Origin of the sequence: Acidovorax sp. (genome assembly GCF_027492855.1) — a bacterium.
In the GTDB taxonomy this organism is placed as follows: Bacteria; Pseudomonadota; Gammaproteobacteria; order Burkholderiales; family Burkholderiaceae_C; genus Acidovorax.
Map to the genome: position 1 here is coordinate 1 of NZ_JAPUDY010000090.1, position 47,329 is coordinate 47,329.

General features: G+C 64.1%; 37 protein-coding genes. 16 read left to right on the plus strand and 21 right to left on the minus strand.

Translation table 11 applies throughout. From position 1 onward, the window contains the following. From smc to Q0105_RS17550, 5 genes are all read left to right on the plus strand, one after another. Positions 1 to 3,110 (plus strand): chromosome segregation protein SMC (smc, locus tag Q0105_RS17530; RefSeq protein WP_298213426.1); only part of this gene is annotated, 3,110 nt, incomplete at its 5' end. Positions 3,111 to 3,333: 223 nt separating this feature from the next. Beyond that, positions 3,334 to 4,449 carry a cell division protein FtsZ gene (locus Q0105_RS17535; protein WP_298213428.1) on the plus strand — a complete coding sequence of 372 codons (1,116 nt, stop codon included), beginning with the start codon at positions 3,334 to 3,336 and terminating at the stop codon, positions 4,447 to 4,449. A 12-nt stretch (positions 4,450 to 4,461) separates the two neighbouring features. Further along, on the plus strand, positions 4,462 to 5,013 hold the full coding sequence (locus Q0105_RS17540; protein WP_298213430.1) for a hypothetical protein: 552 nt from the start codon (positions 4,462 to 4,464) through the stop codon (positions 5,011 to 5,013). After that, positions 5,010 to 7,097, plus strand: a complete 2,088-nt coding sequence (gene ligA, locus Q0105_RS17545; protein ID WP_298213431.1) for an NAD-dependent DNA ligase LigA — start codon at positions 5,010 to 5,012, stop codon at positions 7,095 to 7,097. The genes Q0105_RS17540 and ligA overlap by 4 nt, the downstream gene beginning before the upstream one ends. A 179-nt stretch (positions 7,098 to 7,276) precedes the next feature. Beyond that, a complete protein-coding gene (locus tag Q0105_RS17550) occupies positions 7,277 to 9,586 on the plus strand; it encodes a transglycosylase domain-containing protein (protein WP_298213433.1) in 2,310 nt (769 codons plus the stop codon). A gap of 52 nt (positions 9,587 to 9,638) precedes the next feature. Here Q0105_RS17550 and Q0105_RS17555 read toward each other — a convergent pair whose 3' ends face one another. Both Q0105_RS17555 and Q0105_RS17560 read right to left on the minus strand, forming a co-directional pair. Continuing rightward, positions 9,639 to 10,190 (minus strand): NUDIX hydrolase, encoded by a 552-nt coding sequence (locus Q0105_RS17555; RefSeq protein WP_298213435.1) that lies wholly within the window; start codon positions 10,188 to 10,190, stop codon positions 9,639 to 9,641. Positions 10,191 to 10,302: 112 nt separating this feature from the next. Then, positions 10,303 to 10,998, minus strand: a complete 696-nt coding sequence (locus Q0105_RS17560; RefSeq protein ID WP_298213437.1) for a fumarylacetoacetate hydrolase family protein — start codon at positions 10,996 to 10,998, stop codon at positions 10,303 to 10,305. A gap of 94 nt (positions 10,999 to 11,092) precedes the next feature. On the opposite strand from Q0105_RS17560, the gene Q0105_RS17565 reads away from it, so the two are divergent. The 3 genes from Q0105_RS17565 (at position 11,093) to Q0105_RS17575 (ending at position 13,191) form a co-directional block, all read left to right on the plus strand. Continuing rightward, the gene (locus Q0105_RS17565) at positions 11,093 to 11,548 is read left to right on the plus strand and encodes a MarR family transcriptional regulator (protein ID WP_298213439.1); all 456 of its coding nucleotides are present in this window, start codon (positions 11,093 to 11,095) and stop codon (positions 11,546 to 11,548) included. Between the two features lie 108 nt (positions 11,549 to 11,656). Next, on the plus strand, positions 11,657 to 12,325 hold the full coding sequence (maiA, locus tag Q0105_RS17570) for a maleylacetoacetate isomerase (RefSeq protein ID WP_298213441.1): 669 nt from the start codon (positions 11,657 to 11,659) through the stop codon (positions 12,323 to 12,325). Further along, entirely contained in the window at positions 12,325 to 13,191 is an 867-nt protein-coding gene (locus Q0105_RS17575) for a laccase domain-containing protein (protein ID WP_298213443.1), read from the plus strand. The genes maiA and Q0105_RS17575 overlap by 1 nt, the downstream gene beginning before the upstream one ends. Here the strand turns inward: Q0105_RS17575 and Q0105_RS17580 are convergent. Next, positions 13,111 to 13,434, minus strand: a complete 324-nt coding sequence (locus tag Q0105_RS17580) for a hypothetical protein (protein ID WP_298213445.1) — start codon at positions 13,432 to 13,434, stop codon at positions 13,111 to 13,113. The two genes, Q0105_RS17575 and Q0105_RS17580, sit on opposite strands and share 81 nt — an antisense overlap. 125 nt (positions 13,435 to 13,559) lie before the next feature. Here Q0105_RS17580 and phaC point away from each other — a divergent pair, with 125 nt between their 5' ends. The 3 genes from phaC (at position 13,560) to phbB (ending at position 17,589) form a co-directional block, all read left to right on the plus strand. Further along, complete coding sequence (gene phaC, locus Q0105_RS17585; protein WP_298213447.1) at positions 13,560 to 15,260, plus strand: class I poly(R)-hydroxyalkanoic acid synthase; 1,701 nt, start codon at positions 13,560 to 13,562, stop codon at positions 15,258 to 15,260. A 70-nt stretch (positions 15,261 to 15,330) separates the two neighbouring features. Continuing rightward, complete coding sequence (locus Q0105_RS17590; protein ID WP_298213449.1) at positions 15,331 to 16,509, plus strand: acetyl-CoA C-acetyltransferase; 1,179 nt, start codon at positions 15,331 to 15,333, stop codon at positions 16,507 to 16,509. Between the two features lie 342 nt (positions 16,510 to 16,851). Further along, positions 16,852 to 17,589, plus strand: a complete 738-nt coding sequence (phbB, locus tag Q0105_RS17595; RefSeq protein ID WP_298213451.1) for an acetoacetyl-CoA reductase — start codon at positions 16,852 to 16,854, stop codon at positions 17,587 to 17,589. Positions 17,590 to 18,102: 513 nt separating this feature from the next. Here phbB and Q0105_RS17600 read toward each other — a convergent pair. The 7 genes from Q0105_RS17600 to dapC form a co-directional block, all read right to left on the minus strand. Beyond that, positions 18,103 to 20,133, minus strand: a complete 2,031-nt coding sequence (locus tag Q0105_RS17600) for an ATP-binding cassette domain-containing protein (protein WP_298213453.1) — start codon at positions 20,131 to 20,133, stop codon at positions 18,103 to 18,105. Further along, positions 20,130 to 22,796 (minus strand): hypothetical protein, encoded by a 2,667-nt coding sequence (locus tag Q0105_RS17605; RefSeq protein ID WP_298213455.1) that lies wholly within the window; start codon positions 22,794 to 22,796, stop codon positions 20,130 to 20,132. Before Q0105_RS17605 ends, Q0105_RS17600 begins: the two co-directional genes overlap by 4 nt. A gap of 3 nt (positions 22,797 to 22,799) precedes the next feature. Continuing rightward, positions 22,800 to 23,690, minus strand: a complete 891-nt coding sequence (prmB, locus tag Q0105_RS17610) for a 50S ribosomal protein L3 N(5)-glutamine methyltransferase (protein WP_298213457.1) — start codon at positions 23,688 to 23,690, stop codon at positions 22,800 to 22,802. Continuing rightward, entirely contained in the window at positions 23,687 to 24,862 is a 1,176-nt protein-coding gene (gene dapE, locus Q0105_RS17615; protein ID WP_298213459.1) for a succinyl-diaminopimelate desuccinylase, read from the minus strand. Before dapE ends, prmB begins: the two co-directional genes overlap by 4 nt. 137 nt (positions 24,863 to 24,999) lie before the next feature. Next, positions 25,000 to 26,163 (minus strand): PilT/PilU family type 4a pilus ATPase, encoded by a 1,164-nt coding sequence (locus Q0105_RS17620; protein WP_298213461.1) that lies wholly within the window; start codon positions 26,161 to 26,163, stop codon positions 25,000 to 25,002. Between the two features lie 72 nt (positions 26,164 to 26,235). Next, complete coding sequence (gene dapD, locus Q0105_RS17625; RefSeq protein WP_298213463.1) at positions 26,236 to 27,069, minus strand: 2,3,4,5-tetrahydropyridine-2,6-dicarboxylate N-succinyltransferase; 834 nt, start codon at positions 27,067 to 27,069, stop codon at positions 26,236 to 26,238. Positions 27,070 to 27,100: 31 nt separating this feature from the next. Then, positions 27,101 to 28,306 (minus strand): succinyldiaminopimelate transaminase, encoded by a 1,206-nt coding sequence (gene dapC / locus Q0105_RS17630; protein ID WP_298213465.1) that lies wholly within the window; start codon positions 28,304 to 28,306, stop codon positions 27,101 to 27,103. 103 nt (positions 28,307 to 28,409) lie between these two features. Here dapC and Q0105_RS17635 point away from each other — a divergent pair, with 103 nt between their 5' ends. Beyond that, on the plus strand, positions 28,410 to 29,894 hold the full coding sequence (locus tag Q0105_RS17635) for a methyl-accepting chemotaxis protein (protein WP_298213467.1): 1,485 nt from the start codon (positions 28,410 to 28,412) through the stop codon (positions 29,892 to 29,894). Between the two features lie 19 nt (positions 29,895 to 29,913). Here the strand turns inward: Q0105_RS17635 and Q0105_RS17640 are convergent, their stop codons facing one another. The 3 genes from Q0105_RS17640 to Q0105_RS17650 all read right to left on the minus strand — a co-directional run bounded on the left by Q0105_RS17640 (position 29,914) and on the right by Q0105_RS17650 (position 33,398). Then, a complete protein-coding gene (locus Q0105_RS17640) occupies positions 29,914 to 30,555 on the minus strand; it encodes an RnfABCDGE type electron transport complex subunit B (protein ID WP_298213469.1) in 642 nt (213 codons plus the stop codon). Then, positions 30,552 to 32,183: a polyhydroxyalkanoate depolymerase gene (phaZ, locus tag Q0105_RS17645; RefSeq protein WP_298213471.1), complete on the minus strand. Its 1,632-nt coding sequence runs from the start codon at positions 32,181 to 32,183 to the stop codon at positions 30,552 to 30,554. The genes Q0105_RS17640 and phaZ overlap by 4 nt, the downstream gene beginning before the upstream one ends. A gap of 129 nt (positions 32,184 to 32,312) precedes the next feature. Next, on the minus strand, positions 32,313 to 33,398 hold the full coding sequence (locus tag Q0105_RS17650; RefSeq protein WP_298213474.1) for a RelA/SpoT domain-containing protein: 1,086 nt from the start codon (positions 33,396 to 33,398) through the stop codon (positions 32,313 to 32,315). 155 nt (positions 33,399 to 33,553) lie between these two features. On the opposite strand from Q0105_RS17650, the gene Q0105_RS17655 reads away from it, so the two are divergent. Then, on the plus strand, positions 33,554 to 36,364 hold the full coding sequence (locus Q0105_RS17655) for an EAL domain-containing protein (RefSeq protein WP_298213475.1): 2,811 nt from the start codon (positions 33,554 to 33,556) through the stop codon (positions 36,362 to 36,364). Between the two features lie 73 nt (positions 36,365 to 36,437). Here Q0105_RS17655 and Q0105_RS17660 read toward each other — a convergent pair whose 3' ends face one another. The 3 genes from Q0105_RS17660 to Q0105_RS17670 form a co-directional block, all read right to left on the minus strand. Further along, entirely contained in the window at positions 36,438 to 36,977 is a 540-nt protein-coding gene (locus Q0105_RS17660; RefSeq protein WP_298213478.1) for a GNAT family protein, read from the minus strand. Between the two features lie 44 nt (positions 36,978 to 37,021). Further along, positions 37,022 to 38,023, minus strand: coding sequence for a tRNA dihydrouridine(20/20a) synthase DusA (dusA, locus tag Q0105_RS17665; RefSeq protein WP_298213479.1), 1,002 nt, complete (start codon positions 38,021 to 38,023; stop codon positions 37,022 to 37,024). Positions 38,024 to 38,103: 80 nt separating this feature from the next. After that, the gene (locus tag Q0105_RS17670; protein WP_298213481.1) at positions 38,104 to 38,307 is read right to left on the minus strand and encodes a hypothetical protein; all 204 of its coding nucleotides are present in this window, start codon (positions 38,305 to 38,307) and stop codon (positions 38,104 to 38,106) included. A gap of 101 nt (positions 38,308 to 38,408) precedes the next feature. On the opposite strand from Q0105_RS17670, the gene Q0105_RS17675 reads away from it, so the two are divergent. Beyond that, positions 38,409 to 38,996 carry a lysophospholipid acyltransferase family protein gene (locus tag Q0105_RS17675; RefSeq protein ID WP_298213483.1) on the plus strand — a complete coding sequence of 196 codons (588 nt, stop codon included), beginning with the start codon at positions 38,409 to 38,411 and terminating at the stop codon, positions 38,994 to 38,996. Positions 38,997 to 39,104: 108 nt separating this feature from the next. Here the strand turns inward: Q0105_RS17675 and Q0105_RS17680 are convergent, their stop codons facing one another. The 4 genes from Q0105_RS17680 to Q0105_RS17695 form a co-directional block, all read right to left on the minus strand. Then, a complete protein-coding gene (locus Q0105_RS17680) occupies positions 39,105 to 41,219 on the minus strand; it encodes a patatin-like phospholipase family protein (protein ID WP_298213485.1) in 2,115 nt (704 codons plus the stop codon). 29 nt (positions 41,220 to 41,248) lie between these two features. Beyond that, positions 41,249 to 41,731 carry a hypothetical protein gene (locus tag Q0105_RS17685; RefSeq protein ID WP_298213487.1) on the minus strand — a complete coding sequence of 161 codons (483 nt, stop codon included), beginning with the start codon at positions 41,729 to 41,731 and terminating at the stop codon, positions 41,249 to 41,251. Continuing rightward, positions 41,716 to 42,165: a hypothetical protein gene (locus Q0105_RS17690; RefSeq protein ID WP_298213489.1), complete on the minus strand. Its 450-nt coding sequence runs from the start codon at positions 42,163 to 42,165 to the stop codon at positions 41,716 to 41,718. Before Q0105_RS17690 ends, Q0105_RS17685 begins: the two co-directional genes overlap by 16 nt. A 183-nt stretch (positions 42,166 to 42,348) precedes the next feature. Beyond that, complete coding sequence (locus Q0105_RS17695; RefSeq protein WP_298213491.1) at positions 42,349 to 42,801, minus strand: Lrp/AsnC family transcriptional regulator; 453 nt, start codon at positions 42,799 to 42,801, stop codon at positions 42,349 to 42,351. Positions 42,802 to 42,947: 146 nt separating this feature from the next. Here Q0105_RS17695 and Q0105_RS17700 point away from each other — a divergent pair, with 146 nt between their 5' ends. Beyond that, positions 42,948 to 44,081 (plus strand): saccharopine dehydrogenase C-terminal domain-containing protein, encoded by a 1,134-nt coding sequence (locus Q0105_RS17700; protein WP_298213493.1) that lies wholly within the window; start codon positions 42,948 to 42,950, stop codon positions 44,079 to 44,081. 142 nt (positions 44,082 to 44,223) lie between these two features. Here the strand turns inward: Q0105_RS17700 and Q0105_RS17705 are convergent, their stop codons facing one another. Then, positions 44,224 to 46,086, minus strand: a complete 1,863-nt coding sequence (locus Q0105_RS17705; RefSeq protein ID WP_298213495.1) for a long-chain fatty acid--CoA ligase — start codon at positions 46,084 to 46,086, stop codon at positions 44,224 to 44,226. Positions 46,087 to 46,515: 429 nt separating this feature from the next. Between Q0105_RS17705 and Q0105_RS17710 the strand changes: the two genes are divergently transcribed. Then, positions 46,516 to 47,298, plus strand: a complete 783-nt coding sequence (locus tag Q0105_RS17710; RefSeq protein WP_298213498.1) for a hypothetical protein — start codon at positions 46,516 to 46,518, stop codon at positions 47,296 to 47,298. The last annotated feature ends 31 nt before the right edge of the window (positions 47,299 to 47,329 follow it).

Sequence of the window (47,329 nt, forward strand, 5' to 3'; positions counted from 1 at the left end):
GCGCCTACGCCATCATCGGCCAGGGCACCATCAGCCGCATCATCGAGTCGCGCCCCGAAGAGCTGCGCCTGTTCCTCGAAGAAGCCGCTGGCGTCTCCAAGTACAAAGAGCGCCGCCGCGAGACGGAAAACCGCCTGTCGGACACGCGCGAGAACCTCACGCGGGTGGAAGACATCCTGCGCGAGCTGAACGCCAACCTCGAAAAGCTCGAAAAACAGGCCGAGGTGGCCGCCAAATACAACACCCTGCATTCCGACGCCACGCTCAAGCAGCACCAGCTGTGGTTCTTGAAGCGCGCCGATGCCGAGGCCGACCAGGACAAGGTACGCCTGGAGGGCCTGCAGGCCGTGAATGACCTTGAATCGCGCATGGCCGACCTGCGCGCCGTCGAGTCCGACCTCGAAACCATCCGCCAGGCCCACTACGCCGCGGGCGACCAGGTCAACCAAGCCCAAGGCAGGCTGTACGAAGCCACGGCCGAGGTCGGCAAGCTCGAAGCCGAGATCCGCTATGTGGTCGAAGGCCGCCAGCGCGTGGAGCAGCGCCTGGTGCAGCTCGCCGAGCAGATCGCCCAGTGGCAAACCCGCAAGGAAGACGCCGACGCCGAGCTCGAAAACCTGGCCGGTGCCGGTGTGGACGCCGAAGAGCGCACCGAACTGCTGGCCGCCCAGGTCGAAGAGCAGGCCATGCAGCTGCCCGACCTGGAAGAAGGCCTGCGCCAGGCCCAAAGCCGCACCGCCGAGCAGCGCAGTGCCGTGGTGCAGGTGCAGCAGCAGATTGGCGTGTTGGCCGCCGAGCAGCGCAGCTTTGACGAACAAAGCCGCCAGCTCGACGCCCGCTTCGAGCGTCTGCGCACCGACCGCAACGCCCTGGCCGCGCCCGACGAAGCCCGCCTCATCAACCTGCGCGAGCAGCTCGAAGAAGCCCAGGAGATTGCCGAAACCACCGAGGCCCGCCTGCACGAGCTGCAGGAGTCCGTGCCCCAGCTCGACGACGACCGCCGCGCGCGCCAGCAGGCCGTCAACACCGAAAGCGCCCGCCAGGCCGACCTGTCGGCCCGCCTGGAGGCCTTGAAGGCGCTGCAGGAAAAGGTCAAGACCGACGGCAAGCTGCGCCCCTGGCTCGCCAAACACGGGCTCGACGGCCTGCAGGGCCTGTGGAGCCGCATTCACATCGAACCCGGTTGGGAAAACGCGCTGGAGGCCGCGCTGCGCGAGCGCCTGGCCGCGCTGGAAGTAGGGCGCCTGGACATGGTGCGCGGCTTCCTCGGCTCTGGCGGCAACGATGCACCGCCCGCGCGCCTGGCCTTCTACAGCGTGCCCGCCGCAGGCCACCCCGAAACCTCCTCGCCGCACGCCCGCCTGTCCGACCTGTTGCGCCTGAACGATGCGGGCCTGCGCGCCGTGCTCATCGACTGGCTGCAGGGCTGCTACACCGCCCCCACGCTCGACGAAGCCCTGGCCCGCCGCAGCACGCTGCAGCCTGGCGAGGTGGTGTTTGTGCCCACGGGCCACGCCGTCAGCGCCCACAGCGTGAGCTTTTACGCGCAGGACTCCGAACAGTCCGGCATGCTCGCGCGTGCGCAGGAGATCGAGCACCTGGAGAAAGAACTGCGCGCCCAGGCGTTGATTGCCGAAGAATCGCGCACCGCCTTGGTCCGTGCCGAGGCCGCCTATGCCGATGCCTCGCAGCGCTTGGTGGCGGCACGCCGCGAAGCCACCGAAACCCAGGGCCGCGCCCACGAGCTGCAGGTCGAAACCCTGCGCCTCACGCAATTGGCCGAGCAGACCCGCGCGCGCAGCCAACAAATCGACGGCGACCTGGCCGAGGTGGAGGCCCAACTGGCCGACCTGCAAGAGCGCCGCGTGGCCGCCGAGGCGCGGTTTGAAGAGCTCGACATGCAACTGGCCGACAGCCAGGAGCGCGAAGCCCAACTGGGCGACCGTGTGATCGAGGCCGAGCGCAAGCTCACCGCCTGCCGCGAGCAGCAGCGAACGCTGGAGCGCCAGGCGCAAGAGGCCACCTTCTCGCAGCGCAGCCTGGAGGCGCGCCGGGGCGAGCTCAACCGCTCCATCGAAACCGCGACGCAGCAGGCCACCGCACTCGCGGGCGAAGAACAGCGCGCCCGCGATGAACTCGCCCGCCTGTCCGACGCGGCGGCCCAGGGTGGCCTCCAGGCCGCGCTGGAGGTGAAGATGGATCGCGAAAAAGCCCTGGGCGCCCAGCGCAGCGAATACGACGACCTCACCGCCAAGCTGCGCGCCAGCGACGAACGCCGCATGCAGCTCGAGCGCGCGCTCGACCCGCTGCGCGCCCGCATCACCGAATTCCAGCTCAAGGAGCAGGCCGCGCGCCTGGGCCTGGAGCAATACACCACCTTGCTGGCCGATGCCCAGGCCGACCTCGAAGCCGTGGCCCAGTCGATCACCGACGGCAACGTGCGCGTCTCTGGCCTGCAAAGCGAAATCGACCGCCTGCACCGCGAAATCGCCGCCCTGGGCGCGGTCAACCTGGCGGCGCTCGACGAACTCAAGCTCGCCAGCGAGCGCAAGGTCTTCCTCGACGCGCAGACAGCCGACCTGACCGAAGCCATGAACACGCTGGAAGACGCGATCCGCAAGATCGACGGCGAAACGCGCCAGCTGCTCTCGGGCACCTTCGACACCGTCAACGGCCACTTCGGGCGCATGTTCCCCGAGCTGTTCGGCGGCGGCCAGGCCAAACTCATCATCACCGGTGACGAAATTCTCGATTCCGGCGTGCAGGTGATGGCCCAGCCGCCCGGCAAGAAAAACCAGACCATCCACCTGCTGTCGGGTGGCGAAAAGGCGCTCACGGCCATCGCGCTGGTGTTCGCCATCTTCCAGCTCAACCCCGCGCCGTTCTGCTTGCTCGACGAGGTGGACGCGCCGCTGGACGACGCCAACACCGAGCGTTACGCAAAATTGGTGTCCAGCATGAGCAAGGGCACGCAGTTCCTGTTCATCAGCCACAACAAGATCGCCATGGAAATGGCCGAACAACTGATCGGCGTGACCATGCAGGAGCAGGGCGTCTCGCGCATCGTGGCGGTGGACATGGAGTCCGCGCTGTCAATGGCAGAAATATGAGCACCCCTGAGTCGCTTCGTGCCTCCGCACCGCCGCCAGAGCCGGCGGCTCTTCGGGCACGTCCAAGCCTGCGCAGGCAGGCTTGGAGCCGCGGCCCTCAGCCCCCGCGGGGACGACACCCTCACTGCGGGGCGGCCCTTGTTCGGCGTCCCTGGCTTGGGCTGCGCCAGTTTCATGCGCGGCTGGGCCTGTGCAGCGCAACGGATAGTCGAGAATTCTTTCTATGAGCACATTGCAACTGAGTCTGGCCATCATCGGCGGCCTGGTGCTGGCCCTGATCGTGGCCTACAACGCCTGGACCTCGCGCCGCAACGCGCCCAAGCGTGCGCTGCCGCAAGAGCAGCATGATCCGGCGGCCGAGCCCGCCCAGCGCCTGGAGCCGGGTTTCGACACGGCGGCGGCGCCTCTGCCGCCGGGTGATTTCCATGGCCTTGACCGGGGCCCAGACCCCTCGGAACACACGGTGGACGCAAGCGATGCCCTGGAGCTGCCCGTGCCGCCGTTTGCGCCGGAGCGCCGCCCAGGGCTTGATCCGCTCATCGACGTGATCGCCCCGCTGCAGGCCGAGCATGTGGTCTCGGGCGATGCCGCGCTGGCCGCGCTGCCGCCCACCCGCCGCGCGGGCAGCAAGCCCTTTGCCATCGAAGGCCTGAACGAGGCCACGCAGCATTGGGAGACACCCGTGCCCGGCCAGCGCTACCAGAGCTTTCAGGCCGGGGTGCAACTGGCCAACCGCATGGGCGCGCTCAATGAGATCGAGTTCTCCGAGTTCGTGGTCAAGGCCCAGGCCTTTGCCGACACCATCAACGCCGCCCCCGACTTCCCCGACATGCTGCAGGAAGTGGCCCGCGCCCGCGAGCTGGACCAATTCGCCAGCGACCACGACGCCCAGCTCATGTTCATGCTGCGCGCACGCCAGGCCGCCTGGAGCCCCGGCTACGTGCAGCAAAACGCCGCCCGCCTGGGCCTGGTGCCCGGCGCCATGCCCGGCCGCCTGGTGCTGCCCGCCAGCACCCAGGGCCTGCCGCCCTTGCTCACGCTGGGCTACGACACCCAGGCGGCGCTGGCCGAAGACCCCGACCAGTCCGCCATCCGCGACATCACCCTGAGCCTGGACGTAGCCCAGGTGCACCGCACCGAACAGCCCTTCACCCGCCTGCGCGACGTGGCCGCCGCCCTGTGCCAGGCCATGGACGGCGTGCTCTGCGACCAGAACGGCCACCCGCTGCCCGCCATGGCCATGGACCCGATCGCTGCCGACCTGGAGCTGTTGTATGACCAGCTTGATGGGCGGGAGCTGTCGGCGGGGTCGGTGCTGGCGCGCAGGTTGTTTAGCTAAGCTGAATCCGAGATGCAGTCACTGACAAGCTGCCTCAGGGCGAAAAACCTCATTTCTGTTCGGCGGCGTGATGTTGACGAATACGGAATCCAGGGTTTTCTCGTCGGAGCCTCGGACAGTTTGTTGGCGCTGGAGTATGTCTATGACTTCCAGATAGATGGCCTGATGATCTTGCGCCGCTCGGATATCACGGAGGTACGGCGGACTGCTACCGATGAGTTCCAAGAGCGGTTATTGAAGCGTGAGGGAGTTCGTCCAGGGCACCAATTTCCGACGCCCTTTGGGTTGGATTCCTGGCAAACCATCATCGAGCAACTGTCGCAGCACTACCCTCTGATGATTCTGGAGCGCGAGTTGGGGCCGTCGCCTGAGTTTGTGCTTGGCCGCACACTTCGAGTGACAGCGGCACAAATTGAATTTCACTCGTTCAGCGGAACTGGAAAATGGTCTGACAAAACCGTTCGGCTGAAATATTCGCAAATCACCTGCCTCCAAGTGAACACTCGGTATATCGGCTTCTATCAAAGGCATTTTGAACGCAGTCCAAGCAAATCAAAGAAATGACTGACAGTTTGGACCTTTTTTCTGCCCCAGCGCCCATGGATCAAGCGCAACCAGCTATCAAAATCAAAGCACTGCGTGAGCTGCTCAATCTATGGGCCCAGCAGTACTACGTTCTGGACGCGCCCACCGTCCCTGACGCCGAATACGACCGCGTGTTCCGCGAGTTGCAGGCGCTCGAAGCCGCGCACCCCGACCTCATCACGCCCGATTCGCCCACGCAGCGTGTGATCGGCGCGGTGATGGAGGGCCTGGCGCCGGTGCGCCACGTGGTGCCCATGCTCAGCATCCACACCGAAACCGACACCGAGGCTACGGGCGCGCAGGCGTTTGATGCGCGTGTGCGGCGCGAGCTGGGCCTGTCGGATGCCGACCCCGCCATCGAATACGTGGCCGAGCCCAAGTTCGACGGCCTGGCCATGAGCCTGCGCTACGAAAACGGCCGCCTGGTGCAGGCCGCCACGCGCGGTGATGGCGAGGTGGGCGAGGACGTGACGCACAACATCCGCACCATCCGGCAGATTCCGTTGACCTTGCCTGGCGATGTGCCGCCGCTCCTCGAAGTACGTGGCGAGGTCTATATGCGCCGTGCCGACTTCGACGCGCTCAACGAGCGCCAGCGGGAGCAGGGCGGCAAGACCTTTGTGAACCCGCGCAATGCGGCAGCCGGTGCGGTGCGCCAGCTCGACTCGAACATCACCGCCCAGCGCCCCTTGAGCTTTTTTGCCTACGGCCTGGGCGCCATCACGCCGCCCGGCGAGGGCGGGCCGGTGTTTCGCACGCACTACGAGATGCTGCAGACCTTAAAGTCATGGGGTTTTCCGGTTGCAGCGCAGGTGCAGATTGCGGTAGGCGCTACTGAATTGGTAGCGTTTCACCAGCAGGTGGGCGCCAGCCGCGATGCGCTGCCGTATGACATCGACGGTGTGGTCTACAAGGTGAACTCGCTGCAGTTGCAGCGCGACCTGGGCTTCAAGACCCGCGAGCCGCGCTGGGCCGTGGCGCACAAATACCCCGCGCAGGAGATGGTCACGCGCATCGAAGGCATTGACGTGCAGGTGGGTCGCACCGGCAAGATCACGCCCGTGGCGCGCCTGGCGCCGGTGTTTGTGGGCGGGGTGACGGTCACCAATGCCACCTTGCACAACCTGTTCGAGATTCGCAAGAAGGGCGTGCGCGTGGGTGACCAGGTCATCGTGCGCCGCGCGGGCGATGTGATCCCCGAGGTGGTGGGCGTGATGCCCGGTCACCGCGAACGTTACGTGCCCAACTTCCAGATGCCCAAGACCTGCCCCGTGTGCGGCAGCGACGTGGTGCGCGAAAAAGGCGAGGCCAACCACCGCTGCACCGGCGGCCTGTTCTGCGCCGCGCAGCGCAAAGAGGCCATCCTGCACTTTGCCGCGCGCCGCGCCATGGACATTGAGGGCCTGGGCGACAAGCTGGTGGACCAGCTGGTGGACGCCAACGTGATCCGCACGCTGCCCGACCTGTACCGGCTGGGCCTCACATCACTCATCGCGCTGGAGCGCATGGCCGAGAAATCGGCCCAGAACGTGTTGGCTGCGCTCGAAAAGTCCAAGCAAACCACCTTGCCGCGCTTTTTGTTCGGCCTGGGCCTGCGCCATGTGGGCGAGGCCACGGCCAAAGACCTGGCGCGCCACTTTGGCACGCTCGACGCCATCATGGATGCCAGCGTGGAGCAGTTGCTGGAGGTGAACGACGTGGGCCCCGTGGTGGCGCAAAGCCTGCACACTTTCTTTGCCCAGCCACACAACCGCGAGGTGGTGGAGCAATTGCGTGCCTGTGGCGTGACCTGGCCCGAAGGCCCCGTGGCCGAACGCGCCCCGCAGATTTTGGCGGGCAAGACCGTGGTGCTGACCGGCACCTTGCCCACCCTGAGCCGCGATGCCGCCAAAGACATGCTCGAAGCCGCTGGCGCCAAGGTGGCTGGTTCGGTCAGCAAAAAAACCAGCTACGTGGTGGCGGGCGAAGAGGCCGGCAGCAAGCTGGCCAAGGCCGAAGAGCTGGGCGTGCCCGTGCTGGACGAGGCGGGCATGCTGGCATTGCTGGCAGGCACGGGGGCCTGACAAGCTCCGGCGCACCCCTCTGACACGGATTCGCGTTCGATCCATCAGAACCGTTCGGGCTGAGCTTGTCGAAGCCTCACGCCGCGCTTCGACCCTTCGACGAAGCTCAGGATAGGCAAGCGCAGCGTGAACGGATTTTTATTTTTTGAATGCATATCGATATAGGCGACCATTCATCGATGCACAAATTGCTGCTTTCCCTTCAGTCCCGCGTTGCGGCCTTGTTCCGCTGGCTGGCCGGGTTGTTTGCCTGGATGCCGCGCCCCTTGCGCCGTGCGCTGGCGTGGGGCGCCTTGGCTGTCCCTGCCGCCGTGCTGCTCTATACGCTGGCGCTGGTTCCCTTCACCCCGTCCATCACCGACATCCGCAAGGCCAAAAGCGAGCTGCCCGCGCAGCTCATGTCGGCCGACAACAAACTGCTGGCCGAATACCGCTGGGCCAACCGCGAGTGGATGGAGCTGCCCCAGATCTCGCCCAACGTGGTGAATGCGCTCATCGCCACCGAAGACCACCGTTTTTACGATCATTTCGGGATGGACTGGCGGCGCACGGCGGCGTCGGTGGTGCACACGCTGCGCGGCGACCCGCAGGGCGGATCCACCATCACGCAGCAGTTGGCGCGCAATTTGTTCCCTGAAGAAATCGGCCGCTCGCGCACGCTCACGCGCAAGCTCAAAGAGGCGATTACCGCGCTCAAGATCGAGGCCTCGTACTCCAAGGACGAGATCCTGGAGACCTACCTCAATACCGTGCCGTTTCTGTACAACGCGGTCGGCATCGAGATGGCAGCGCGCACCTATTTCGACAAATCCGCCGACAAGCTCAACGTGCTGGAAAGCGCCACGCTGATCGGCATGCTCAAGGGCACGGCCTACTACAACCCGGTGCTCAACCCTGAGCGGGCGCTGGCGCGGCGCAACACTGTGCTGTCGCAGATGGTCAAGCGCGGCAAACTCGACGCCAAGCAGTTCGAGGTGCTGCAAAAACGCCCGCTGCGCGTCAATTTCGAGCGCCAGACCGAGGTCATGGGCCCGGCGCCGCACTTTGCGCTGCAGTTGCGCAAGCAGCTCATCGCCTGGGCCGACCGCAATGGCTACAACCTGTATTCCGACGGTCTGGTGATCCGCACCACCATCGACTCGCGCCTGCAGACTTACGCCAACCAGGCCGTGGCCCGCCAGGGGCGCCAGTTGCAGGGCGTGGCCGATGCCGCCTGGGCGCGGCGCGATGGCTGGGGCCCGAACAACGAACTGGTGCAGACACTGGTACGCGAAAGCACCGAATACCGCGCCGCCGTGGACAAAGGCGAGACGCCCGAGGACGCCCAGAAGGCCCTGCTGGCCGACACCGCCTTCATGAACAAGCTGCGCGCCGAAAAAACGCGTGTGCAGGCGGGCTTTTTGGCGCAGGACCCGGTCACCGGCCACGTGCTGGCATGGGTGGGCAGCCGCGACTTCGCCCAAGACCCGTTCGACCATGTGCAGGCCGCGCGGCGCCAGCCCGGCTCCACCTTCAAGCCCTTTGTCTATGGCGCCGCGTTTGCGGGCGGCGCATCGCCCGACGATACGCTGATGGACTCCGCCGTCGAAATCCCCCTGGGCGGCGGCCGCGTGTGGCGCCCCACCGACGGCAAACCACCCAGCGACGAGCCGATGACGCTGGCCGAAGGCCTGGCGTTGTCCAAGAACACCATCACCGCGCAGGTCATGCAGCAGGTGGGCCCGGCCCGTGTGGCTGAGGTGGCGCGCGCCCTGGGCGTGCGCCAGTCGCCGCTGGAGGAGGTGCCCTCGCTGGCCCTGGGCACCAGCCCGGTCACGCTCAAGGAAATGATTTCGGCCTACAGCTCCATCGTCAACCTGGGCCGCTATGTAGAGCCGGTGATGATCACCCGCATCGAAGACCGCCATGGCAAGGTGCTGGAGACCTTTGCGCCGCCCACGCCCGAGGAGGTGTTCTCGCCCCGTGCCGCCCAGACCCTGCGCAACACCATGCGCGGCGCGGTCGAGTACGGCACTGCCACCGCCATCCGAACCCGCTATGGCATAGCGGCCGACGTGGCAGGCAAAACGGGCACCACGCAAGACAACACCGACGGCTGGTTCATCCTCATGCACACCCGCGTGGTGGCGGGCGCCTGGGCGGGCTTTAACGATGGCCGCATTACGCTGCGCAGCGACTACTGGGGGCAGGGCGCCCGCAGCGCACTGCCCATGGTGGGCGACTTCATGCAGCAGGCCATCCGCGCCAAGGTGGTCAATGGCAATGACCGGTTCGTGGACGAATTCGATACCGCCCCACCGGCCGATAACTCCTTGGGCAGCATGCGGGAGTGGATACGCGGCCTGTTCCGCAGCGACCCGCAACCCGCACCTTTTCCGGGCCAGCCGCGCGGCGCAGGAGGAGGTGGTGGCTGGTTGCCCCCGGTGACCACCGACCCGGCCAACTCCAACCGCCCGCCGGTGCCTGCGGAGGAGCGTGTGGGCGGGTGAACGGTGCGGGTGTTTGTGGCTGGTGAGTGGGGGGGCGCTGCGGCCCCGTCGTCTATTCGATGTCGATGAAGTGCATCCCCAGCGCCCCGGCCTTGCGGTCGGCAAAGTAGCACTGCAGCGTTTCCTTCACGGTGCGGAACGCCAGTTCGTCCCAGGGCACCTCGTCTTCGGCGAACAGTTTGGCCTCGATGGTTTCAAAGCCAGGGTTGAACTGGTCGCTGAGCAGCGTGGCACGGTAGAACAGGTGCACCTGGCCCACGCGGCGCACATTGAGCAGGCTGAACAGTGGGCCCATCTCGATCTGCGCACCGGCTTCTTCGTCTGTCTCGCGTGCGGCGCCCTGGGCCGTGGTTTCGTCTAGCTCCATGAAGCCTGCGGGCAGCGTCCACTTGCCCCAGCGTGGCTCGATGTTGCGCTTGCACAGCAGGATGCGGCCATCGGGCATTGCGGGCACGGTGCCTACCACGTTGAGCGGGTTCTCGTAGTGCACCGTGTTACAGGCTGGGCACACGGCGCGCTGCTTGGTGTCGCCATCGTCGGGCAGGCGGTAGACCACGGCGGTGCCACAGGCGCGGCAGTATTTGATGGGGCTGCGGAAGGTCATGCCGAAGTTTTTTGATCAAATAGGCTGCCAGCGCTTATATATAAAGCGCTAGCAGCTATGAATAACATAGCAAAGTTGCGCCAGGCAGCAGAGGGCCACCCGGCGGTTTCAGTCACACCACGGTCAGGCGCAGCGGGGTGAGGCCGGCCACGCTGCCTTCCAGCACATCACCGCGCACCACGGCGCCCACGCCTTCGGGTGTGCCGGTGTAGATCAGGTCGCCGGGTTGCAGCTCCCATGCGGCTGACAGGTGCTCGATGGTCTCGGCAATGTTCCAGATCAGTTGGGCCACGGTGCTGCGCTGGCGGTCGGCGCCGTTCACCTGCAGCCAGATGGCGGCGTTGGCCACGTCGCCCGCCTGTGCGGCGGGGGTGATGGGGCCGATGGGTGCGCTCGCGTCAAAACCCTTGCCGATGCTCCAGGGGCGGCCCTGTTTTTTCATCTCGTTTTGCAGGTCGCGGCGTGTCATGTCCAGGCCCACGGCGTAGCCATAGATGTGCGAGGCTGCGTCGGCGGCCTGAATGTTCTTGCCGCCTTTGCCGATGGCCACCACGAGTTCGATCTCGTGGTGCAGGTTGGCGGTGAGGCTGGGGTAGGGCAGTTGGCCGGTTTCGCCCGCGTTGACCGCCACGATGGCGTCGGCAGGCTTCATGAAGAAAAACGGTGGCTCGCGGCCGGTGAAGCCCATTTCCTTGGCATGCTCTTCATAGTTGCGGCCCACGCAGTAGATGCGGTGCACGGGAAAGCGGTCGCTGGTGCCCACCACGGGCACGCTGGCCACTGGCGCGGGAGAAAACACGTAGCTCATGGCTGCCTTTCATTGGTCATTGTTGGGTGGGGTGCGTCCCCGTGGCAGTGTGCCATGGCTGGGGGCCGCTTGCTCTGGCGCTACACTCGCGCCCATGCCAAAGAGCTTCGATTTCCACAACGCGCCGGGCCACCTGGTGCGCCGCGCCCACCAGCGGGCGGTGGCACTTTTCATGGAAGAGACGGCCGGGTTTGACGTGACGCCGGTGCAGTTCGCCATCTTGCATGAGTTGCTGGCCCAGCCAGGCGAGGACCAGGTCACGCTGGCAACGCGCGTGGCCTTTGATGCAGCCACCTCGGGCTCGGTGATCGGGCGCCTGGAAAAGCGCGGCTGGATCCGCCGCGAGCCCGACACCCGCGACCGCCGCCGCAAACTGCTATGGATCACCCCCGAAGGCGAGGTGGCCGCCCTGCAGATGCGCGACGCCGCCCAGCGCGTGCAAGAGCGCCTGACCGCGCCGCTGTCGGCGCAGGAAAATGCCGACCTCATGGTGCTGCTATCCAAGGTGGTTTACAACCACCAGGATCCCGCAGGAACGCTGGGCGTTTGAAACCGGCGCTGCCAGAGGCCACCTGCCAAGCGCCCGTGTAGTGCGCCCGGCCGCCAGGCCGCGCCACTGCACTTCTATCGATCCACCGATTCATCGACGGTTTTCCCCATGCAGCTCTACAACTACTTTCGCTCATCCGCCTCGTACCGCGTGCGCATCGCGCTGCAGATCAAGGGCCTGCCCTATGACTATCTGCCCGTGCACCTCGTCAAGGGCGAGCACAAGGCGCCCGAGTACACCCGCCGCGTTGGCGATGCGCTGGTGCCTACGCTGGTGACCGATGACGGCACGGCGCTGTCGCAGTCAATGGCCATCATTGAATACCTGGATGAAACCCATCCCACGCCCGCCTTGCTGCCCGCCACCCCACTGGCCCGTGCCCGCGTGCGGGCGCTGGCGCAGATGGTGGCGTGCGAGATCCATCCCCTGAACAACCTGCGCGTGCTCAAGTACCTGGTGCACGGCCTGAAGGTGGAAGAGGACGCCAAAAACGCCTGGTACCACCACTGGGTGCGCACGGGGCTGGAGGCCTTCGAGCGGCAATTGGCGCTGCTGGCACAAGAGCGCGCGGCCCAGGGCCTGGCGCCGTCGGTGCTGTGCTGGGGCGACACGCCCACTTTGGCCGACTGCTGCCTGGTGCCGCAGATCTTCAATGCCCAGCGCTTCAAAGTGAACCTGGATGGCCTACCGCTCACGATGGGTGCGTTCGATGCCTGCATGGCGCTGCCCGCGTTCCAGCAGGCGCAGCCTTCGGCCTGCCCGGACAGCGAGGCCTGATGGCCGACACCCCCAGCCACGCCGATTGGCTGGTGCCGGACTGGCCCACGCCGCCCGGTGTGTGGGCGCTGTGCACCACGCGCACCGGCGGGGCCAGCCTGCCGCCGTATGACAGCCTGAACCTGGGCACCCATGTCGGTGACAACCCCGCCGCCGTGGCCACCAACCGGCAGACTCTGCAAACGGCGCTACAGGCCCACACACCGGGGGCGCGGCCCGTCTTTTTGAACCAGGTGCATGGCGACGGCGTGGCGCGGCTGGATGCCAACACCCCCGATGGCACCGAGGCCGATGCCTGCGTGGCCACCGCACCAGGGGCCGTCTGCACCATCATGGTGGCCGACTGCCTGCCCGTGCTGTTTGCCCACCGCTCGGGCCAGGTAGTGGCCGCCGCACACGCAGGATGGCGCGGGCTTGTCGGTGTGAACGGGCAGGGTGTTCTGGAATCCACTTTCAAGCGTTTTTGTGCTCTGGCGCTTGTCCCTTCAGCGCAAGTAGCTATCAAAAGTGAAGCAAATGGCAAGAGCGAGGCGGTGGCCGAAGACACCCTGGCCTGGCTGGGGCCTTGTATCGGCCCGCAGGCCTTTGAGGTGGGGGCGGAGGTGCGCGCGGCGTTTTGTGATGCCGATCCTGCCGCACAAGCCTTTTTTGTGGCCCGTTCCGATGTGCCGGGCAAATACCTGTGCGACCTGGCGGGCCTGGCCCGTTGGCGGCTCAGGGCGCTGGGCATCGCCCAAATCTACGGCAACAACAGCACGCCGCCCTGGTGCACCGTGGCCAATGCCTCACGGTTCTTTTCGCACCGCCGCGACAGCAGCACCCTGGGCGCCAGCGGGCGCTTCGCCGCCTGCATCTGGCGCGGCTGATTCGGCTGCGGCTGCTACGGTGGCCTGCTCGGCATCGTAGGCCGCCTGCTCGGCCGCTTCACGCGCCTTGATGGCGCGCTTGCGCGACGGCGTGCCCATGATGTACACCAGGATGCCCATGGGCAGCAGGCCATACAGCGCAAACGTGATGAAGGCGCCCAGCAGCGTTCCGGTGGAACTGGTGGCTTCGGCCACGGCCATCATGAGGGTGACGTAGGCCCAGGCGATGACGATGAGGTACATTGGTTTTGATATTGTTTGTTGACTATCGCGGCGTTGAATACGTTGCCTTGCGCCGATGGGTCGGCAACAATGAACCTGAGCAGGACAACCTGCCGCTGCAAGCGATCAACCATTGAGGAAAGAGCATGAATTCTGAATCACCCTGGGCTGAGAGCGCTCAGCAGTTCCAACAGATTTTCGGGCAAAGCTGGTCGCAGGCGCTGCAATCGTTTCAGAAGATGGACTTGGGCGCACAAATGCCCGCTGCCCCGGCCCTGAAACTCTCGCCCCCCAAGCTCAAGGCCCTGCAAGAGCAATACCTGAAAGAAGCCCAGGAGCTGTGGGCCCAGGGCCTGCAAGGTGCGCCCGAGGTCAAGGACAAACGTTTTGCTGGCGAAGGCTGGGCCAGCAACCCGGTGGCCGCGTTTTCGGCGGCGGCCTATTTGCTCAACGCCCGCACGCTGATGGGCCTGGCCGAAGCGGTGGAAGCCGACGAAAAAACCAAGGCCCGCATTCGTTTTGGCGTGGAGCAGTGGATGGCCGCCATGGCGCCCAGCAACTTTCTGGCCTTCAACGCCGAAGCGCAGAAAAAAGCCATCGAAACCAAGGGCGAGAGCATTGCCAAAGGCATGCAGAACCTGCTGCACGACATCACCCAAGGCCATGTGTCGATGACCGACGAGAGCCTGTTCGAGGTGGGCCGCAACGTGGCCACCACCGAAGGCGCGGTGGTTTATGAGAACGAGCTGTTCCAGCTGCTCGAATACAAGCCGCTGACGGCCAAGGTGTATGAGCGCCCCTTCCTGCTGGTGCCGCCTTGCATCAACAAGTTCTACATCCTGGATCTGCAGCCCGAAAACTCGCTGATCCGCTATGCCGTTGAACAGGGCCACCGCACCTTTGTGGTGAGCTGGCGCAACCCCGACGACAGCCTGGCCCACAAGACCTGGGACGACTACGTGGAAGACGGCGCCATGGCCGCCATCGACGTGGTGCAGAACATCACCGGGGCCGAGCAGATCAACGCCCTGGGCTTCTGCGTGGGTGGCACCATCCTCAGCAATGCACTGGCCGTGCTGTCAGCGCGCGGCGACGAGCCCGTGGCCAGCGCCACCTTCCTCACCACGCTGATCGACTTCACCGACACAGGTATTCTTGACGTGTTCATCGACGAAGCCTTCGTCAAGTTCCGTGAGATGCAGATGGGCAACGGCGGCCTGATGAAGGGGCAGGACCTGGCGTCCACCTTCAGCTTCTTGCGGCCCAACGACCTGGTCTGGAACTACGTGGTGGGCAACTACCTCAAGGGCGAAACGCCGCCGCCGTTCGACCTGCTGTACTGGAACAGCGACAGTACCAACCTGCCAGGCCCCTTCTATGCCTGGTACCTGCGCAACTTCTACCTTGAGAACAGCCTCGTCAAGCCCGGCAAGCTCACGGTGTGTGGTCAGAAGTTGGACCTCTCCCAGCTCACGCTGCCTGTGTACATCTACGGCTCGCGCGAGGACCACATCGTGCCTGCCACGGCGGCCTATGCCTCCACCCAGGTGCTGCCCGGCAAAAAACGCTTCGTGATGGGCGCCTCAGGTCACATCGCGGGCGTGATCAACCCGCCCGCCAAGGGCAAGCGCAGCCACTGGATACGCGCCGACGGCAAGTTCCCCGCCACGCTCGACCAATGGCTGGCGGGCGCCACCGAACACACCGGCAGCTGGTGGACCGACTGGTCCGGCTGGCTCAAAGGCCACGCGGGCAAGCAGATTGCAGCGCCCAAGGGCTATGGCAAAGGCGCCAAATTCAAGGCAACCGAGCCTGCACCGGGCAGCTACGTGAAGCAAAAAGCCTGATACGCAAAAGTCCTGATGCCCAGCACTGCGAGAATTACCCAGCAATCCCCTTCAATCACAAGGACATTTCATGGAAGACATCGTCATCGTTTCGGCCGCTCGCACCGCTGTGGGCAAGTTTGGTGGCGCACTGGCCAAGACGCCTGCGACCGAATTGGGCGCCATCGTGATCCGCGAGGCCATCGCCCGCGCGGGCCTGCAATCCGACCAGATCGGTGAAGTCATCATGGGCCAGGTGCTTACGGCGGGCGTGGGCCAGAACGCCGCGCGCCAGGCTGCCATGAAGGCCGGTGTGGCCAAGGAGACCCCGGCACTCACCATCAATGCCGTGTGCGGCTCGGGCCTCAAGGCCGTGATGCTGGCGGCCCAGGCCGTGGCCTGGGGCGACAGCGAGATCGTCGTGGCGGGCGGGCAGGAGAGCATGAGCCTGTCGCCCCACGTCCTCAACGGCTCGCGCGACGGCCAACGCATGGGCGACTGGAAGATGACGGACACCATGATCGTGGACGGCCTGTGGGACGTGTACAACCAGTACCACATGGGCATCACGGCCGAAAACGTGGCCAAGGCCTACGGCATTACCCGCGACATGCAGGACGCCCTGGCCCTGGCCAGCCAGCAAAAGGCTGCCGCAGCGCAGGATGCAGGCAGGTTCGTCGATGAAATCGTGGGCGTGAGCCTGGCGCAGAAGAAGGGTGACCCCATCCTCTTCAACGCCGACGAATACCTCAACCGCAAGACCAACGCCGAAGCGCTGGCGGGCCTGCGTCCCGCCTTCGACAAGGCGGGCAGCGTGACGGCGGGCAACGCATCGGGCCTGAACGACGGCGCCGCCGCCGTGGTGGTGATGAGCGCCAAGAAGGCTGCGGCCCTGGGCCTCAAGCCCCTGGCCCGCATTGCCGCGTTTGGCACCAGCGGCCTGGACCCCGCCACCATGGGCATGGGCCCCGTGCCCGCATCGCGCAAGGCCCTGCAGCGCGCGGGCTGGAACGCCGCCGACGTGGACCTGTTCGAACTGAACGAAGCCTTTGCCGCCCAGGCCTGCGCCGTGAACAAGGAACTGGCCATCGACCCCGCCAAGGTCAATGTGAACGGCGGCGCCATCGCCATCGGCCACCCCATCGGTGCGTCCGGCTGCCGCATTCTGGTGACGCTGCTGCACGAAATGCAGCGCCGTGACGCCAAAAAGGGCCTGGCTGCGCTGTGCATCGGCGGCGGCATGGGCGTGTCCCTGGCCGTGGAGCGTTAAAAACAGCCTCCCCGTAGCACCCGGCCCTTGTTGCGCCGGGGCTCGGCGGGTGAAGCTTGCGAGAAAGCCGCGTTGCGACGCGGCTTTTCTGTTTTCGCCTACCGAACAGGTGGTGGGAGCAGGGTTTGGTTGGCGAAATTCTTCTTGATCAAAGTCAATCAATGAGGCCGAGCCATGCGTGGGCAGAAGGGCTTTGGCGACGGCGCACTTTGTGTCCAATGTGTGACGACAAGCCGGTAAATCAAAAAGAAAAGGGCTTCAGTGTTTTCCTTCACGGCGGGGCTTGATTTCTTCGGTAGAGTGGGTGCTGAGCCAATCAAATCACCAACAAGGAGAAATCACATGAGCCAGAAAGTAGCGTACGTCACCGGCGGCATGGGTGGCATTGGGACTGCCATTTGCCAGCGCCTGCACAAGGAGGGCTTCAAGGTCATCGCTGGCTGCGGCCCTACCCGTGATCACGCCAAGTGGCTGGCAGAACAGAAAGCCCTGGGCTTCACCTTCTATGCATCGGTGGGCAATGTGGGCGACTGGGATTCCACGGTCGAAGCCTTTGGCAAGACCAAGGCCGAGCACGGCACCATCGACGTGCTGGTGAACAACGCGGGCATTACCCGCGACCGCATGTTCCTCAAGATGTCGCGCGAGGACTGGGACGCGGTGATCGAAACCAACCTCAACAGCATGTTCAACGTCACCAAGCAGGTGGTGGCCGACATGGTGGAAAAGGGCTGGGGCCGCATCGTCAACATCAGCTCGGTGAACGGCGAAAAGGGTCAGGCGGGCCAGACCAACTACTCGGCAGCCAAAGCGGGCATGCACGGCTTTTCGATGGCCCTGGCGCAGGAACTCGCCACCAAGGGCGTGACGGTGAACACCGTGAGCCCTGGCTACATCGGCACCGACATGGTCAAGGCGATCCGCCCCGACGTGCTGGAAAAGATCGTGGCCACCGTGCCCGTCAAGCGCCTGGGCGAGCCCAGCGAAATCGCCTCGATCATTGCCTGGCTGGCATCGGAAGAAGGCGGCTATGCCACCGGCGCCGATTTCTCGGTCAACGGCGGCCTGCACATGGGCTGATGCCTGGGGCCTGCATGCATTGCATGCAAAGGCCCCCTTGGAAAACAAAAAACCCCGCAGTGCGGGGTTTTTTGTTGAGAGAAGCAAGGGGGAAGGGGCTGCCGGAGACCTTTCTTTAGCGTGCTCGGGCAATGGCCGACCATTTAGTGCGTGCGCGGAGCACCCCTGCTGGGGCTGTTGCGTGCATCACGGTGGTGGCGGACATTGGGCGGGCCTGCGAATAGGGGAGACGGGCTGCCGCGCCTTCAGAAGCGGGCCGGGGCGCGCTTGCGATCGCGTTCGTCTTCGGGCCAGGCGGACAAGATTGCGGTGGTGTTCATGCTGGATAACTCCTGTGATGTACCAACAACGCGGTCAATCCATGGTCCGTTGACAGCGGTTTGCAAAAAAATGCAACCGTAAGTGCCCCTATGTTTTTCTCATTAGTTGCTATCAAATGAGGAGCTGTTGCCGCTTATTGAATAAGCGCAAAGCCCCTAAAAGATAGGTATTTTTTTACAGGGATTTACATCTTCAGACCACCGCAGCCGCAGAAATTTCTTCGAGCGATGAAGAAATTTCCAGCCAGCGTTCTTCCAACTGGGCGGTTTCGTCATGGCCCGCCTTCAGGCGGCGCCCGCATTCGGCGATTTCGGCGGGGGGCAGGGATTCGGTCAGTTTCTGCTCCAGGGCAGCGCGCTCGGTGGACAAGGCCGCCAGGCGCTTGTCGATCTGCTCCAGCTCCTTTTTGAGGGGGCGGGTTTTCTCCGCCTGCTGTTGACGCGTCTGGGCGTCAAGTTTGCGCTGCTCGCGCCCGTCCCGCGACGGTGCGGGGGCGGCAGCCACCGGAGCGGGCGCCGGGGCTGCAGCAGGGGCGGGGGCCGCCGCCAGCGGCGCAGGCGCGGCCGCCGACACCTGGGCCTGCTCGGCCAGGCGTGCTTCTTCGCGCAGGCGCTTGGATTCTTCGAGCAGGTAGCGCTGGTAGTCGTCCAGATCGCCATCGAAAGGCCCGACCACGCCCCGGCCCACCATCCAGAAGTCCTCGCAGACTGAGCGCAGCAGTGCGCGGTCGTGGCTGACCAGCATGACGGTGCCGTCGAAGTCGTTGAGGGCCATGGCCAGGGCCTCGCGGGTCGCCAGGTCCAGGTGGTTGGTGGGTTCGTCCAGCAGCAGCAGGTTGGGGCGCTGCCACACGATCATGGCCAGCACCAGGCGGGCTTTTTCGCCGCCGCTCATGGTGCCCACGGCCTGCTTGACCATGTCTCCCGTGAAGTTGAAGCTGCCCAGGTAGCTGCGCAGATCCTGTTCGCGGCTTGGTTGCTTGGCGTCGGGCCCCAGCTCCTTGGCCAGGCGGATCATGTGCTCCAGCGGGTTCTCGGCGGGGCGCAGCACGTCGAGCTCTTGTTGGGCAAAGTAGCCAATGTTCAGGCCCTTGCCTTCGGTGATTTCGCCGCCCAGGGCCTTCATGGTGCGGGCGATGGTTTTGACCAGGGTGGACTTGCCCTGGCCGTTGGCGCCCAGGATGCCGATGCGCTGCCCGGCCAGCACCGAGCGGTTGACGCCCGTGAGGATGGTGGTGGCCAAGCCTTCGTCGTCCACATAACCGAACGACGCATCGCTGATGGCCAGCATCGGGTTGGGCAGGTTGGCGGGTTCCTTGAACTCGAAGGTGAAGTCGGCCTCGGCCAGCACCGGGCCAATCTTCTCCATGCGTTCGAGCTGCTTGACCCGGCTTTGCGCCTGCTTGGCCTTGCTGGCCTTGGCCTTGAAGCGGTCGATGAACTTCTGCAGGTGGGCCATCTTCTCTTGCTGCTTGGAGAAGCTGGCTTGCTGCAGCTCGAGCTGCTGGGCGCGCAGCTCTTCAAACTTGCTGTAGTTGCCGCCGTAGCGGTTCAACTCGCCTTGCTGGATTTGCAGGGTGACGTTGGTGATGGCGTCGAGAAACTCGCGGTCATGGCTGATCACGATCATGGTGCCCGCATAACGCTTGAGCCAGGCTTCGAGCCAGACCAGGGCGTCCAAATCCAAGTGGTTGGTGGGTTCGTCGAGCAACAGCAGGTCGCTGGGGCACATCAGCGCGCGCGCCAGCTGCAGGCGCATACGCCAGCCGCCCGAGAAACTGTTGACCGGCTGCTCCAGCTCGCTCACGCGAAAGCCCAGGCCCAGGATCAGCGCCTGGGCGCGTGCCACCGCGTCGTGCGCACCAGCATCGTGCAGGTCCGAATAGGCATGGGCGATGGCCATGCCGTCGTCGCTGGCCTCGGCGTCGGCCAGTTGCTGCTGCACTTCGGCCAGGCGGGTGTCGCCCTCCAGCACAAACGCGGTGGCTGACTGGTCGGTTTCGGGCATGTTCTGCGCGACCTCGGCCATGCGCCAGCTCGTGGGGATGTAGAAGTCGCCGCCGTCTTCGTGCAGTTTGCCGCTGAGCAGCGCAAACAGGCTGGACTTGCCCGCGCCATTGCGGCCCACAAGGCCCACGTTTTCGCCAGGGTTGATGGTGGTGGACACGCTGCCAAGCACGACTTTGGTGCCGCGCCGCAGGGTAACGTTCTTAAGGGTGATCATTGAGGATGTACTGAAAACCACGCCCAACCGGCATGCCTCCCAAGGGCCCGCAGTTGAGGGTTGTTCATAAATTGATCGGCATCAGCTTCTTTGGTGAGTACCACTTGAGCCCCAGTCGCTTTGAAATCAAAACGCGTGGCATCAATGGTCACGAACACCGTGTCCGATAGCTGTGAACGGGTACTTACGCGATATGTGCTCGGAGGCTCGACCTCCCCAAGAGCGAAGAAAAGATGCTGGTAACGATTGACGGCAGGCATATCTGATCGCGGCAGATTCATAGCTGTCCACAGAGAGAACTGCGGATAGTAGAAAACACCATTTACGACCGGGATACCCGCTGCAGCCAGTGACATGGCGGCGCGCATGCCGTCATCTATGCCGACCGTTAACACGCGCTTCCATGAAGCGGAGGTTCTTGGCTCCGCAATCTGCAAGAAAGGACGTACCGCTGGATGCAATTGTATTTGACCAGGGCCCTGGGCGATCGGATTGAAGCCGATGCCTGCAATCAGACACAGCAACAAGTGAAGTGACAATGCTGTGAAAATTAGGCCCCGCGACAGCCAGTAAGCCATCAAAAAGCCTGCAATTGCCATCGTTGCCAAGAACAATGGGCTGAGCGAGGGATACAGAACGTCAGGCAGTGCAAGCAATGCGACCGTGATCAAGCCGGCACTTGCCGCAGCGATCATCAGCGCTGAAAAGTGAAGTGATCCATGTTTGTGGCCGAGGGTTGACGTCCCGTTAGGTACCAGTGCGAGCAATACTGTGCAGCCCAGTGCCAAAGCCAAGTCCACTCTGTGGGATGGCACAAAATGCCAGAGCAATGCCTTGGATAACCAGAGCGGTACGCCAAAAATGACGAAGACTAAAGTCCAGACGGTAAACATGCTCCACGCGCAAGCCATCCATCGGTGGCGACTTGTGGGGTCCGAGATGAGTCTCCAAGCGAGTAGCGCCAAAGGAATGGGCAGAAAAAAGTAGGCTCCAAACTCGCTGGCGTTTGTCTCACTCGCCCCTAGATGGGTCAACGTGTCCAGATTGGAGTATCCTCGCATCAGCCAGTACAGGGGAAATTCACCACCTTGCAATGCTGTTCGCCCGCCCGGATAGACAGTGCTTCGCATGGTGGATATTGCATCTCTCGCATCGAACCACCACGCCCCAAGAAGCACCGTAGCAATAGTCACCGACAGCAAAAATGCAGGTAACACGGTTCGCGCCGGTTTTGGGCGATGGTCCGCGCACCAAGCGAGCAGAAAGATAAAGCACAGCAGAGCCAATGGAATTTGCCAAGGCGGATACAACACCAATACAAATCCCGCTGCGAACAGCCCTAGCAGAACTGACAGGAGCCAAATACATACTGCTTTTGAAGTCTGCACCATCGACATGATTGCCCACAGTGCCCCCACCGCAAAAAATGTTGTGTACAACGGCCAGTAGGACCAACCTGTTGCATATGGCGCCAGACAGAAAAGCAGGGACAGCGCCAAGTTTCGGGATATGCGCGTGGGAGCCAGCTTGTTGAGAAGCGCCCACAGCGCTAGCAAGCAGGCGAACAGCGGGAAAAACCAATACCAAGCGAGTGCATTGGCGAGGGGCAGCACAAAGAAGCCCCAAGTGGCGGGCCGCGCAAGCGCAGATACATGAAGTACCGGCACCCCAGTCATCCCGATGATCATCATGTTTTGACCATCTGTACCCAAATGGTGATTAATCACTGGGAATGCGGGCTCGTGGCGCACCTGGGCAAGGGCACTGGGGGTGATCACCAGCCATTCATCCGAACGGATGGCGCGCGGGGACAGCGCTACAGCACGCATACTACTTTCTTGCGCGAGAAAAGCATGCGATCCCGCCTTGTCGAGACCACCTGTGAGCAACTGCAACGACAGGCCAGTCCATCCCGATGCCACCAGCATCGCAAAGATTCCGATGATCACTAATGCAATCAGGCGGTAGTTTTTTTCAACTGCGGTATCCAGTTGCCGCACCAAACTTTTCGCTCGCGACATGCGGGCGTATAGAAATAGCACAACGAGAAATGTGGCTAGCAATGCAGCGAACCACCAATGCCGAGGGGGAATGGCAATGCCTGAAAACGATCGTGCTTTGTCCGAAGCCGGAGCGAGTTCCTGCTGGACATGGTTCCACTTGGCGGTGACGGAGACTTGGTGTTGTCTCCAGTTCAGATCCCTCGGTGTTTGTACATCGAGAACAAACCCAGCCAGAGCCGGCGAAACGCCGGGAAAACTTGCGTTGACATCCGCGCGTGCGACTTGTTGCTTTCCCGTGATGGGGACATCGCGCCCGTCAATGCGCACTTCGAAAGACGAAGGGGGCTCGGCATTTGATGCGTTGAAGCTCCAGCCCTGAATTTGCACCCGCCGCTGGTCAGGCTCAAATCCTAGGGTGTCCACCGAACCCTGAAGGACAGGCGAAGGCAACGTTGCATCACCCGACAACTCCTGCGCCTGCAAGGTAGGGAGTGCTAGAAAAGTGAACACGGTGATGGCCCATGGCACGACCAATAACCGAATTAGCCAATAAAGCCATGGAGGCACGCGATTGATTGCGTTGTGAGTGAGCGCAGCGCCAGCCGTCTTCCGGCCAAGGCCTGTTACCGCGGATAGCACGGGCCAAGTGATGTTGACCACAGATCAGAGCTGCAAGAGGCTGCTTCTTTGAATCAGCAATATTTGATCTTCGCCTGCACTTGTTTCAAGCCAGTAGGCGGGCAATGTAGGAAAAGCTGCTTCAAAGTTCGCGCGCTCATTACCGATCTCCAGCACGATTACTGCGTCTTCACTCATGCGAGCAGGTGCGGCAGCAAACAGCTGGCGTATGAAGTCCATCCCGTCGCTGCCCCCCGCCAGCGCGAGTTCTGGTTCTGCACGGTACTCGGCAGGCAACGCTGCCATGCTAGCTGCGTTCACATAGGGCGGATTGCACAGGATCAGGTCCCAGGGGCCGGGCAGGGCGGCTAGGCCGTCGGAGAGCTGCAGCGTTATGCGGTCCTGCAAGCCATGTTTGTCCACGTTGATGCGGGCCACGGCCAGGGCGTCGGGCGAGATGTCTGCGCCGGTCACCTGCACCTCGGGCCAGGCCATGGCGGCCAGCACGGCCAGGCTGCCATTGCCGGTGCACAGGTCCAACACACGGCGGGTGTTTTCGCTCAGGAAGTCGTCCACGCTGCCGTCGGCCAGCAGCTCGGCAATGAAGCTGCGCGGCACGATGGCGCGCTCGTCCACATAGAAGGGCACGCCTTGCAGCCAGGCCTCGCGCGTGAGGTAGGCAGCGGGCTTGCGGGTGGCGATGCGTTCTTCAAAAAGTGTAGCTACCAGCGCTTGATCGGCGGGCGCTACGGGCTGATTTGCCATTGAATCCAGGTCGCTGTCCAGCGGCAGCCCCAGGCGCCACAGCACGAGCCAGGCGGCCTCGTCGTGCGCGTTGGCCGTGCCGTGGCCGAAGGATACACCGGCCGCCGTGAGCCGCTGCGCACCGGACTCGACCAGGGCGCCGAGGGTGTCGCCATGCACCGCCGCGTTCATGCGGCCGCCTGGGCGTGAAGGTTTTCGAGCGTGCGGCGGTAGATGTTCTTGAGCGGCTCGATGTCGGCCACCACCACATGTTCGTCGATCTTGTGGATGCTGGCGTTGGGCGGACCCAGTTCAATCACCTGCGGGCAGATCTGGGCGATGAAGCGGCCATCGCTGGTGCCGCCGGTGGTGGAGAGTTCGGTGGCAAGGCCGGTCTCGGCGGTGATGGCCTGCTGGACGGCATCGACCAACTCGCCCGGCGTGGTCAGGAAGGGTTGGCCGCCCAGCGTCCAGCGCAGGCCGTATTCCAGGCCGTGGCGGTCAAGCACGGCGTGCACACGCTGCTGCAGGCTGTCGGCGGTGGACTCGGTGGAGAAGCGGAAGTTGAAGTCGATCACCACCTCGCCGGGGATCACATTGGTGGCGCCGGTGCCGCCGTGCATGTTGCTGATCTGCCAGCTGGTGGGCGGAAAAAACGCATTGCCGTTGTCCCACACCGTGGCGGCCAGCTCGGCCAGCGCGGGCAGTGCCTGGTGGATGGGGTTGCGCGCCAGTTGCGGGTAGGCGATGTGGCCCTGGATGCCGCGCACGCTGAGCTTGCCGCTCAAGGTGCCGCGCCGTCCGTTCTTGATCATGTCGCCGGTTTTTTCGACCGAGGTGGGCTCGCCGACGATGCAGTAATGAAGCGGCTCGCCGCGTGCCTTGAGCAGCTCGACCACCACCTTGGTGCCGTCCACCGAGGGGCCTTCTTCGTCGCTGGTGAGCAGGAAGGCGATCTGGACCAATGGCTCGGGCGTGGCCGCCAGAAACTCTTCCACCGCCACAACAAAGGCGGCGATCGAGGTTTTCATGTCGCTGGCGCCGCGGCCATAGAGCTTGCCGTCCTTGTGTGTGGGCACGAATGGGTCGCTGCCCCACTGCGCGAGCGGGCCGGTGGGCACCACATCGGTGTGGCCCGCAAATACTACTGTTTTGATAGCTGCTTGCGCCTGTTGATTAAGCGCTACAGGCCTTTTTGCCCACAAATTACTGACGCGAAAATCTGCTGGGCCGCTGTCCAGCCGCTCGCACACAAATCCCAGTGGGGCCAGCCGCTCGGCCAACAGGTCAAGGCAACCCGCGTCTTCGGGGGTGATGGAGGGCCGGGAGATGAGCTGTTCGGCCAGGTGCAGGGTGCGGGACATGGAAGAAATGGAATAAATCAGTGGCGTTCAAACAATCGGTCGCCCGAGGCGCTGCGTCAGAAACTGGAGCGGCCCAGGCGAGAGAGACGCAAGCCAAGGGCCGCCCCGCAGCGAAGGCGACTCAGGGAGGCTTTACATCATGCCGCGGGCTTGACGTCCAGCACGATTTCGGTGAACGAAGGTGTGTCGTCGGGCGTGTCGCGTGCTTCCTTTTGGGCCTTGGCCGCGTTGGCGGCCAGGGAGAAGTCGTTTTGCAGGCGCCACATGAGGTTGGTGGGGGAGTCGGCGTAGGCCATGCCTTCCTTGCGGTCGATCTTGGCGTCCATGATGAGTTGGGCCAGCGCTGCTTCGAAGGTCTGCGAGCCTTCGGCCATCGATTTTTCCATGGCTTCCTTCACACCGCCGAAGTCACCTTTTTCCACGAGATCGGACACGAGCTTGGTGTTGAGCATGACTTCCACCGCCGGCACGCGGCCGCCGTCCACCGTACGCACCAGGCGCTGGGACACGATGGCCTTGAGCGCCGAGGCCAGGTCGCCCAGCATGGTGGGGCGCACTTCGACGGGGTAGAAGGACAGGATGCGGTTGAGGGCGTGATAACTGTTGTTGCCATGCAGCGTGGCCAGGCACAGGTGGCCCGACTGGGCGTAGGCAATGGCGGCGGACATGGTCTCGCGGTCGCGGATTTCGCCGATCAGAATCACGTCGGGCGCCTGTCGCAGCGCGTTTTTCAGTGCCGTTTGCAGCGACTGGGTGTCGCTGCCGATCTCGCGCTGGTTGACGATGGATTTTTTGTTCTTGAACTGGTATTCGACTGGGTCTTCGATGGTGAGGATGTGGCCGGTGAGCGACTCGTTGCGGGTGTCGATCATCGACGCCAGCGTGGTGCTCTTGCCCGAGCCCGTGGCGCCTACCACCAGGACGAGGCCACGTTTTTCCATGATCAGGTCACGCAGCAAGGGCGGCAGCCCCAGCGTGTCGAATTCAGGAATCTGCTGCGAGATGAAACGGATCACCACAGCGTAGCTGCCCCGCTGGCGCATGGCGCTCACACGAAACCGCCCCACGCCGCTGAGTGGCACGCCCATATTGAGCTCGCCGGTTTCTTCCAGCTCCTCGATGCGGTCCGGCGGCACCACCTCGGACAGCAGGTTGCGCGGCGCATCGGGCGGCAGGACCTGGTTGTTGATCGGCACGCACTCGCCGTTGATCTTGATCAGCGCCGGGGCGTTGGCCGACAGATAGACGTCGGAGGCCTTTTTCTCTGCCATCAGGCGAAGAATTCGTTCCATCGTGCTCATGGTGTATCCCTCTTGTCGTCGGTCTCTGTCGGTGGTGGGGATGGCCAGAGCCATCCCTCTGGCTCAGGTCAATCAGTCGCGCAGAAGGTCGTTGATGCTGGTCTTGGAGCGGGTTTGCGCATCCACCTGCTTGACGATGATCGCTGCATACATGCTGTAGGGGGTGCCATTGGCGGCGGTCTTGGGCAGGTTGCCGCTCACCACCACCGATCCCGAAGGCACGCGGCCGTAGCTGATTTCACCCGTGGCGCGGTTGAAGATGGGGGTGCTCTGACCCAGGTACACGCCCATGCCCAGCACCGAGTTTTCTTCCACCACCACGCCTTCGACGACCTCGGAGCGGGCGCCGATGAAGCAGTTGTCTTCAATGATGGTAGGGCCGGCCTGCAGGGGTTCCAGCACGCCGCCGATGCCCACGCCACCCGACAGGTGCACGTTGGAGCCGATTTGCGCGCACGAGCCCACGGTGGCCCAGGTGTCCACCATGGTGCCTTCGCCCACGTAGGCGCCGATGTTCACGTACGACGGCATCAAAATTGCGCCCTTGGCGATGAAACTGCCACGGCGGGCCACGGCCGGAGGCACCACGCGCACGCCGGTGGCCTTCATCTCATCTTCGGACAGGTGTGCGAACTTGGTTTGCACCTTGTCGTAAAAGCCCAGGTCACCGGCCTTCACGACTTCGTTGTCCTTCAGGCGGAAGGACAGCAGCACAGCCTTTTTGATCCACTGGTGCACGGTCCACTGGCCCACGCCCTCGCGGGTGGCCACGCGCAGCTTGCCGTTGTTCAGCTCGGCGATCACATGCTCGACCGCGTCCAGGATTTCCTTGGGGGCAGCGGCGGGCGAAAGGCTGGCGCGGTTGTCCCAGGCGTTGTCGATGATGGTTTGCAGTTGTTGGGTCATTTTGTGGTCAGTCAGTCTCTAAGTCTGCCGATCAGGCAGTGCGGGATTGGATGAATTGCACGATGCGCAGCGCGGCTTCCACGCATTCTTCGGTTTCGGCCACCAGGGCCATGCGCACGCGCTGGGCGCCGGGGTTGCTGCCCTGGGCCTCGCGGGCCAGGTAGCTGCCGGGGAGCACCGTGACATTGTATTGAGCCAGGAGGGCCCGTGCGAACTCGGCGTCGGTCATGCCCAGGGCATCGGGCACCTTGGCCCAGAGGTAAAAACCAGCGTCCGGCAGGGCGACGTCCATCACGCCCGCCAGCAGCGGCGTGACCTGGGCAAATTTCTTGCGGTAACGCGCACGGTTCTCCACCACATGCTGCTCGTCGTCCCAGGCGGCAATGCTGGCCGCCTGAACAATGGGGCTCATCGCGCTGCCGTGGTAGGTGCGGTACAGTAAAAACGCCTTGATCAGCGCTGCATCGCCCGCCACGAAGCCGCTGCGCATGCCGGGCACGTTGCTGCGCTTGGACAGGCTGGTGAAGGACATCAGGTTTTTGAAGTCATGGCGGCCCAGTTGTTCGGCAGCCTGCAGGCCGCCGAGGGGCGGCTCGTCGCGGAAGTAGATTTCGCTGTAGCACTCGTCCGAGGCGATCACAAAACCATAGCGGTCGCTCAGCTCGAAAAGTTTCTTCCATTCACTGATCGGCATCACGGCGCCCGTCGGATTGCCCGGCGAACATACGAACAATAGCTGCGTGTGCTGCCACACCGACTCGGGCACTGCATCCCAGTTCACCGCAAAGTTGCGCTCCGGGTCGCTGGGCGCGTAATAAGGCTGGGCGCCAGCCAGCAGCGCCGCGCCTTCGTAGATTTGGTAGAACGGATTGGGGCAGACCACCAGCGGCTGGCCTTGCGAAGGGTCGATGACGGTCTGTGCAAAGGCAAACAGCGCCTCGCGCGAGCCGTTCACGGGCAAAACCTGGGTGCTGGGGTCCAGCGCCAAGGCGTAGCGCTGGTTCAGCCAGCGTGTGAACGCCTCACGCAGCCGCGGCTCGCCCGCCGTGGCGGGGTAGCTGGCCAAGCCACCCAGGTTGTCACTGAGTGCATTCTTGATGAACTGGGGTGTAGGATGGCGCGGCTCACCCATGCCCAGGCTGATGGGGCTGTAAGCCGCTGGGGGTGTCACCCCCGCAAAAAGTTGTCGCAGCCGCTCGAAGGGGTAGGGCTGCAGGTGGGAGAGCAGGGGGTTCATGGTCCGCCATTATGGGCGAAGGGGCTGCCACGGCGCGGCGTCAATCCGGCGTAAGAGCGCGGGCATAGCATGAACCGAAAGACATAACGACAAGGGAGACAAGATGCCAGGATTCCTGCCACTGCGTCCAGGACTATGGTGGATGCGCAAATGGCACCTGCCCGGCAAGCTGGCGACGCTGGGCGTTTTGATTGCTGTGGCGCTGGCTGCCAGCGCTGCGGTACCGGTTTGGGGCGCGGTAGTAGGGGCCGTTCTGCTGTTGTACGCGCTGCTGGCGTTGTACTTGAGCCTGTCGTCCGACCTGGCGGGCCTGTCGCGTGCCATGCAGCAGACCACCCGTGGCGATCTCAGCACCCATGCGGGCGTCTATGGGCAGGATGAGGTGGGGGCGATGGCGCAGGCGCTCGACCAGATGGTGCTCACGCTGTCGTCCATGGTGGCCGATATCCGCAGCAACGCGGCGCTGGTGGCCCATGCGGGCCAGAGCCTGGCGCAGGGCAACCGCTCGCTCGCCGACCGCACCGAACAACAGGCCGCCAATCTGGAGCAGACCGCCGCGAGCGTGGAGCAACTGACCTCGGCGGTGCAAAACAACGCCCAGACCGCTCAGGGCGCCGATGTGCGTGCAGCCGAGGTGCGCAAGGCGGCGGATACCGGGGCCGAGGCCATGGCCCGTGCCGTGCAGTCGGTCGAGGCCATTCAGCAAGGCGCGCGTCGCATGACCGAGATCATCAGCGTGATCGACGGCATTGCGTTTCAGACCAACATTCTGGCGCTGAACGCCGCTGTGGAGGCGGCCCGTGCGGGTGAGCAGGGCCGGGGTTTTGCCGTGGTGGCCAGCGAGGTGCGCAACCTGGCCGGGCGCAGTGCCGAGGCGGCACGCGAGATCAAGGCGCTCATCGGCGCTTCGGTGAGTCAGGTGGAGGTGAGCGCTGGCCTGATTCGTGCGGCGGGTGAAGGCATTGCCAGCATGGCCGGTGGCATCCGCAGCGTGGCGGCCAGTATGAGCGAGATTTCAGGCTCCAGTGCCGAGCAAAGCACTGGCCTGAGTGAAGTGAGTTCGGCCGTGCAGCAACTGGACCAGATCACCCAGCACAACGCGCAGATGGTGGGCCATGCCGTGCAGCAGGCCGAGGCCCTGGAGCAGCGCGCGTCCACGCTGTCACGGGCTGTAGCAGTGTTCCGCCTGCAGCAGGGGACAGCCGATGAGGCCGTGGCGCTGGTCCAAAAGGCCGTGGCCTTGCACAAAACCACCCCGCAGGCCCAGTTTCTGCGCAGCCTGACGGACAAGAACCAGCCCTACCATGACCGGGACATGTATGTGTTCGTGCTGGACGCTGCGGGCACCTACAAGGCATTTGGCGGCAACCCGGCGAAGGTGGGGACCCGCGTGCAGGACATTCCGGGCATTGCGGGCGACCGGCTGGTGAGCGACATCGTCACGCAAGCCGATCGAGGCCCAGGCTGGGTGGAATACGACATTACCAACCCGGCCACGGGCGCGGTGCAAACCAAAATGTCGTATGTGAGCCGCGTAGGGGATGTCTACGTGGGCTGCGGGGTGTACAAGTCCTTGGCGGCACGTTAAGCAGGCGCAGCGCTGTTGTTCAGCGCAGGCCCTGTTCCCGGCGCTGCCGGGCACGCTCCATGGCAGCGGCAATGGCGGCCTTGCGTGCATCCGCGCCTTGCGCGGTTTCGGGTGCGACAGGGCTTTCGGCTTCGTCTTCGATGTCTTCCAGCGGAATACGCTGGCGGTGCGCCTGGTAGCGTTGGCGCGCCTGCAGGGCCAGGGGGGGCGACCATGCGGCCCAGCCGGTGGCTGCGCCGCTGGCACTTTCCAGGTGAATGCAGTCCACGGGGCACACGGGAATGCACAGCTCGCATCCCGTGCAATAGGGTTCGATCACCGTGTGCATCCGCTTGTTGGAGCCCACGATGGCATCCGTGGGGCAGGCTTTGATGCACAGCGTGCAGCCAATGCACCAGGCCTCGTCGATGAAGGCCACGGTGCGCGGGCCCTCCACGCCATGGTCCACGCTCAGGGGCAGGGCGGGCAGGCCGGTGATGGCGGCCAGGCGCACCACGCCTTCCGAGCCACCGGGCGGGCACTGGTTGATGGCCGCCTCGCCGCCTGCAATCGCCTGCGCGTAGGTGGCGCAGTCGGGGTAGCCGCAGCGCGTGCACTGCGTCTGGGGCAGCGCGGCGTCGATCCGCGCTGCGAGGTCGTCGGCTTGCGCGGGCCGAATCAAGCCTTGCGCGCCTTGCTGCTGCGGCTGGCGCTGCGGGGGGCTGGTGCCGCCGTGGCTGTAGTGGCCTTGGCTGTTGTGCTGCCAAGGTCGGCCTGCACTGGCTCAGCCGCACCACCGGGTTGCACCGCAGCGGCCTGCGTCTTGACCCAGCGCGTAGCCACTGGTGCTGCCGCCGCTGCGGCGGGTTTGGCGGTGGCACGCACTGGCGCGGCAGCGGGGGCTGCTTTGGCCGCTGTCTTCACTGCTGGTTTGGCCGCTGGTTTGCCTTGGGACTTTGGCTTGGCCGGTGCGGTGGCCTTGGCGGTCGGTGCTGCGACTTTGGGCACTGCTGGCGTGGCCGTTGGCTTTGCTTCGCTCTCGCGAGGGGCTTCGTGCTCCAGGATGAATTCACGCACCTTGGGGTACACCAGATCGCGCCAGCGGCGGCCACTGAAGATGCCGTAGTGGCCTGCGCCCTTGGCTTCCATGTGGCGCTGCTCCTTGCGCACGATGCCGGTGCACAGATCATGGGCGGCCTCGGTCTGGCCTGAGCCGGAGATGTCGTCCAACTCGCCTTCCACCGTGAACAGGGCGGTGGCCGTGATGTCCTGCGGGCGCACGCGTTCGATCTTTCCTGCGGGCGAGCGCACGTCCCAGGTGCCGTTGACCAGCTTGTAATCCTGAAACACCGTCTGGATGGTTTCGAGGTAGTAGTCCGCATCCATGTCCAGCACGGCGTTGTATTCGTCGTAGAACTTGCGGTGGGCTTCGGCACTGGCGTCGTCGCCCTTGATCAGGTCCTTGAAGTAGTCGTAGTGGCTGGTGGCGTGGCGGTCAGGGTTCATGGCCACGAAGCCGGTGTATTGCAGGAAACCGGGGTACACACGGCGGCCCGCGCCGGGAAACTTGTCGGGCACGCGGTAGATCACATTGTTCTCGAACCACTCGTAACTGCGATTGATGGCCAGGTTGTTCACCGCCGTGGGCGACTTGCGGGCGTCGATGGGGCCGCCCATCATGGTCATGGTCAGCGGCGTCTTCTCGCCCCGGCTGGCCATCAGCGACACGGCCGCCAGCACCGGCACGGTGGGCTGGCAGACGCTGATGACATGGCAATTGCCATACTGGCTCTGCAGATGGCGGATGAACTCCTGCACGTAGTTCACGTAGTCATCCAGGTGGAATTCACCCTCGGACAGTGGCACCAGGCGGGCGTTCTTCCAGTCGGTGATATAGACCTTGTGGTCCTTGAGCATGGTGCGCACGGTGTCGCGCAGCAAAGTGGCATAGTGGCCTGATAAGGGCGCCACGACCAGCACCACGGGTTGGCCCTTGAGCTTGGTCAGAGTGGCAGGGTCATCCGAAAAGCGCTTGAAGCGGCGCAGCTCGCAAAACGGCTTGTCGATCTCGATGCGCTCGTGGATGGCGACACCGACACCGTCCACATCCACGGTAGGGATGTCGAAAGCTGGCTTTTCGTAGTCCTTGCCCAGGCGGTAGAGCAGGTCGTAGCCCGCGGCCATGCGCTGGGCGGCTGTGGTCTGGCTCAGGGGCGACACCGGGTTGCTGAACAACTTGGAAGCCGCCTGAGCAAAATCCGTAAAGGGCTCCATCAGGGAGCGCTGGGTTTCGTAGATGTGATACAGCATGAGGCGAAGCTCCGTTTTGTTGCAGTGCAATATAGCAGCACTTGGTAACAAGCGCATGGAGTGAAACCACCAACCTTTAGTCACCTAAGTGACATGGGTGCCTGCAGGCCTGGTAGCGCCTTGTTTTCCTTAATGGGGCCGCTGTTCGGCGTTGTCGAGCAGCCAGGCTTCAAACGATTCCCGGGCCGAGTTGCGCAGCGCCGGGCGGAACGCAACCTTGTTACTCAGATACAAGCAGTGCCGAATCACGGTATAGGGGTTGAAGCTGCCCTGCGGATTTTGCTCCTCGAAGTGCTGTTTGTAGCGTTTGACCACGCCAATGGTCTCGCGCATCAGGGCATTGAAGCGGGCGCGGGTCATGCCGGGCGACCAGGCCTGGATGTCGTCCACAAATCCATCGACCTTGGTGGGCTCGAACTCGAAGTCCTTGAAAAAATGGGTGGCGATCTTGAGGAAGGTGAAGGCGTTGAGCTCGCTGCTGCTACCCGTGCCCTTGCTGGGTGCCTGTGCGTCGGCCAGGGCATCGGGGGCGGGGTCGGCGGTTTCATCGGGGGCCTGCAGCAGTTCGGCAGCCGTGGCATCCCGGATCTGGCGAAACTCCCGGTCGGCCAGCTCGAACAGGGCCGACAACACGTTGATGCGCCGCTTGAGCTGCCCAGGGATCGACTTCTTGTACTTGATCTTGTGGTCCAGCACGCTCCAGGAGTCCTGAATGATGGTGCGCACCTGCAGCTCGAACGCCCAGTGTGCATAGGCCGCGTGTTCGGGCAGTTCACGCTCGGCGGCGCCGAGCTTGAGGTCCAGGTGCAGGCCCTTGTAGCCGAACGACGCCTCGGTGCTTTCCACCGCGCGCACCTTGTCCGTCACGTCGATCACCGCGAAATGTGCGCGCACGATCTGGGCGACCTGTTCAAGCTCGTCCTCATACAGGCACACCACCCGCACCCCGATGAGGTCGGTGATGTAGCTCTGGATGTCGTAGGGGGTGTTGCTCTCTTCCAGCGCCGGGCGGTACTTGCGCACGAACTTGCGGATGCATTCATCAGCATCCTTCACCCGGCCTTCGACCTTGGCGATGTCCATGCCGCCCGCGCGTGTCACCGTGGCGGCCACCAGGCCCGTGATGGCCAGGCAGGCGGCGTCCAGTGCGGCCGCCTGCTGGGCATAGAAAGCGCGGAAGCGGGAGGCTTCCAGGTCGAAATCAAGCGATGCCATGCCGTTTTTTTGAATTGAGGATAGGGGAAGAAAGATGCGAGAGAAATAAAAAAGGCGGCGGCCCTTTTGTCCTTTGCAGTGTGGTGCAGATGCTGATAATGGTACAGGTGCACCACACATGTTTTCATGTCTGCGCGCGCGCCAAGGAGGATGCCATGACTCCACGCTCCCATGATGAAAACGGCCTGTCGGATGCCCCCGTGTCGGCCGCATCGCGCCTGGGCGCGAAGGTGATGGGCGCTGCCAGCCACCGCTGGCTGCCAGTGGTGCTGCCGCCGCTGGTGGCCGTGCTTGCGCTGGGGCTGACGTTTCTGTACTGGCAAAGCGAGGAGCGCAACAGCCGGGCCAGGCAGGCGCAGAACTTTCAGGCAGAGGCCGACCAGATCGCCTATCACCTTAACGACCGTATGGCTGCCTACGAGGTGGTGCTGCGCGGCGTGAAAGGGTATTTCGAGGGCTCCAAGCGCATCGACAGGGAAGAGTTCCAGGCCTACGTCGGCGCCTTGCAATTGCAAGAGACGCGGCCAGGCCTGCAGGGGCTGTCGCTCATCATGCAGTTGCCTGGGCAGGCCATGGCGGCCCATATTGACGACATGCGCCAGCGCGGTTTCAAGCAGTACGCCGTGCGCCCGCCGGGCGAGCGCCCCAGCTACGCCCCTATCACCCACATCGAGCCGTTGGCGGGCAACAACCTGAAGGTGCACGGTTTTGATGTGTTGACCGTCCCAGCCGCGCAGGAGGCGCTGCACCGCGCGCGCGATTCCGGTGATTTCACGCTCTCTGGCGACCTGACGCTCATTCAGGACAACCTACCGGGACTGGTGATGTATTTGCCGCTGTATGGCTCCTACACCGAAACGGTGGATGGCCGGCGCGCCGGGCTGCGGGGGTGGGTGTCCGCCGCCTTTCACCTGACTGACGTGATCGATGGCATGTCGCAGGCGTTCGATCCCGACATCGCCCTGCGGATCGTGGACGGTGCCAGCCAGGCGGGCGATCAGGGCGATGCCCCTGCTGCAGCGGGCGCCCACCTGTTCAGCAACCCCGGCTGGGCCACCGTGGCGGCTGCCCCTGGCCCTTTGCAGACCAGCCGTGTGCTGGAGATCGGCGGGCGGCGCTGGACGCTGCAGATGGAGCCCTTGCCTGCCTTTGGGCAACGTTTCAAGGACGATGGCCATCATCTCGCAGCCCTGGTGGGTGCGGTGCTGAGCCTTGTGCTGGCCTGGTTTACCTGGCTGCTGGCCACCGGGCACGAGCGGGCGGTGACCCTGGCGCGCGGCATGACGGCAGAGCTGCGCGCCACACGCGACGACCTGGAGGGCACGCTCAACGCCATTCCCGACCTGCTGTTCGAGCTGGGGCTGGACGGGCGCATCCACCACTACCGCTCGGCCCGGTCCAACTTGCTGGCGGCGCCCCCCGAGGCGTTTCTGGGCCGCCTGATGAGCGAGGTGGTGCCGCCCGATGCGGCTGCCGGCTGTCTTACGGCCCTGGAGGCCGCACATCGCACGGGGTATTCGTCGGGCCACCAATACCGGCAAGAGCTGGATGGCGTCGCACACTGGTTCGAGCTGTCCATTGCCCGCAAGCAAAGCGCCGCCCCCGGCGACGAACCCCGGTTCATCGCGCTGGCGCGTGACGTCAGCAGCCGCAAGCTGGCCGAAGCGCGCACGCACCAGCTCTCCTACTTTGATGCGCTCACCGGCCTGCCCAACCGGCGCATGCTGCTCGAACGCATGGACCGCGCGCTGCGCAGCGCGCAGAAAGCCTCGCGCATGGGCGCGGTGTTCTACATCGATCTCGACGACTTCAAGCAGATCAACGACGCGCGGGGCCACGCCATCGGCGATGCGCTGCTGCTGCAGGTGGCGCAGCGCCTTACCCAGCAGTTGCGCCCCGGCGACACCGTGGCCCGCCTGGGGGGCGATGAATTCGTGGTGCTGGCGCACAGCGTGGCCTCCGACGTGGAATCGGCCGGGCGCGCAGCCCTGCTGGTGGCCGAAGAGATCCGTGTGTTGCTGGAGGCGCCTTACACCATCGGCACCCACCTCTACAGCACCACGGGCAGCATCGGCATCACGCTGTTCCCCAAGCGCGGCGAAGGTGTGGAAGACCTGCTGCGCGAAGCCGACACCGCCATGTACCGCGCCAAGGAGCAAGGCTGCAACCGCATCCGCTTCTACGAGGCCGCCATGCAGGCGGACGTGCAGGAGCGCCTGACGCTCGAGCAGGACCTGAAGAAGGCGCAGGCGCAAGGGCAACTGGCGGCCTACGTGCAAAACCAGGTGGACGCTGCGGGCGCCGTGGTCGGCGGCGAATTCTTGATGCGCTGGAACCACCCCGTGCGCGGCAACGTGCCCCCGAGCCGCTTTATCCCCATTGCCGAGACCTCGGGCCTGATCCTGCGCATGGGCGACTGGATGATCCAGCAGGCCTGCGAAACCTTGGCGCGCCTGCAGGAGAAGGGGCGCGAGCTATCACTCTCGGTCAACGTGAGTGAGCGGCAGTTCCGCCAGGATGATTTTGTCGACCGCGTGCGCGAGGTCTTGACCCACACCGGCGCGCACCCCGGCAATCTGATCCTGGAGGTGACGGAAAGCCTGCTCATCGAAGACCTGGACGACACCATCGCCCGCATGACCGAGCTCGTGAACCTGGGCGTGCGATTCTCCATCGACGACTTTGGCACCGGCTATTCGAGCCTGGCCTACCTCAAGCGGCTGCCGCTGTACGAGCTCAAGATCGACAAGAGTTTTGTGGACGACACCCCCGACGACCCGAGCGACACCGCCATCGTGCAGTCCATCATCTCGGTGGCCCGCCACCTGAACCTGCGTGTGGTGGCCGAGGGCGTGGAGACCCGCGCCCAGGCCGACTTTCTGACCAACAGCCAGTGCGAATGCCTGCAGGGGTATCTGTTCGGGCGGCCAGAGCCGCTGGAGCAGTGGCTTGGGCGGCTTATGTAGCCGCAGTGAGCGGTGAGATTGCCGGCGCGCAGGACACGGCAGCGGCGAGGTAGGGCCGGACGGACGGAATGGATCAATCGGCCACGATGGCCCAGCGTTCGTGGTCGCGCCAACGGTGGTTGATTTTGAGATAGCGGGGCGAAAAGCCTTCTTGTTGAAAACCGCAGGCCTTGACCAGTGCAATGGACGCTTCATTGCCTGGCTGGATGTTCGCCTCCAGTCGGTGCAACTTCAACGGGCCGAAAGCGTGTCGCACGAGCTGCCGCAAGCCTTCACGCATCAGGCCCTGGCGCTCGTAGCCTGCAAAGACGTAGTAGCCCAGGTAGGCGCTGCGAAAGTTGCTCATCACGATCTGCGAGAGATTGAAGACACCCGCGATCTGGTCATCGCCGCCAGCCTTCATCGGCAAGCACACCAGAAAACTCCGGTTCACAGGCATGGCCATTTGCGCGAGATAGGCTGCGAACGCATCGGGTGACGATGGCGCGGATGTCCATGGAGCATGCAAAGCGCGACTTCGCCGAGCCAGAGCGATAAAACGATCTTCATCTGTCGCCACGGGTGCACGCAGCGATACGGGCACAAGGGATGGGCTCTTGGCGCGCATCTGCATCAATCAGTGTCTGTGCTGGTATGCCGATTGATCGCTGACCGAGGTCAGCCTGGCAACGCCGACTCTGCGTTTCCAGTTCTGGAGTCAGCCGCAGCGCCCGCATACGCCTGCACCGCCAGCGTATGCACCTCGCGCGCGGGCCGGTCTTTGAGCAAATGGTTGCTCCACACCTGGCGCCAGATGCGGGCGCCGGGCAGGCTGTGGCGCAGGCCCAGCATGTGGCGGGCTATGTGGGGCCAGGGCGTGCCGTATTGGGCGGCCTCGCGTTCCATGTATTCGACCATCGCCAGCTCGACCTCTTCACGGGTCAGGGGGCAGGGCGCGCCGCCGTAGTAGAGCGCGTCCCAGCGGGCCAGCCACCAGGGGTTGTGGTAGGCCTCCCGGCCGATCATCACGCCGTCGAGCTGCGCGAGCTGCTGCTGCACCACGTCATCGGCCTGAATACCGCCATTGATGGCGATGGTGAACTGAGGAAACTCGGCCTTCAGGCGGTGCACCACCTCGTAGCGCAGGGGCGGAATGTCGCGGTTCTCCTTGGGGGACAGGCCCTGCAGCCAGGCGTTGCGCGCATGCACGATGAACATAGTGCAACCTGCATCGGCCACGGTGCCGATGAAGTCGCGCACAAAGCCGTAGTCCTCCACCTTGTCGATGCCGATGCGGTGCTTCACAGTCACGGGCACGCTGACCACGTCCTTCATCGCCTTCACGCAGTCGGCCACTAGTTGCGGCGCTTTCATCAGGCTGGCGCCAAACGCACCGCGCTGCACGCGGTCGCTGGGGCAGCCGCAGTTGAGGTTGATCTCGCCATAGCCCCATTCCTCGCCCAGCCGCGCGGCCTGGGCCAGCTTGTCGGGCTCGTTGCCGCCCAGTTGCAGGGCCACGGGGTGTTCTTCGGCATTGAAGCGCAGGTGGCGCTCGGTGCCGCCATACAGAATGCCACCCGCGTTCACCATTTCGGTGTACAACAGGGTCTGGCGGGTCAGCAGCCGGTGAAAGTAACGGCAGTGGCGGTCGGTCCAGTCCATCATCGGGGCGACGGACATGCGCCAGGGGCTCAAGGTGGGTTCCACGGGGCAAAAAACGAAGGACGGGGAGGGGGAGGCCGGCAATGGAGCGCCCCTATTTAGTTGCCAGGGGTGCTGCGGGTTGCAGCCGCAAAGCCGCGATTATCCCATTGGCAAACCATTTGGTGCCTCTGTGTGGTTTTGAATAAGATCAGGCTCTGCCGCTTGTCCATCAAGCGCAGGTTGCTATCAAAATAGAAGCGGCAGCGGCACTGGCGAGCGCTGCACAAGCCGCCTTTTGCCTTGCCGTAAGCAAGGGACATGGGCCTATCGGCGATACTTGCCGCGCTTTTGATGCCTGCGCGGCGACTGGCGCAGCGCCCGGTTGTGCCCTGCGGGCCCCGTTCCGTCACCCGCTTTCCCCATGCACCACACCATTTTTGACACGCCGGTTGTCAACACGCTCCTGCGCGCTTTTTCGCGCCTCACCCTGCGCATCACCGGCTGGAAGGTCGAGGGCGCCTTGCCTGCGCATGCCGCCAAGAGCGTGCTGATTGCAGCACCCCACACCAGCAACTGGGACCTGCCTTACACGCTGATGCTGGCGTTTTCGCTGCGCCTACGGGTGTACTGGATGGGCAAACAAAGCCTGTTCAAGGCGCCTTTTGGCGGGGTGATGCGCTGGCTGGGCGGGATTCCGGTGAACCGGGGGCAGGCCAGCAATCTGGTGGCCAGCTCAGCCCAGGCCATGCGGGATGCCAAAGGGCCCATGCAGCTCATCGTGCCGCCCGAGGGCACGCGCGGCAAGACGCGGCACTGGAAAACGGGTTTTTACTTCATCGCCCAGCAGGCGGGCGTGCCCATTGTGCTGGCTTTTGTGGACTATGGCCGCAAGGTGGGTGGCCTAGGGCCGGTGTTCGAGCCCACGGGCGACGTGGAGCGGGACATGGCGGTCATCAAGGCGTTTTATGCGCCCATCCAGGGCAAGAACCCGACGCAGTTCGAGGCCTGAGGCTGTTTTTTGAATGAAATTGGCCTCTGGCGCTTATTCGTCAAGCGCTAATAGCTACCAAAAAGATAGCTAAATACGCCGCGGCGGCCCCTTCACTCGCCCGCGGCATCAGTGGCTTTTCGGCCTCGATGGGATGTCGTCTGCGCAGCCGTGGTAAAGCGCTTTGGCGATGTTGTAGTCCTCCTGGTATGCGAAGTTGTGCAACTGGGGCTCGCCCTGGGCCACCACCGCTTGCTTCTCCGCCGTGGAAAGCAGCGTCAGCGCCTGGTCGATGCTGGTGAGCTCCACCCTTTCAGCTTCGTTCTGCCTGTTCTGAATCTGCTCCAGCGTCTTCATGGCGGCCATCTGCTTGGCAAAGTTCTGCCGTGCATCGGTGGCATTCAGGTCGAAGGTGTCCACATTGCCATGGAAGACCACGTGCACATTGGGGCCTGATGCGTGGACTTTGACCATGTCGTCCTTGAGCGACTGAAGATAGTCGGCTCCGGTGGCGTCCCGCACCACGCGCGCGCCGATATCGTTGACCTCCTTCGTCGTGGGGGGCGCGGCCTCCAGATTGCGTCCGTGCAGCGTGTTGAAGCCTTTGCCTTTGTCGTCGAAGATCATCACCATGGTCTTGGCCAAGGCTTCCTGCCGCAGCAAAGAATCTCCCCCCTGGGGAATGACGGCTTCGGACGGCACGTTGCTGCCCACGCCGCCATCGACATATTCCTTGTCGCCCAGCTTCACGGACTCAAAGTAAACCGGGATGGACATGGAGATGCGCCCCGCCAGGGCCACGGCCATGTCGGGCGTGTTGGTGCTGTTGAACATCTCGGTCTGCTTGTCGGTCTTGTTGTAGCCGGTGAGCGTGAGTTCCTTGAATTGTTCTGGCTTGATCTTGTGCAGGATGGACAGGTCGTTGAACGTCAGCATCTTGTCCGTGCGGTTCTGCTCGAAGGACTGGTCGGTCAGCCCCTTGAAGACGTCAAGGCGGCTGGCCTCTTGCTGGGTGATGCGGCCATCGGCCACGGCGTCGGCAATGGCCTGGGTATTGCCGTCCACAAAAGCACCCACGCTTCGCGCGGTCTGCTGGTCCAGGATAGCCAGGGCATTCTGGGCCGAAAAATCCTTGCCGTGGCCCTTAAACCTAATGGCAAAGCGGTCGAATCGGCCCACGTCCGAAGAGTCCTTGAAGTCCACCTGCGGGTAGATGGTGGCGAAATTGGTCAGATCTTCGGCCAGGCTCGGCATGGGCGTGTTGTTCATCAGTGTCTGGAAGTCCGCTGCGCTCATGCCCGCAGCCAGGGCGGCCGCGGTCAACGCACCGGCGGATGTGCCCACCACCTGCTTGAGGCCGCCGATCACGCCCATCTTGCTCAGCTCTACCAAGGCGGGCGGATTGCCCACCCCCTTGGCGCCGCCGCCCTGGAACACCAGGTTTTCGAGCATGGGCGCCTTGCGCGTCAGCGTGAAGCCGCCCGAGGTGCCCTTGGCGAGTTGCGGCGTGATGATCACCTTGACGTAGCGGTTGTTCAGGTCAATGAGCTTGCCGAGCGTGGCCGTGTGCAGCTCGCGCACCGTCTGCTGGAACTGCGATGCGGGCAGCTTGCCGCCCTGGGCGCGGCAGTTTTCCTGCGCGTCGCGCAAGGCCTCCCGGGCTTCCTGGCGAATGCCCCGCACCGCCTGGTCGAACTCCGCGCGCTTGGGGCCGGGCACATCCCTGCGCATATCGTCGCACTTGGCCGTGAGGTAGCGCGACAGATCCTGGTGCGCCTGGCCGTAGGCATCCGGGGTGACTTTCTCTTTGTCGCCCTTGGGGAGTTGGCTGGCCGCATCCACTTGCGCGTCCCAGTCCATGGTGGTCTTGCCGTAAAAGCGCTGGCTGAGTTCCTTGATCGCCGCCGTCGCGCCTTTGTTGGCGTCTTTCAGGGCCTTGTGGGCGTCGGATTTACTGATCGTTCCGTCATCCCGGGCGTGCACCCGGTCGAAGGTGGCGTTGACGATCCGGTCGAATTTAGCGGCCGCAAGCGCTTTGAACTGCTCCATCTTCTGCGTGGGCACGAAGTGGCTCAGCGCTGCCAGGTTGTGTTCGCAATAGTTCTTGAACGCCTGTTTCGACTGGGCAATGCCTTCCTGCAGCGTCGTCTTGGATCGGGACAGCAGAGACGGTTTCGCGTCGCTGATCTCCTTGGCCCAAGCCTGGGCAATGGGGCCTGTGCTGCGTATGGCGAAATCAGACATGGTGTGTAGCTCCTGGCAGTTTGGCGGGCTTAGCCCGCCGCATCGACCATCATGTCGACAGAAATCTGTGCGTTGGCCAGGGTCATGGCCTCGATCAGCTCGCGAATCTCGCGGGCCTGGCTGCACAGATAGTCCATGTGCAGCGTGAAGTCGTCCAACAAGGCATCGTTCAGGGGCAGCGACGCTGTGAGCATCACGAAATCCCGCCGATCCAGCCCCAGCGCAAAAGGCCTGCCGCGCAAGCCTGCGTGGTTGAGCAGCAGCAGGCCCTGGCACAGGTTGGCGCGCAGGTCGCCCGTCACGAGCTGCGCGTTGTAGATGTAGATGTCGATGACCAGCGCCGTGTCGGACGGATGGACCGTCGCCCGCACGGGCAAGGTCTCGGGCATCAGCAATTCGAAGCTGCGCGGTGAGCTCAGCACCAGGGGTTCGCCCGCGTCGGCTTCGATGCGCCGCAGCAGCGCCTGAAACACGGGGATGTCTGCCGCCAATTCGGTCATACCTTGATCCATGCGGCCTCCTGGGCGAGTGGGGTGGCGTCCAGGGCCGGAACGGCAGCAGCACCCGCTTTGAGCAGGTCTCCCAGCGTCCAGGTGGCGCGGTCAAGCTGCGCGTCGAGCTGCTCTGGCTCTTCCAGAAGGGCGGCGCTGAGTTGCAGCGACAAGGCGGCTGAGCCATCGGGTTGCAGCGAGCCTGTCTTCGGGTGGTCCGAAAAGCGGCTATTGGCCGTCAGGCGCAGCAAGGCCTCGCACACCGATGCACGGCCTTCATCGTCAAGCTGCGCGGTCTCGCGTGACAGGCTGCAGATCAGGCCGCCGAACTGGGCATTGCGAAACACGGTGACCCGTTCGCCTTGCTGGGTCGCGCCCTCCAGCTCGGCATCTTCCGCACCCGCCAGACCGCTTTGGGCGAGTTCAACCAGGGACTGTAAAAACTCAGGACTCATGGCGGCGGCGCCTCCTCTTTGCTACATCACTGGCATGAGTAACCGCAGCGGCTCGGAGAGTTCCGAACAGAGCGGCTTCGCAGCAGATTTCCAGGGACTCGGTTTTGAGTGAAATTGGCCTCTTGCGCTTATTCATCAAGCGCTAGAAGCTATCAAAAATATAGTAAACATCCTCCGCAACGCTCACGCCCCCACACTGCGCCGGTCGATCTTGCGGCTGAGCACGATGCTGGTTTGCGTCTGGTGCACGCCGTCGAGCTGGCCCACGCGGTCGAGCAGGGTGTCGAGCTGCTCGTGGCTGGTGCAGCGCAAAAACACCAGGTAGTCAAACGGCCCGCTCACGGCCGACACCTCTTGCACCTCGGCCATGGCCTCCAGCGCGCGCAGCACGGCGGGCGCCGTCTTGGGCAACACGCTGATGCTGCACCAGGCCCGCACGGTGCTGGCATCGAGCCGAGTGCCCAGCCGCACGCCATAGCCTGCCACCACGCCGGAGCGCTCCAGCCGCGCAATGCGCGCCACCACAGTGGTGCGCGCCAGCCCCAGCTTGCGGGCGAGCTGAGCCGTGCCCTCGCGGGCGTTGGCCTGCAGCAGGCTCAGCAACTGGCGGTCGGTGTCATCGAGGTCGGGTGCCATGGGGTTTCCTCAAAAAGTCATATCGACCATGATATTCGCCGTTATCAAAAAACAATCCATGCTTTTCGACGATATGAGCGCTACACATTGACAGCACACCCGCCTAGCATCAAGGCATCTTCACCCCTTGCCACCGGAGTGCCACCATGACATCGCCTTCTACCCGTTCCCACCCAGCCACCCGCCGCGCCGTCACCGTTCTGGGTGCGGGCCACATCGGATTTGCCATGGCGCTGCTGCTGCAGCAAGCCGGTGACTACGATGTTCTGGTGGCCGACCGCGACCCCGTGCGCCTGGTCGAAGTGGCCGCCTTGGGGGTATCGACCCGGCTGACGACCAACGACGCAGACCTGCAGGCCGCCATCGCCGGCCGGTTTGCCGTGCTCAATGCGCTGCCGTTTCATTGCGCCGTGCCGGTGGCAACCCAGTGCGCCGCTGCCGGTGTGCACTACTTCGACCTGACCGAAGACGTGGCCAGCACCCAGGCCATCCGCGCCTTGGCGACCAACGCGCACAGCGTGCTCATGCCCCAATGTGGCCTGGCGCCGGGCTTCATCGGCATCGTGGGCCACGATTTGGCCCGTCGTTTTGACACCCTGCACAGCTTGCGCATGCGCGTGGGCGCGCTGCCGCGCTACCCGCAAGGCGCCCTGCGCTACAACCTGACCTGGAGCACCGAGGGCCTCATCAACGAATACTGCAACCCCTGCGAGGCCATCGTGGACGGCGTGCGTACCACCGTGCCCGCGCTGGAGGGGCTGGAAACCTTTGCGCTCGACGGTGTGGAATACGAGGCCTTCAACACCTCGGGCGGCCTGGGCACCCTCACCGAAACGCTGGCAGGCCAGGCGCGGCAGGTGGACTACCAGTCCATCCGCTACCCCGGCCACAACGCTATCCTGAAACTGCTGCTCAACGACCTGCGCCTGCGCGAGCGGCGCGATTTGCTCAAGGACATTCTGGAAACCGCCGTTCCCACCACCGATCAGGACGTGATCGTGGTGTTTGCCACCGCCTCGGGCCTGCGCGGTCAGGGCGGTGGGCGGCTGGTGCAAGAGTCGTACTCGGCCCATATCGTGGGCACCGAGCTGGCAGGCCACCGGCTCAGCGCCATCCAGCTCACCACAGCGGCGGGCATCTGCACGGCGCTGGATTTGGTGGCAGAGGGGCGGCTGCCGCAGCAGGGCTTTGTGGGGCAAGAGGCAGTGCGGCTGGCGGATCTTCTGGCGAACCGGTTTGGGGTGGCGTATGCGGGGGAGGGGGCTTTGGCCATTGCGTAAAGCCTCGAACCTGAATCTCATTGTTTGGCCGTATGAAATGAAGAATCAAGATCCATACGGCCAATGGGCTCTCAATAGCCCACAGCACATCGGGCTGCGCAAGGAGTGAACAGAGACGCGCAACCGGTACCATCGTCGGGATTTAGCGCCCGCCCGGCTTCTGGTACATCCCCTCAATCGCCTCAGCAAAATGCGCCATCAGGTTGTTGCGCTTGAGCTTGAGCGTGGGCGTCATGAAGGTGTTTTCAATCGTCCAGGGCTCTAGCGTCAGGTGCACCGCGCGGGGCACGGCGTAGCGGGCAAAGCTGGCGGTGTTCTTCTCGATGCGGGCCAGCACGGCGCGGTGCACGCTGGAGTGGTTCAGGCTGTCGGCGGCCTGCGGGTCCAGGCCCAGGTCGGCGGCCAGGCGCTGCCATTCGTCGGCCTTGAGCACGGCCACGCAGGCGATGAAGGGGCGGTTTTCGCCTACCACAAAAGCCTGCTCCAGCAGCGGGTCGGCCAGCAGGGCCAGTTCCAGGTCGCCGGGGGGGACCTTCTCGCCGGTGGAGGTGACGATGATCTCTTTGATGCGGCCCTTGATATAGATGCGGCCGTTCACGATCTCGGCCTGGTCGCCCGTGCCCAGCCAGCCGTCAGCCCCCAGGATCTTGGCCGTGTCTTCGGGGCGCTTCCAGTAGCCTTTCATCACGATGGGGCCGCGCACCTGCAGCTCGCGGTTCTCGCCAATGCGCACCTCCACGCCGGGCAGGGCCTTGCCCACGCAGGCAGGGTCGTTGTCATCGAGTGAATTGACCGACACCACGGGCGCGGTCTCGGTCATGCCGTAGCCCTGGATGAGCGGCAGGCCCAGGCCCAGAAAACACTTGGCGATGGTGGGTGACAGCGGCGCGCCGCCGCTCACGGCCACGCGGACGCGGCCGCCAAACTGCGCCAGCAACGGTTGGGCCACCAGGGCCTGCAGCAGCGGCCAGGGCAGGGCGGCCATCCAGCCAGCAGCGCGGCCTTCGTCTGCCGACGGTGCGGGCAAGCCTTGCGTGACGCAAAAACGTGCCCAGCCTTTGTTCTGCGCAGCCTCATACAGCTGCATCTTCCAGGGCGTGGGCGAGAGCTTTTCGAGCAACTTGGCGTGGATGCGCTCATAAATGCGTGGCACCGACACCAGCACCGTGGGGCGCACGGTCTTGAGGTCTTCGGCCAGTTGCGCCACCGAGCGCGCATAGGCCACACAACTGCCCGCCGCAATCGGCAGGTAGTAGCCGCCCGTGCGTTCAAAGGTGTGCGACAGCGGCAGGAACGACAGGAACACGTCGTCCACGGTGGGTGCAATGCGGTCGAGCACCGCCTTCACGTCGCTCACCACATTGTGGTGCGTCAGCATCACGCCCTTGGGCTTGCCGGTGGTGCCCGAGGTGTAAACGATGGCCGCCAGGTCGTCCGCACCCGGTGGCACGGGGGCGGGCACATCGCCCGCCTGCGCTGCGCCCGCCAGCCACTGCGCGAGCGAGCCCACCGCAGGGTCTTGGGTCGAGGCGGGCGTGGCTTCAAGCGCAGCATCGTCATCGGTGACCACCACGGCACGCAGGGCCGGGAACGGCGTGCCCACGGCGCGGATTTTTTCCCACTGCCCGGCATGGCCCACGATGAGCATCGAGGCTTCGCAGTCAGCCAGGATGTAGGCAATGCTGCCGGGGTTGTCGATGGCATGTAACGGCACCGGCACGCAGCCCGTGGCCAGCGTGGACTGGTCGGCGCACATGGCATGCAGGCCGTTGGGCAGCAGGATGGCCACACGCGCCGCTGCGGGCAACTGCATGGCCGCCAGGGCCTGCGCCCAGGTGCCGACGCGCTCGGCGGTCTGCGCCCAGGTCAGGCTAACCCAGGCATCGGCGGCAGGGTCGAACGCCCGGTAGGCCTCGGCGTCGGGGGTGCTGGCCACGCGGTAGGCGAGTAGCTGGGGCAGCGTGTGGACGCTGGCGATGGAGGTAGGGGAGGCGAGAGACGTCATCAAAATCAGAAATCGGCACGAACAGGATCATGGCCTCATCGGGCGCCCGTTGTGTAAGGATGGACAAGGCCAGGGCCGCATGGAGCCAAGCGGATTCCGACATAACTTTTGATCATATCGAGCACGGGCAGAGCAGGAGGCTCCGTGGTGGCGCTGATTGTCAGAAATGGTGTATTCCTGACTGCGAAAGAATCGCACCCGTGCCTTTGATCCAGGTGGGTTGAGTCGACCAGCGCAAAAACGCCCAGGTGATGAAATCACGGGTTGACATTCAGTTGCACTAACATTTAGAAACGAATCGCGCCGGAGAGGAGCACATAGGTTGCCCCGGCGATTGCTTTGCGTCCATTCCTTCACTGGTAAACAGCAATGAACATTTCGCGCTTAATCTGCCGAAGCCTGATTGGGGCCAGCACTGTACTGAGCGCCTTGCTCGTACCCCTCTCGGCTTCTGCCGCAGATTGCATTTCTGGCCAAATCATCAGTTCCGACACCAGTTGCGACATTCCCGCCAACACGCCGTTCTCCATTGAGGCCTGGGGCGGTGGCGGCGGCGGCGGCGCGCGCATCTCCGCCGGTGGTGGTGGTGGCGGCGGCGGCGCCTATTGCCTAGTGACAGGCCCGGGCACAGGCAGCGCCGTGGCGCTGGGCATCAACGTTGGCAGCGGCGGCGGCGGGGGAAGCAGCGGCAACAATGGAGCTGCCGGGGGCGACACCACAATTACCGGAACCGGCATTTCCGTGACTGCTTCCGGTGGCGCGGGTGGACAAAGCAATGGCAATGGTGGCGCCGGTGGCGCTGTCGCCGCGTGTACCTCAGGCAGTGGTGTTGGCTACTCGGGCGGAGGGGGCGGTGCGGGGGCTGGCTCCAGCACCTTTCCGGGTGCAGGAGGCGGCGGTGGAGTCGCTTCCGCCAAAGGCGATGGTGGAACGGGCGGCAACGGTACTGCCGCAGCACAAGGCAGCGGCGGCACTGACGGCAGTGGCCTGCCTTCGGGCGGTAGTGGTGCACGCAACGCGGCAGCTGGTGCGCAGAGCGGTAGTGCACCGGGCGGCGGCGGCGGCGGCGGTTCGGACAATGGAGCCCAAGGTCCAGCCGCAGGTGGTGGTGTGGGGCAGGTGATCGTCACGTTCGTGCGAACTCCGCTGTTTTCGGGTCTCAGTCCGGCCAGCGGCAGCTACATCAACGCTAGTGTGGTGTCTCAGAAGTAAGCATCAAATAATGGAGCTGGCAGCGCGAGCG

Coding starts and splice junctions, on each gene's coding strand:
- Q0105_RS17535 (WP_298213428.1), top strand. CDS start 3,334: ATGAGCACATTGCAACTGAGTCTGGCCATCATCGGCGGCCTGGTGCTG.
- Q0105_RS17540 (WP_298213430.1), top strand. CDS start 4,462: ATGCAGTCACTGACAAGCTGCCTCAGGGCGAAAAACCTCATTTCTGTT.
- ligA (WP_298213431.1), top strand. CDS start 5,010: ATGACTGACAGTTTGGACCTTTTTTCTGCCCCAGCGCCCATGGATCAA.
- Q0105_RS17550 (WP_298213433.1), top strand. CDS start 7,277: ATGCACAAATTGCTGCTTTCCCTTCAGTCCCGCGTTGCGGCCTTGTTC.
- Q0105_RS17555 (WP_298213435.1), bottom strand. CDS start 10,190: ATGACCTTCCGCAGCCCCATCAAATACTGCCGCGCCTGTGGCACCGCC.
- Q0105_RS17560 (WP_298213437.1), bottom strand. CDS start 10,998: ATGAGCTACGTGTTTTCTCCCGCGCCAGTGGCCAGCGTGCCCGTGGTG.
- Q0105_RS17565 (WP_298213439.1), top strand. CDS start 11,093: ATGCCAAAGAGCTTCGATTTCCACAACGCGCCGGGCCACCTGGTGCGC.
- maiA (WP_298213441.1), top strand. CDS start 11,657: ATGCAGCTCTACAACTACTTTCGCTCATCCGCCTCGTACCGCGTGCGC.
- Q0105_RS17575 (WP_298213443.1), top strand. CDS start 12,325: ATGGCCGACACCCCCAGCCACGCCGATTGGCTGGTGCCGGACTGGCCC.
- Q0105_RS17580 (WP_298213445.1), bottom strand. CDS start 13,434: ATGTACCTCATCGTCATCGCCTGGGCCTACGTCACCCTCATGATGGCC.
- phaC (WP_298213447.1), top strand. CDS start 13,560: ATGAATTCTGAATCACCCTGGGCTGAGAGCGCTCAGCAGTTCCAACAG.
- Q0105_RS17590 (WP_298213449.1), top strand. CDS start 15,331: ATGGAAGACATCGTCATCGTTTCGGCCGCTCGCACCGCTGTGGGCAAG.
- phbB (WP_298213451.1), top strand. CDS start 16,852: ATGAGCCAGAAAGTAGCGTACGTCACCGGCGGCATGGGTGGCATTGGG.
- Q0105_RS17600 (WP_298213453.1), bottom strand. CDS start 20,133: ATGATCACCCTTAAGAACGTTACCCTGCGGCGCGGCACCAAAGTCGTG.
- prmB (WP_298213457.1), bottom strand. CDS start 23,690: ATGAACGCGGCGGTGCATGGCGACACCCTCGGCGCCCTGGTCGAGTCC.
- dapE (WP_298213459.1), bottom strand. CDS start 24,862: ATGTCCCGCACCCTGCACCTGGCCGAACAGCTCATCTCCCGGCCCTCC.
- Q0105_RS17620 (WP_298213461.1), bottom strand. CDS start 26,163: ATGAGCACGATGGAACGAATTCTTCGCCTGATGGCAGAGAAAAAGGCC.
- dapD (WP_298213463.1), bottom strand. CDS start 27,069: ATGACCCAACAACTGCAAACCATCATCGACAACGCCTGGGACAACCGC.
- dapC (WP_298213465.1), bottom strand. CDS start 28,306: ATGAACCCCCTGCTCTCCCACCTGCAGCCCTACCCCTTCGAGCGGCTG.
- Q0105_RS17635 (WP_298213467.1), top strand. CDS start 28,410: ATGCCAGGATTCCTGCCACTGCGTCCAGGACTATGGTGGATGCGCAAA.
- phaZ (WP_298213471.1), bottom strand. CDS start 32,183: ATGCTGTATCACATCTACGAAACCCAGCGCTCCCTGATGGAGCCCTTT.
- Q0105_RS17650 (WP_298213474.1), bottom strand. CDS start 33,398: ATGGCATCGCTTGATTTCGACCTGGAAGCCTCCCGCTTCCGCGCTTTC.
- Q0105_RS17655 (WP_298213475.1), top strand. CDS start 33,554: ATGACTCCACGCTCCCATGATGAAAACGGCCTGTCGGATGCCCCCGTG.
- Q0105_RS17660 (WP_298213478.1), bottom strand. CDS start 36,977: ATGCAGATGCGCGCCAAGAGCCCATCCCTTGTGCCCGTATCGCTGCGT.
- dusA (WP_298213479.1), bottom strand. CDS start 38,023: ATGTCCGTCGCCCCGATGATGGACTGGACCGACCGCCACTGCCGTTAC.
- Q0105_RS17670 (WP_298213481.1), bottom strand. CDS start 38,307: ATGTCCCTTGCTTACGGCAAGGCAAAAGGCGGCTTGTGCAGCGCTCGC.
- Q0105_RS17675 (WP_298213483.1), top strand. CDS start 38,409: ATGCACCACACCATTTTTGACACGCCGGTTGTCAACACGCTCCTGCGC.
- Q0105_RS17680 (WP_298213485.1), bottom strand. CDS start 41,219: ATGTCTGATTTCGCCATACGCAGCACAGGCCCCATTGCCCAGGCTTGG.
- Q0105_RS17685 (WP_298213487.1), bottom strand. CDS start 41,731: ATGGATCAAGGTATGACCGAATTGGCGGCAGACATCCCCGTGTTTCAG.
- Q0105_RS17690 (WP_298213489.1), bottom strand. CDS start 42,165: ATGAGTCCTGAGTTTTTACAGTCCCTGGTTGAACTCGCCCAAAGCGGT.
- Q0105_RS17695 (WP_298213491.1), bottom strand. CDS start 42,801: ATGGCACCCGACCTCGATGACACCGACCGCCAGTTGCTGAGCCTGCTG.
- Q0105_RS17700 (WP_298213493.1), top strand. CDS start 42,948: ATGACATCGCCTTCTACCCGTTCCCACCCAGCCACCCGCCGCGCCGTC.
- Q0105_RS17705 (WP_298213495.1), bottom strand. CDS start 46,086: ATGACGTCTCTCGCCTCCCCTACCTCCATCGCCAGCGTCCACACGCTG.